Source organism: Winogradskya humida (assembly GCF_016862215.1).
Classification (GTDB): Bacteria; Actinomycetota; Actinomycetes; order Mycobacteriales; family Micromonosporaceae; genus Actinoplanes; species Actinoplanes humidus.
Genome location: NZ_BOMN01000065.1, coordinates 1 through 56,054, shown reverse-complemented (window position 1 = coordinate 56,054; position 56,054 = coordinate 1). Strand labels below are relative to the sequence as shown.

The following is a 56,054-nucleotide window of genomic DNA, read 5'->3' as shown; positions in this document are numbered from 1 at the left end:
AAGAGCCCGTCGATGCCGGGGTGCTCGGCGAGGAGCCGCCGCGCGCCCTCCTCGCCGCCGTGCCGGGTGAAGTCGCCCTCGACCGTCGGCACCCCGGCCAGGCCACGGTTGGCGAGGTAGGACCGGAACCCGTCGAGCCGGTCCTGGCCGGAGGGGATGTCGAGCGGGCCGCTGATCGTGGCGAGCCGCCGGCAACCTCGCGCGAGCAGGTGCTCGGCCGCGAGCCGGGCACCGAGGCGCTGGTCGACGTCGACGAAGCTGGCCGCGAGCGGTGACGCGGGACGGGCCGACACCACCGCGGGGATGCCCAGCTCGTGGACCTGGCGGGGGAGCGGGTCCTGCTCGTGGCTGCTGATCAGCAGCACCCCGTCGACATGGCCCTGACGCAGGTAACGCAGCACGTGGTGATGGTCGGCCGAGTCGGTCGGGATGATCACCAGGTGGATGTCGTGCGGGCGCAGCGCCCCGGTCGCCCCGGCGGTGATCCGGCCGAAGTACGGGTCGGTGAAGATCCGGTTCAGGAACGACGAGTCGTGCGGGCGGTCCGGCTCGGAGATCACCAGCGCCACGGAGTTCGACTTGCGGGTGACCAGCGAGCGGGCCGCGACGTTCGGCACGTACCCGGTCTCGGCGATGGCCCGCTCGACGATCTCGCGGATCTTCGCGTCGACGGTGGTCGCGCCGTTGATCACCCGGGACACGGTGGCCCGGGAAACTCCGGCCGCTTCCGCCACCTGGTCCATCGTCGGGTTCTTCATCGCGTTTGTTATAGCAGCGGGAGCTGTGCCCCGGCCTTCCGAGCGGGGGGTACCAGCGGGAGCTGTGCCCCAACGGCCCGGACGCTGCTTGCGGGCCGTTGGGGCAGCCATCTCAGGGCCGGCCGTTCGCGCCGCACTTGATGATGGGCCGGATGCAGTCGTTGACCCGGCGGGCCATCTCGTCGACCGGCCAGGCGTTGAAGAAGTCGCCGTGCATCGTGTAGCCGCGGCCCGACGCGAGCCGGAAGCCGGCGGTGTTGCCGCTGACCGGGTAACGCATGACCTGGCGCAGCTTCGGCACGACCACCGGGTGGCTGGCCGGGCAGGCGTTGTTCACCGGGTACGCCATGTGGCTCTTGTGATCGGCGGAGTCCAGGTTCACCCCGTCCCAGCAGTGCGGGAAGTCGAGGTAGGACTCCAGCATCGAGCCCGCCGGGCAGGTCACGAAGTCGTGCGACGACCCCGCGTCCCCGGCGCCCAGGCACGACCAGCGGGAGATCGTGTTGTCGTCCGGTCCGGTGGCCTTCGCGTTGCCGGCCACGATCCGCAACCCGAGCGGGAACGGCTGCGTGGTGGCGATCAGCGCGTCACTGACCCCCTCGCCGAGGTAGTAGAAGATGCCGGTGGTCGGCTCGACCGGGACATCGTTGTTGTAGAACGTCGGGATCCAGTACGCGGACTTGTCGATCGACGGGTTGCAGTTGCTGTTCGCGTTGATGAGATCCGTGACCGTGGTGCTCGCCTTGGTCGTCTCGCTGCCGAAGAAGCTGTGCATGTGCGAGGCACCGGGCATGTTCGGGAAGATGATCGGGTCGTCCGGCAGGCGGTGGCTGGCCGGGCAGTCGGCGAGGAATTCCGCCACGCGTACGGCGCCCGGCGGGACGGTCGGCGGGGTGGTGGGGCCGCCGCCGGTGCCGTACACCTCGAACTCCGCCAGCGAGACACCCCACTGGGTGGCGCGGGCGGTCGACTGCACCCGCACGTAACGCCCGGAGCCCGAGACCGCGACCGTCTGGCGGCCGGCGGCACCGGTCAGGCCGGACTTCAGGGTGGTCCAGGTGCTGGCGTTGGCGGAGATCTGGAGATTGAAGGTACGCGCGTACGCCGTCTCCCAGTCGAGCACGATCGACGACACGTTCGCCGTCCCACCGAGGTCGACCTGGAGCCACTGCGGGTCGCTGAACGCGCTGGACCAGCGGGTGCCGGCGTTGCCGTCGACGGCGTTCGAGGCGGGGAAGGCTGCTGACTCGGTGGAGGACGCGGTGGCCGTACGCCCCTGGGAGAGCAGGCCGTCGGCGGCGCTGGCACCGGTCTGGGCAATCGCTAGATATGCGGTCATTACGGCCGCGACTGAGGCGGCAAGGGTCACTTTCCGGCGCATGGAGAACCCTCTCGGGGAGTGCCGGGGCAGGGATGGGGGCCCTGCCCCGGCGGGGTGGATGCTGCCGTCAGGTCCTACTGGTAGACGCGGACGTAGTCGACGAGCATCCGGGCGGGGAACGGGGTAGAGGCGTCGATCGGGCCGGGGAAGTCGCCGCCGACCGCGAGGTTGAGGATGATGTAGAACGGGTGGTCGAAGATCCACGGGCCGCGGGTCGCCTCGACGGTGGCCTTGCTGGCGTAGAAGACCTGGTTGCCGTCCAGCAGGAACTTGATGCCCTTGCTGTCCCACTCGGCCGCCCACACGTGGAAGTCCTGCGAGAGGTCGACGGTGGCGTACTTCTGGCCGTAGCCTCCTGCGCCGTTGTACTGCGGGGCGTGCAGCGTGGAGTAGGCCTCGCTGGTGTTGCGGCCGAGGACCTCCATGATGTCGACCTCGCCGTTGTAGGGCCACGGCCGGCCGGTGAGGAAGTCGGCGCCCATCATCCAGAACGCGGGCCACAGGCCGTTGCCCTTCGGCACCTTGATCCGGGCCTCGACCCGGCCGTACTGCACCTGGAACTTGTTGCTGGTGTTCATCCGCGCCGAGGTGTACTCGCGGCCGTTCGAGGCTTCCTTGCGCGCCTCGATCACCAGGTTGCCCTGGCCGTCCGTCTTCGCGTTGTTGCTGTTCTCGGTGTAGTACTGGACCTCACCGTTCTGCGGGACGCCCGGGTCGTACGTCCACTTCGCGGTGCTCGGCTTCGTGCCCGACGCGTCGTTGAACTCGTCGTTGTAGACCAGCCGGGTCGCCGGGAACGTGGGGTCGGCGGGGCGGGCCGGCGGGGTGTTGGGGGCGCCGCCGGTGCCGTAGACGTTGAAGTCGTAGAGCGAGTAGCCGTACGTGCTGACCCGCGCGGTGCCGTACATCCGCACGTAGCGCCCGGTGCCGGTGACGTTCAGGACTTCCTTGAACCCGTGGCCGGTCGTGGTCGAGTAGATGTCGGTCCAGGTCGTGGCGTTCGGCGAGACCTGGATCTTGTACGCCGTCGCGTACGCCGGGTCCCACTGCAGCTCGACGCGGCTGATCTGGGCCGTGGCGCCGAGGTCGACGTAGATCCAGCCCGGGTCTACCCAGCCGTTCGTCGAGCTCGTCGCCCAGCGGGTGGCCGGGTCGAGGTCGAACGCCTTGTTCGCGGTGCACGGGTTGCAGTTGACGTCGTTCTGCTCGGTGGAGGCGAACGCGGGCTTGTTGTACGAGAGCAGCGTCCCGGTGCCCGGGTCCGGCGGCGGCGTGGTGGTGCCGTTCGCGTACACCTGGAATTCCCAGAGCGAGTAGCCGTACGCGGGGAGCGCCCGCTGGGTCAGGTTGAGCCGGACGTAGCGGGCGGTGCCGCTGACCGTGATGCTCTGCGCGCCGGCGTTGCCGCTGAGGGTGGCGGTGGCGTCGGTCCACGTCGAGTCGTTGGTGGAGAACTGGACGGTGAAGGCGCTGGCGTACGCACCCTCCCAGTTCAGGTTGACCCGGGTGACCGCGGTCGGGGCACCGAGGTCGACCTTGAGCCACTGGGGGGTGGCCAGGAACGCGCTCGACCAGCGGGTGCCGGTGTTGCCGTCGGTGGCGGCGGAGGCGGGCGTGCCCTCCCACTCCACGGACGAGGCGGTGGTGGGTTTGCCCTGCGAGACGATCGCTTCGGCGGCCGAGGCGCTGCCCGGTGTCGCTACGAAGTAGGCGCCGGCCAGGGCCAGGAGTGCGGCGCCGATGGTGGCCAGGCGTGTCCGCCTGCCACCGCCGCGGGACTTGGCAGAACTCATGCGGGGTCCTCCTTGCGGGGAATCAAGGATGTGTCGTGGGGATTACCGGGCGCTTTCCGGGTTGTTCCGGGGGAAAGAAAGCGCTCTATGTGACGACACTGTGAACCAGCGACTTCATGGGTGTCAATGCCTGTCAGAAGCTCGGGAAGCGCTTCCCCGAGAGTGTTCCCGGCGGGTTTCCGGGCGGATGCGCAGGTCGGCGCGCTGCGGCAGCCGGGCGCGCGGCATCCCGCCGGGTGCGGGAACCTCGAAGTTCCGGAACCTGGCGCCGGGAATGTCAGTAATGTGAGGAGTATCAGTAAAAGAAGGGTTTAACGGGCGTGCGAGTCCACGTCGAGCGCCGACGCCACGAAGCCGGTGACCAGCCGGGTCCAGAAGACCGGCCGGCGCAGCAGCGCATGCGTCTCCCCGGGTACGGGCACGAACGAGGCTCCCACCCGAGCGGCGTACGCGGCCGAAGCAGCCGGATCCGTCACCTGATCGCCGTCACCGTGCGCGATCACGATCGGCACCTGCGAACGCGGCTCCGGCTCCCCGGGCTCGATCCACGGCGCCAGCGCGCACACACCCGCGACCCCCGGCTCACCCGCCAGCCGCAACGCCGTCCGGCCGCCCATCGAATGCCCCACGAGCACGATCTGCGCCCCCGGATGCAACCGCCGGGCCTCGCCCAGCGCCCAGCGCGCGTCGGTCACCGGGTCCTCGGCCGCGCCGTTCCAGCCCCGCAGGCGGTAACGCAGCAGCCACACCGCCACCTCATCGGCGCGCGTCCGGGAACGCACCGCCCGGGCGAACGGCACCATCCGCAGGTACGCCAGCCCGCGCCGGGCCGGTTCAGCGCTGTTCGCGCGGCCGCCGTGCAGCAGCAGAACCACCGCGCGAGCACCCTCGCGGGGGCCGGACATGGACAGGTGCGGAGAGGTCACGTCCTTAGTTCGGCGCGCGACGTCATTCGGGTGGGTGCTCATCGGGTTCCAATCCGGGGCGGTTCCGGTGCCGAATCGCCTCAAGAACAACTTGTACCCGCGAAAGCTGGGGGAATTCCATGAGATCGGTCGCAGTGATTGGGGCTGGAGTGTCCGGGCTCACCGCGGCGTACCTGCTGCGCAACGCCCGTGACGTCACGCTCTACGAGGCGGACGCGCGGCTCGGGGGCCACGCGCACACCCATGACGTGCCCGACGCGGCCGGTCCGGTGGCCGTCGACTCCGGGTTCATCGTGCACAACCGGCGGACGTACCCGCTGCTGCTGAAACTCTTCGCGGAGCTGGGCGTGCCGACCCAGGAGACCGAGATGAGCATGTCGGTCACCTGCCGGGGCTGCGGCCTCGAATACGCCGGCGCGAAGGGCGCGAGCGGTCTGTTCGCCCGCCCGCCGGGGCTGCGCTACCTCGCCACGCTGGCCCAGGTGCCGCTCTTCCACCGCCGGGCCCGCGCGCTGCTCGCCACCGGCGAGGACATCACGCTCGGTGAGTTCCTGCGCCGGGGCCACTACAGCGCGCACTTCGTCCGGCACTTCGTCATCCCGCTCGTCTCGGCGGTCTGGTCCTGCGGCACCGAGGTGGTCGCCGACTACCCGGCCCGCTACCTGTTCACGTTCCTGGCCCATCACGGGATGCTCAGCGTCACCGGCTCGCCGACGTGGATGACCGTGACGGGCGGCTCGCGCACCTACGTCGACCTGCTCGCCAAGGAACTCACCGCGGTCAGGGCGGCAACCCCGGTCCGATCCCTTACGCGTACGCCCGAAGGTGTCGAGCTCCGCGACGATGCGGCCGGGGTGTACCGCTACGACGAGGTCGTGATCGCCACCCACGCCGACCAGGCCCTCGCGCTGCTCGCCGACCCGACCGACGCCGAGCGCCGCACGCTCGGGGCGTTCCGCTACTCGACCAACGAGACGCTCCTGCACACCGACACCGGGGTGCTGCCCCGCGCGCACAACGCCCGCGCGAGCTGGAACTACCTGCTCCCCGGCTGCGGACCGGACAGCGGGCCGCCCCGGGTCACGTACGACATGAACCGGCTCCAGCGCCTCGACGCCCGTGACCACTACCTGGTGACGCTGAACGCCGGGCCGCGGGTGCGCGACGGTTCGGTCCTGGCCCGGATGACGTACGCGCACCCGATCTACACGCCCGCCTCGGTCGCCGCGCAACGAGACCTTCCGGGGCTGAACGATGGGCGGACCGCGTACGCCGGCGCGTACCACGGCTGGGGCTTCCATGAGGACGGCTGCCGCTCCGGGGTCACCGCCGCCGCGTCGCTGGGGGTGGCCTGGTGAAGCCGGTCATCTACGACAGCACGGTCCGGCACATCCGCACCGCGCCGATCCGGCACGCGTTCAGCTACCACACGTACGAGTGGCTGGTCGACCTCGACGAGATGCCCCGCAACCGGGTCCTCGCCTCCTTCGAGGCCCGCGACCACTTCGGCGACCCGGCCTCGACGCTGCGCAGCAACACCGACGACTTCCTCGCCGAGCACGGCATCGACCTCGACGGCGGGCGCATCCTGCTGCTCACCAACGCGCGGGTCTTCGGGTACGTGTTCAACCCGCTCAGCGTCTACTGGTGTCACCACAGCGACGGCCGGCTCGCCGCTGTGATCGCCGAGGTGCACAACACGTACGGCGGCCGGCACTGCTACCTGCTCGACCCGGACCAGGCGAACGTGGACAAGGAGTTCTACGTGTCGCCGTTCTTCCCGGTCGACGGCGCGTACCGGATGCACCTGCCCGTCCCGCACGAGAAGCTCGCGCTGACCATCGCGCTGGACCGCGACGGCGGCCGCCCGTTCGTGGCGAGCCTGCGCGGCCGGCGCCGGGCCGCGACCACCGCCGCGCTGCTGCGCCACCCCTTCGTGACCGTTGCGGTCTCCGCCCGTATCCGGCTGCAGGGCATCCGCCTCTGGGCCCGCGGCCTGCCGGTACATCCCCGGCCCGCCTCTCGCATGGAGAAGATCTCGTGACCACAGTCCTCGAACCCGTCGAAGTAGCCGCGCAGAGATGGCCCGATGTCGCGGTCACGCCACGGGCACCGCTGCGCGCCCGGATCGCCGCCCGGATGTTCCGGCGCATCAGCGGACGGCTCGCGCTGCGGGTCGCGTACCCGGATGGGCGGGTGACCGGGGCGACCGGCCCGACCCTGCGTCTCGTGCGGCCGCAGGCGTTCTACGCACGCCTGGGCACCAACGGCCTGATCGGCTTTGGCGAGGCCTACCAGGCCGGCGACTGGGAAGCCGACGACCCGGTGGCGGTCCTGACCGTCTTCGCCGAGCGGATGGGCACGCTCATCCCGCCGCGGTTGCAATGGCTGCGGCACCTGCACGGCACCCGCGCACCCCGCGCCGAACGCAACACGCGGGAAGGCGCGCGCAGCAACATCCACCGGCACTACGACCTGTCGAACGCGCTCTTCGCGCTCTTCCTCGACCCGTCGATGAGCTACTCCAGCGCCCTGTTCGACACCTCCGCCGACCTCACCACCGCCCAGCACCGCAAGATCGACCGGCTGCTCGATGCCACCGGCGTCGGTCCCGGCTCCAAGGTCCTGGAGATAGGTACGGGCTGGGGTGAGCTCGCCATCCGCGCAGCTCAGCGCGGCGCTTCGGTGCTCAGCGTGACGCTCTCCGCCGAGCAGCGGACCCTCGCCCTGCGCCGGGCCGCCGACGCGGGCGTACTGGACCGGGTCGACGTGCGGCTCTGCGACTACCGCGAGATCGAACCGGCGGCGGGCGGCTACGACGCGATCCTCAGCGTGGAGATGATCGAGGCGGTCGGGGAGGCGTACTGGCAGACGTACGCATCCGCGCTCGCCCGTCACCTCGCACCCGGCGGCACCGTCGGGCTGCAGATGATCACCATGTCGCACGAGCGGCTGCTGGAGACGCGGAGCACGTACACCTGGATCCACAAATACGTCTTCCCGGGCGGCCTGGTCCCGTCCGTCCCGGCGATCGAAGCCGTCCTCGCCGGCGCCGGGCTGCAGGTGCGCGACCGGCTCGATTTCGGCGCCGACTACGCCACCACGCTGCGGCACTGGCGCTCCGCTTTCCTCGACCGCCGCGGTGAGGTCGCCGCGCTCGGCTTCGACGACACCTTCGTGCGGACCTGGAACTTCTACCTCGCGTACTGCGAAGCCGGCTTCGCCGCCGGCTACATCGACGTGGCCCAACTCGTGATCGGACACCCCTCATGACCGCTGTGCTCTCCCTCGAGCGCGGAGTCGCGCCGAAGCTCGCCTCTCTCATTGCCGGGGTGGCCGGCGGATCCCTGCCGGTGCGCTTACGCGCCTGGGACGGCTCCGAGGCCGGGCCCGCGACCGGACCGACGCTGGTGATCAGGGACCGGCAGGCGTTGCGGCGGTTGCTGTGGAGCCCGAACGAGCTGGGGATCGCGCAGGCGTACATCGCCGGCGAGATCGATGTCGAGGGCGACCTGCGCGACGGTCTGCGTCAGGTGTGGCAGCACGCGCGCAGCAACTCGCTCGCGGGGTTTTCGCTGACGTGGGCGGACCGGCTGCGCGCGCTGCGGACCGTACTGTCGCTGGGAGTTCTGGGATCTCGTCCCGCCGCGCCCGAGATCGAGGCGCGGATCGACGGCTCGCTGCACAGCCGGGAACGGGACCGGGCGGCGATCGCGTACCACTACGACCTGTCGAACCGGTTCTATCAGCTGATCCTCGACGCGCGGATGGCGTACTCGTGTGCGTATTGGACCTCTGATGAGCCCGGCTACGGCCTGGCAGAAGCCCAGACGGACAAGCTCGACCTGATCTGCCAGAAACTCGGGCTCGAACCGGGCATGCGGCTGCTCGACATCGGCTGCGGGTGGGGTGCGCTCGCGCTGCACGCGGCCCGCAATTATGGCGTACGCGTGACAGGTGTGACCCTCTCCGCCCAGCAGCGCGAGTTCGTCTTGGAGCGCGTCGGCGACCTGCCCGTGGAGATCAGGCTGCAGGACTACCGCGACGTCACCGACGGACCCTACGACGCCATCTCCACCATCGAGATGGGCGAACATGTAGGAGAGGATCAGTATCCGGTCTTCGCCGCCCAGCTGCACAACCTCGTCCGCCCCGGCGGCAAGGTGCTCGTGCAGCAGATGTCCCGCGGCGCGAACGCCCCCGGCGGCGGTGCTTTCATCGAGTCCTACGTCGCCCCCGACATGCACATGCGCCCCCTCGGCCGCACGATAGACCTGCTCGCCGGCTCCGGCCTGGAGGTGCGCGGCGTTCAGGCACTTCGAGAGCACTATGTGCGTACGGTCGACGCGTGGCACGCCACCCTCGAGAGCCGCTGGTCCGAGGCGGTCGCCCTGGTCGGCGAGCCGATGGCCCGGGTGTGGCGGCTCTACCTGGTCGGCGGCGCGCTGGCCTTCGAGGAGGGACGGATGGGCGTGGACCAGATCCTGCTCCAGCGCAACTCATGATCTTCCTGGCCTCGGCTCTCGCGGCGCTGCTGGTGATGCTGGCGGCATTCGCGGTGAGCCTGCGCACCGGAGTGCACGCGGGCGTCGACATCGCCTGGGGCCTCGGCTTCACGGCGGTCGCGGCGGCCTGTGTCGCGGTGACCGGGCACGGCTGGCTGATCGCGGGGCTGACGGCGATCTGGGGCGTACGCCTGGCGATCCACATCGGCCGTCGCTACACCGGCGAGGAGGACCCCCGCTACGCGCAGATGCTCGACGGTCGCAGCACCTGGCACGCACTGCGCACGGTCTACCTCACCCAGGCGGTGGCGCTGTGGTTCGTGTCCTTGCCGGTCCAGGTCGCGGCGCTGCACGGCAAAGTCACGTGGTGGTCTTCCTTCGGCTTGGGGTTGTGGGCGGTCGGACTCGTCTTCGAAGCGGTCGGCGACGCGCAACTGGCCCGCTTCCGCAACGACCCGGCTTCCCGCGGCAAGGTGCTGGACACGGGCCTGTGGCGCTACACCCGCCACCCCAACTACTTCGGCGACGCGTGCGTCTGGTGGGGGCTGTTCGCCCTGGCCTGCGTGCACTGGACCGGCTGGCTGACGATCCTGTCCCCGCTGGTGATGACGTACTTCCTGGCCGGCAAGACCGGTAAGCCGCTGATGGAGAAGCATCTCTCCAGCACGCGTCCCGGCTACGCCGACTACGTGGCCCGCACGAGCGCCTTCATCCCCCGCCCACCGCGGCCTCAGGGTTTGCCGCGGTCTTAGGGTTTGCGGGCGACCGCACCCCAGATGGCGACGTCCTTCGGGTCGGGGAGCGGCTCGCCAGCAGGCGGACGCCACTCGCTGACCGCGACGATGCCGGGCTCGACCACCTCCAGCCCGTCGAGAAGGGTCGCGAACTCGTCCCGGCTGCGCATCCACACGTCGGAACGGCCCGTGACACGCATCCGCTCGTGGGCGACCCGATGCTCGGCCGGCGAGAAGTCCATGGTCGCGTGGGTGACCAGCAGGTAGCTCCCCCTCGGTACGGCGTCGACGAGCTCCTGCACCAGGGGCCGCGCCGCACCCTCGCCCGGGATGAAATGCAGCACCGCGACGACGACCAGCGCGATCGGCCGCGAGAAGTCGAGCAGCTCCGCCGCCTGCGAAAGAATCTTCCCCGGGTCCCGCAGATCGGCCTCGAGATAGGCCGTCGCACCCTCGGGCGTGCTGGTCAGCAACGCCCGCGCATGCGTCATGACCAGCGGATCGTTGTCGACATAGACCACCCGGGCCTCGGGATGTATGCGCTGGGCGACCTCATGCGTGTTGTCCGCGGTCGGCAACCCGGTGCCCACATCCAGAAACTGCTTCACCCCGCACTCGGCGGCCAGAAACCCGACCGCCCGCTGCAGCATCGCCCGATTGGCCCGAGCCCCGATCCGCACCCCCGGAAACTTCCGGGCAAACTCCTCCCCGGACTCCCGGTCAGCCGGAAAATGATCCTTCCCGCCCAGCCAATAGTTGTACCGCCGCGCCGGATGTGGCACCGACGTGTCGACCCCCGCATCGCCACCGTCCATGTCGGACACCATATAGAGACCCGTTCCCCCAGGCATACTGGCTACGTGACTACGCGTAGCCCCCGCCTGGAGATCGAATACTGCACCCAGTGCCGCTGGCTCCTCCGCGCCGGCTGGACCGCCCAGGAACTCCTCACCACCTTCCAGAAGGAACTAGGCGAGGTCGCCCTCATCCCCGGCACCGGCGGCATCTTCGACATCCGCCTCGACGGCGAAACAATCTGGTCCCGCAAAGAAAGCGGCCACCCCGAACTCCCCGAGCTGAAACGCCTCATCCGAGACCGCATCGCCCCCGACCGCCACCTCGGCCACTCCGACAAACAAGCCGGGTCCAGCACCTGATTGTCGTATTGTAGATACTTTGTTGATAACTGCGAGGGGGCTCGCGATGATTGCTGTGCCCGCGCTCGCACGCCACGGCTGAGCAGGGTTTATGTCGGTCCAGTCCGGTATCCTTCACGCACGCCCGACAGCACAGGAGCTCTGCATTGACCATCAACGCGAATGACGTAGCCGCCGCGGTGCTGGGCCATGTCGGCCCCGTGGAGGCCATGCGCCTGCAGAAGTTGGTCTATTACAGCCAGTGCTGGCACCTGGCTCTCGTTGACGAGCCGCTCTTCCGCGACACCATCCAGGCCTGGCGCGACGGGCCGGTCACCCCGACCTTGTGGGAGCAGCACCGCGGAGGTCTGACGGTGAGTCGCTGGTCGTCCGGTGACGCTGCCCGGCTCAGCAACACCAGCGCCAAGATCGTTGAGCTTGTGTGCCAGGTCTATGGCGGCTTGTCGGGCGATGATCTCTCAGAGCTGACGCACAGCGAGAAGCCGTGGCGAGCTGCGAGGGAAGGCCTCGCCGATGATCAGCCCAGTAAGTCAGCCATCTCGCTCGAAGCGATGAAGGACTTCTACCGGAGGCGTTCACTCGCCGGGCTGCGCGCGGACGATCTGGTTTCCGGTGGGTTGCACGGCCTCACGCAGGGCGGTATGGAGCCGACCGAGCGTAGGCGAATTCTGGCCGCGATCCGCGATGAGTTCCGATCGGCCGATCCCGGTGACCCGGGCTTGCCGGAGCCCGCGGAGTCGGCATTCGACGCCCGCCGTGCGCATGTGGCCCAGTCGGAAATCGAAGTACGCCTGAACAGGGAGCGCCCGCAACGTGGCACCGCGTCCCAGCAGCATTGAGCCCGACCTGCACACCGCTGTATTCGACGTCAACGTTCTGCTCGACATCGCGGACCTCTTGGGCCCGCCGTTCACCTGGGACAACTTCCGGGCAGCCGCAACGCGAAACGGCCTGGCACCGGTCCCGAACAAACCCGACCGCCGGGTGGACAGCCTGCGTGCGGTGGCGGTGACGACGACGGGCCGATTTGCCGGCCCCGACTTGCTTCAGGTGTGGAGCTCGGATCACATCGACCGGCTCCTGGTGAACAAAGCCCAGCAACCTCGCACCGGTGCGACCGCGGAGAGCCGAGGTCTTGGATGGTCGCCGGCGGACGCGAACGCTCTACTTACTGACTTCCTCGATGAGCTGGTCTATGACATGACCGGCGGCGGACGTGTGGAGATCGTCGGTGTCTCGGGGAATCCCCCGCTGGACCACGAGGATGCTCGGGTCTACACCACCGCGATGCGGGCGGCGGCCGATGCGGCGCCGCCTTCGATCAAGTACTGCGTCACCCGCGATCGCGAGTTCCGGTGTGCCGAGGACCTGGACGGCCACGTCGAGATCTTGTATCCGGACGAATCTCTGACCCTGGTCCGTCGATCGCGAGCTGCCCTGGCGGTAGGCGGGATGCGGCCTCGTTCCCACTGAGCAGATAGATCAACAAGGCTGTTAGCGTGCCCCCGTGCGCCGATCGATTCTGCTGGTTGTTCTGGTCCTTGTTGCTGGTCTGGCCGGTTGCGGGGTGCTTGACCGCAATGATGAGGATGACAAGCTTGCCCGTCTTCTGGACGAGGGGGCGACCGTCAGCGTTTTTCTCCGCGAGGATGTGACCGATGCGGAGCGGGTAGGCGTCGAGACCCGGTTGAAGGCTGTGCCTGATAACACCGGGGTGACATATGAGAGCAAGGAACAGGCGTACGCGAAGTTCAAGGAGCTGTGGGAGAAGTCGAACCCGGAGTTCCTCGAGAAGGTGGAGCCGGGCTCGCTGCCCGAGTCGTTCCGGGTGCAGATGACGAACATGGCTGCGCTGCGGAAGGTGAAGGAGTCGCCGCTCGAGGCGGAGGTGAAGGCGCTGCCCGGCGTGCAGGATGTCATTTTCCCGGGGTGTACCACGGTCGACGAGTGCAAGAAGAAGCTGGCGCCGAGCGCTACACCTTGAGTTACGCCTCGGGACGGGTGTCGTGGGCAGGCGCGGGTTCATGTGAGATGACCTGGCTGCGGGGGCCGGTGCTGCGGCCGGGGCGTGGGTGGGCGTCGGGCTGGGGGAAGACGAAGCGTTTGAAGGCCCAGAGGCGGAAGGCCATGGCCAGCAGGGTGCCGGCGATGTTGCCGCTGACGAAGTCGGCGATCTCCTGGACCGCGCGGGTGACCTCGGGGACTTCCAGCATCAGTACGTAGCGGGAGATGCCGAGCGGGATCGCGTTGATAGCTACGCCGATCGCGCTGACGCCGAAGAACAGCGCCGCCTCGTGGTGGCGTTCGCGGCCGCCGCGGCTACGGAAGGACCATTCGCGGTTGAGGACGTACGACAGGATCGTGCTCACGATGGTCGCGAACACCAGTGCCGTGACCGGCTTCTCGTGCAGCACGGTGAGCTTCAGTGCGTAGTTGACGGCGGTCGTCACCAGGAAGCACACGCCCCCGACGACCAGGAACTTCACCGCCTCATGGTGCCTGTGCAACAGCCGGGTGAGCCACATCCGCAGGATCGTAACCGCACCGGCCAAATCGGTTGCCCGACCGGTGTGGTGGGGCGATTGTCGGGGGTATGGGACAGGACGAGATCTGGGATGCCGGTGCTGCTCGGCGGTATGACACGCCGGGGAGCGGGATGTTCGCGCCGGAGACGTTGGGGCCGGCGGTGGATCGGCTTGCTGAGCTTGCGGGGGATGGGCGGGCGCTGGAGTTTGCCATCGGGACCGGGCGGGTGGCGATTCCGCTGGCGGAGCGGGGTGTGCCGGTGACGGGGATCGAGTGGTCGCGGCACATGGTCGCTCGGTTGCGGGAGAAGGTGGATGCGGCGGCCGTTCCCGTGGTGGAGGGGGACATGGCGGCGGTGGTCGTGCCGGGGCGATTCTCGCTTGTCTATCTCGTTTACAACACGATCTCCAACATTTTGACGCAGGCCGGGCAGGTGGAGTGTTTCCGGAACGCGGCGCGGCATCTGGGGCCGGGTGGGCGGTTCGTCATCGAGCTGTGGGTGCCGGAGCTGCGCAAGCTCACGCCCGGGCAGGAGGCCGTTGTCTTCAGCTCCGAGCCTGGCTACATCGGCTTGGACACGGTCGATCCGTTGCGCCAGCGGGTTGTCTCGCACCACTTCCGGTTCGAGGACGCCAGCGAGGAAGCGAAGGTTTTCCGGACCGAGCACCGGTACGTCTGGCCGGCCGAGCTGGATCTGATGGCGCAGCTCGCCGGGTTCGAGCTGGAGAGCCGGCACGCCGACTGGTCGGGTGCCGACTTCACCGCGGAGTCCTCCAGCCACGTCTCGGTCTACCGGATCGAGGGGGCGGGCTGAGAGATGGTCGAGGGTGGGGGAGGTCAGTGGCGGAAGCCCTTGACGAGGTCCTGCAGTTCGGCGGACAGCCGGGTCACGGCGGCGATGTCGTCCTGGGAGTCGGTGACCTCGGCCTCCGTCTCGCGGGCGGCGGCTGCCACCGTCGTGATCGTGGCGGCGATCCGCGTGCTGGCCTGGGCGGCTTCCGCCACGCTGCGGCCCATCTCGCCGGTGGTGGCGGTCTGCTGCTCCACCGCGGCGGCGATCGCGCTCTGGTGGTCGTTGATCTCGGTGATCACTTCTCCGATGCGGCTGATCGCCGCGGTGGCCTCGGCGCTGGTCGTCTGGATGTCGCTGACGCGCCGCGCGATGTCCTCGGTGGCGTTGGCGGTCTGCTGGGCGAGGTCCTTGACCTCGCCGGCGACCACCGCGAACCCCTTGCCGGCCTCACCCGCGCGGGCTGCCTCGATGGTGGCGTTGAGCGCGAGCAGGTTGGTCTGCGCGGCGATGGAAGTGATCGCGCTGAGGACCTGCTCGATGTCGGCGGAGCTGCGGCCGAGTTGTGCCACGGTGGCGGACGTGCCGGTGACGACCTGAACCGCGTCGCCGGCGACCAGCGCGGCCTGTTCCGAGCGCCGGGCGATCTCACCGATGGCGGCTTTCATCTCGTCGGCTGCGGCGGTGACCGTCATGATGCTCTGCGATGCCGTTTCCGCGTCACCTGCGACGGCCGCGGTCTGGGCCGCTGATCCGCGGACGCGTTCGGACGTTCCCGCGCTGCCGGCCGACAGCCGGGCACCTGCCGTTCCAAGTGCACCGGCCGACCCGGCGATGGTCGCGATGGTGCGGCGCAGGGCCGTGTTGGCGGTCAGCAGAGCGGCCGCCATGGTGCCGACCTCGTCGCGGCTGGTCACCTGCGGGTCGCCGGTGAGGTCACCGTCAGCCATGGCGGTCAGCACCGCGCGTACTCGCAGCAGCGGCCGGACCACGGCGCGGGCGACGAACAGCCCGATGAGCACGGCGGCGGCGATGACGGCCACCGAGATGATCAGCATCATGGTGCGCTGTCGCGACTGGGCGGCACTGACGGCGTCATTGGTGCGCTCCGCGTCCGCCGTCTCGGCGCCGGCGAGGGTGTCGAGGGCTTCGCCGAACGTACCGTTCGCCTTGTCAAGGGCACCGCCGGAGGCCAGTAGTGCCGCTCCGCCGGTTGCGTTGCCGGCGCGTACCAGCGGCACGAGCTGATTGTCCCGGGCCTGCCGCCACGCGGCCAGGCCCGTGCGTGCCTGCGCGATCAGCGTGCTGCGCTGGGCGTCGAGGCCGCCGTGGTCAGCCACGTACGCGTCGATCGCCGCGTCGGCGCTGGCGTCGGTCTCCTTCATGCCGGCGATCACGTCCTCCTGCGCGGAACCCGGCTTCAGGATGATGACGTCGCGTACCTCGACCCTCGAGTCGCCCTGCATGTCGCGCAGGTTGACGAGATCGGCCAGCGGGCGGGCGGTGTGCGAGTACAGGTCGCGGGTGCGTTGCCCTTCCGCGCTCAGCCCGGACAGGCCCGTCCAGGCCACCGCGCCGATGCCCACCGCCGCCAGCAGGACAGGGGCGAGCACTTTGGCCCGTACGGAACGGTCCGCGACCCAGGACGCCAACTTGACCACGAGATCCCCTCGAATACACCACTGCACGGCTGTTCTCATCCTTCCCATCGGCGTGCCGGTGGCATTGATGAAGGTTTCTGTGTGCTCAACGGGTGAGCGCGGCGGCCCGGGTGAACGAGGACTGCACCAGGCTGCTGACCCACGGCATGCTGGTCAGCGCCCACAGAACCAGGGAGGAGACGCCGAGGATCAGGGCCGCCGCGCTGACCGCCTTGTCGATGCCCTGGCTGAGGATCAGGATCGGCAGGAGTCGTACGGCGATCGAGCCGCCGAGGGCGCGGGTGGACGCGCTGTAGGCGAGGGCTGTGGTGACGCTGCCCGGTGGGGCTTTCTTGGCGACCAGGGCGTCCATGTCGCCCTCGAAGGCGGTCTGGCTCAGGCCCGCGAAGAACTGGGCGATGATGACGCTGATCGCGTGGTAGGGCGCGGTGATCCAGCCGACCAGCATGCCGACGCCCCACAGCGACCAGCGCAGGATCGCCGGGAGCTGCATCCGGCCGATCACCTCCACCGCGACGGTGGCGAGCAGACAGCCGAGGCTGAACGCGACGGCAGCGCCCGCGACCCAGTGCCGCCCGTGAAGTTCGGTGGTCAGGGGGACCGCGAGCAGGGTCGGCCCGGACGCCATCAGCATGATGGCCCCGCCCGCAAGAAGCAGACGAGGCGAGGCGGCCACGCGCGGAGAGGTGACCAGACGAGGCGAGGCGGCCACGCGCCGAGGTGGCGCGGCAGTGGCGGTGACACGGGGAGTGGGCAGCAGGCGGGCACGGCGGGCGCTGAGGATGGTGGGCAGCAGCGATCCCGCGTACAAAATGTAGATCGCGATGAGGACACCGCCGGTGGGATAGCCTCCCGGGCCGACCGGCAGCAGTGCGCCCAGGCCCGTGCCCGCCGCCTCGACCGCGGCGATGGCCAGGGCGTAGCGGGTCATCGACCGGGGGCGGGCGTCGACCGCCGCGACCTCCGCGCGCATCGCGGCGAAACCCACCCAGGCCGCGACGTGCATGACCACGACGGTGGTCGCGATCAGCCAGGACGGTACGCCCGCGATGAGCCCGGCCAGCGCCCCGACCCGCAGCACCATCTCGATCCCGGCCGCACCGCGCAGCAGGCGGCGGCCCGAGAAACGCCGGGAGAGATACCCGGTGACCGGCGCGGACAGCACCACGCCGAGCAGCATCGCGGCGTTGTAGAGGGCGGCCTCGGCCAGCCCGCCGCGGGAGACGGCGAGCAGGACCAGGACCGTCCAGCCGAGCGCCATGCCGAACGAGTCGGTGACGCCGGCGCCGAGCAGCTCGCGCAGCCGGCCGGTGCGGCGCAGGCCGACCCCGCCGGTCCGGCGGTGCCGGGCGGAATCAGCCACCGATGAACAGGGGTGTGGGCGGGGGAAAGCCGTTGAAGTCCGAGGCGTAGCTCAGGGTGTACGCCCCCGCGGACCCGATGTAGAGCACGTCGCCGACGTCGATGGTCGCGGGCAGGGACAGTCCGTAGAACATCGTGTCGGAGCTGTCGCAGCTCGGCCCGGTGACGGTGAACGGGAGCTCGGCGGGCGCGATGAAGGACGCCGTGACGGATGTGCGGACCGGGAACGCCCAGCCTTCCGGGAGCTGGATCGTCTCCATCATGCCGTGGTACGCGCCCACATCGACGAACAGCCAGTTCTCCCCGCCGCGCACCTCGCGGCCGATGACGGAGGCGGCCATCACGCCGGCCTCGGCGACCAGGTGCCGGCCGGGTTCGGCGGCGAGCATCCCGGGCTGGTACGGCAGCACGTCCGCGATCGCGGCAGTGACAACAGCGCCGATCTCCTCGATGGACGGCACGTCCTCGGCGTACCGGGCCGGGAACCCGCCGCCGATGTCGAGCATCTCGAGACGGATGCCCTCGTCCAGCAGGCTCGCCATGATCTTCCCGGCGACGTCGATGGCCTGACGCCAGGCATCGGTGCTGCCGCACTGCGAACCCACGTGGAAGGTGATCCCGTACGGCCGCAGCCCGAGCCGCCGCGCCAGCACGAGCAGGTCCCGGCCCTCGTGCGGCTCGGCACCGAACTTGCGCGAGAGCGGGAAGGCGCTGTCCGCGTCGTCCACGTGCAGCCGCAGATAGACCGCGCTGCCGGGGGCGTGTTCGGCGAGTTTGCGCAGCTCGTTGGGGGAGTCGAAGCTGAACCGCCAGAGTCCGGCGGCGTACGCGGCGGCGATGTGCGACGGCGGTTTCACGGGGTTGCTGTAGAGCACTCCGGCCGGGTCGACGCCGAGCCGCTCCAGCATCCGCAGCTCACCGAGGGAGGCGATCTCGAAGCTCGCGCCGTTCGCGCGTACGGTCGAAAGGATCTCGGGTGAGGGGTTGCACTTCATCGCGTAGAAAGGCTGTATGCCCGGTAGAGCCGACCGGAATGCGGCCAGGCGGCGCGCGACCGCGTCGAGATCGGTGATCAGGAACGGCGTCGGGATGTCGACGATGGCGAGCTGCTCAGGGGTGAGCGCGGCCGGCCAGTTCTCTGCGAGGGCCGTTGTCATCGCTTCTCCAGGACGCTGGGGGACGAGTCGAGCAGCAGGCGGCCGGCGTCGGCGGCGGGCACCGGGCGGGAGAAGTAGAAGCCCTGCGCGAAGGTGCAGCCCATCGCCCGCAGTGCGGCGAGCTGGCCGTATTCCTCGATGCCCTCGGCGACCGTCGACATGCCGAGGCTCTGGCCGAGCTGGACGATCGTGCTGGCCAGCGCGGTGTCGTCGGTCTGCTCGCCGAGCCGCTCCACGAACGAGCGGTCGATCTTGAGGGTGTCGACCGGGAAACGCCGCAGGTACGCGAGCGACGAGTAGCCCGTACCGAAATCGTCGATGGCCAGCGTGATGCCGAGCGCCTTGAGCTTGACCAGCTGCGCGAGGTTCTCCTCGGTGTCGGTCATCAGCACGCTCTCGGTCATCTCCAGGCAGAGCCGGTCGGCGGGCATGCCCGTCTCGGTGAGCACTTCGAGGACCTCGGCGACCAGATCGGTGCGGTCGAACTGGCGCACCGACACGTTGACGGCCATCTTCACCGGCGGCTGACCGGTCTGCTCGGACCACTCCATGGCCTGGCGGCAGGCCTCGCCGAGCACCCAGCGGCCCAGCGGGACGATCAGCCCGGTGGCCTCGGCGAGCGGGATGAAGCTCATCGGGGAGATCAGCCCGCGGGTCGGGTGCTGCCAGCGAACGAGCGCCTCGAAGCCGATGACCCGGCTGTCGAGCATGTCGATGGTGGGCTGGTAGTGCAGGCGCAGCTCGCCGCGTTCCAGGGCGAGACGCAGGTCGGCCTCCAGCTCGAGCCGCTCGACGAGGCCGGACAGCATCTCCGGGTCGTACGTGGCGAAGCTGCTGCCACCGGTCGCCTTCGCCTTGTACATGGCGAGGTCGGCGTTGCGCATGAGCTGCTCGGCGTCCTCGCCCGAACCGGTCGCCGTGCCCAGTGCCGCGTAGGAGGCGAGGCCGACGCTTCCGCGTACATGCAGATCCCGCTCTTCGATCCTGAAGGGCTCCTGCAGCTCGTCGACGATGCGCTGCGCGACGCCCTCGGCGTCCTGGGAATCGAAGTCGGAGCGGATGAGTACGGCGAACTCGTCACCGCCGAAGCGGGCCACCACATCGCCCTCGCGCACCGACTGGGTGAGCCGGTCCGCGACCTGGACCAGCAGCATGTCGCCGGCGAGGTGCCCGAGGCTGTCGTTGACCTCCTTGAACCCGTCCAGGTCCAGGAAAAGCACGGTGACGTCGCCGTCGGCGGCCCTGCTGTCGAGCGCCTCGGCGACCCGCTCGCGGAACAGCGCGCGGTTGGCGAGCTGGGTCAGCGCGTCGTGGTACGCCTCGTGGACCAGCTGCTCCTGCAGTTCCATGCGCTCGCTGATGTCGCGGGTGTTGAGCACCAGGCCACCCACGTTCGGGTCGCCGAGCAGGTTCGTGATGGTGATCTCGGCCTGGCGCAGCCGGCGGTCGCGGTGCCGCACGGTCAGCTCCAGCACCGTGGTCGCGTAGGGCCGCCCGCTCACCGAGAGCAGCGCGTCGGCGAGCCGGGTGGCCGCCTCGGGCGTGATGACGGAGGTGAGCCGCCGGCCGGTGAGGACCTGCGCCGGGTAGCCGAAGACGCGCTGCACGGACTCGCTCTGGTAGAGCACCTCGCTGTCGACGCCGACCACGGTCACCACGTCGGAGCTGTGCTGCACGAGCGCGTGGAATCGCTGCTCGCTGGCGTACAGCTCGGCGGTCCGGTCGGCCACCCGGGTCTCCAGGTTGCGGGTCAGACCGCGGTTCTCCAGCAGGGTGAGCAGCTGCCGGCCGACGATCAGAAGAATCAGTGCCGATCGGGTGTACGCGATGACGGCGCTGCTCTGCCCGGTCCGCGCGTACCACACCACGCTCGTGACCAGCGCGGCTAGCACGGCGACGTACGGCAGCAGCACCCCGAACGGCTGTGCGCCCAGGTTCGTGGTGCTCTCCGCGTTCTCGCCGACCGGGCGCAGCGGCCGGGCGGCGGCGAGCAGGATCAGCGCGAAGCCCGCGAACCAGCCGATGTCGGTGACGCCGCCGGAGCGGTAGGCGCCGGTGAGGTTCAGGTAGGCGTACCCGATGTCGGAGATCGCGAAGGCCACGATGCCCGACCCGACCAGGGCCAGCGGTGCGAAGTTGCGCCCGCCGCGGCGCTGCAACGCCAGCATGTAGATCACGATCGTGACGATGACGACGTCGCCGAGCGGGTAGGCGAGGCTCACGTAGAGCGCGAGTGTGCTGTCGCCGCCGGCCTCGATCAGCCCGCGGACGACGAAGATCCAGGCCATCAGCATCAGCGACGCGGCGACCATCAGCCCGTCGAGCACGCTGCGTGCCCGGTTGGCGAGGCTCTGCGAGGGGACGGGGAGCATCAGCAGCCCGGCCGGGGCGAGCACCACCATGCCGAGGTAGCCGATGTCGGCCTGCGACGGCAGCGGCACGGACCCGGTGAACGTCTCGAGCCAGACCGCGGTGACCTGCCCGACGCCCCACGAGAGAACGCCGAAGCCGATCAGGGCCCAGCCGAGCCGCAGCCGGCCCCGGAGAGTCGTCGCTCGCAGCAGACAGGCGACGGCAGCGGTGATCGCGGCGGCGCACAGCCCGAGGTTGGAGATGGTCTTCGCGGCACCGAGGCCGGTGCTCAGGACCAGACCGAAACCCGCGGCGATCACGGCGACGGCGACGCACAGCCGCGCCCAGCGGCGCAGGCCGGGCGGCATGCGCCGATCGGCCGGGACCGGCGGTTGCGTGGTGGCTGCCATAACGCTCATCTCAAGTCGGGGGCGGCTTGCATCTGGCGCAATCGGGTCGGCAGCACCCCGACTTGAGAGGTTCTTTACTGCGAACAGCCACCGGGCCGGTAGCAATCCGGGAGCACATTGACATCTGTCACTGGCATGTGACAACGTTGTCACGGGACGATGACGTCGTTGACCGGAGGTTTCTCCATGCTCCGACAGCTGCTTGCTGCCGTTCTGCTACTGGGTTCCGTTGCGGCGGCGCCGCCCGCTGCCTCGGCCGCTGCCGCCGATGATCCGGTGGACCTGGTCCATCCGTTCGTCGGGACGCAGAACTTCGGCAACACGTTCCCGGGCGCGAGCAGCCCGTTCGGCATGGTGCAGGTCAGCCCCGACACGGGCGGCCAGGGCGGCTACGACTACCAGCAGAACAGCATCTACGGGTTCAGCCAGACCCACCTCTCGGGTGTGGGCTGCGGCGTCGCCGGCGAGCTGCCGATGCTGCCCACCACCGGCGCGGTCACGAGCGCCGACCCGAACGCGTACCGGTCGGCGTATTCGCACGACGACGAGGAAGCGTCACCCGGCTACTACCGCGTCGGGCTGTCGAAATACGCGACCCAGGCCGAGCTGACCGCGACCCCGCGCACCGGCTGGCAGCGTTACACGTTCCCCGAGACCGGCGCGGCGAACGTCCTGTTCAACACCGGCAAGGCCAACCAGTCCGTCTTCGACTCGGAGATCCACGTCGTCGGCGACCGCACGGTCGAGGGCCGGGTGCACGCCGGCAACTTCTGCGCCGGCAAGGACGACCACACCGTCTACTTCACCGCCAGCTTCGACCGGCCGTTCGCGTCCTACGGCAGCTGGCGCGGCTCGGCGCTCTCGCCCGGGACGCGCGACGCCGCGGGCACGGGTGGCAACGGCGCCTGGGTCACGTTCGACGCGAGCGCGGACCGGGACGTCGTCGTCAAGGTCGCCCTGTCGTACACCGGCTCCGAGGGCGCCCGCAAGAACCTGACTGCGGAGACCGGCGACTCGTACGACTTCGACGCCACCCGCACGGCCCTGCGCGCCACCTGGGCCGACGAGCTCGACCGCATCGAGATCGGCGGCGGCACGGACGAACGGCGCGGCGCGTTCTACACCGCGCTCTACCACTCGCTGCTGCACCCGAACCTCGCCGGCGACGTTGACGGCACGTACGTCGGCTTCGACCGCAAGACGCACACGGCCACGGGCTACACGCCGTACCAGAACTTCTCGCTGTGGGACACCTACCGCCCGCAGAACCAGCTGCTCGAACTGCTCGCCCCCGACGTGGCCCGTGACGTCGCGCTGTCGGTGGTCGCGATCGGCCGTGACGGTGGCTGGCTGCCGCGCTGGGCGCTGGCCAACAGCGAAACCAACATCATGACCGGTGACCCCGTCACCCCGTTCCTGGTCGAGGCCTGGTCGAAGGGCCTGCTCGCCGGGCACGAACAGGAGGCGTACGCCCTCCTGAAAGCGAACGCCACCACCCAGCCGCCGGCGGAGTCCCCCTACAACGGCCGGACCGGGCAGGCCTACTACGCCGACCGCGGTTACATCCCGTCGGGGCTGAAACTGGGCACGGACTGCGTTGCCAAGGGCGGCGACAACGACTGCAACCACCCTGCCTCGGCAACCCTGGAGTACGCGGCGGCGGACGCATCCCTGGCACTGATGGCAGCCGGCCTCGGCAAGAAGGCCGACGCGAAACTCTTCGCCGGCCGCGGCCAGTGGTACCGCAACCTCTGGGACTCCTCCATCAAGCAGTTCCGCCCCCGCACCGTCGAGGGAACCTGGCTCACGCCGTACGACCCGGTCCACGCCGACGAGCAGTTCCACGAGGGCGGCGCCTACCAGTACCAGTGGCTCGTCCCGCAGGACCCGGCCGGCCTGGTGCAGCTCATGGGCGGACGGGCAGCGGCCACGAAACGCCTCGATGACTTCTTCGTCTACAACAAGCTGCTCACCGACCCCGCCGGCACCGCGCGCACCGACTGGATCGCCGCCCCCTACGACTACTACCTGAAGAGCACGTACAACCCGAACAACGAACCCGACCTGCTCGCGCCGTACATGTACCACTGGGCCGGCAACCCGGCGAAGACCGCGACGGTTGTCCGCGCCGCGGAGACCCTCTTCACCACCGGCCCGGACGGCATGACCGGCAACGACGACCTCGGCACCATGAGCGCCTGGTACGTGTTCTCCTCGCTCGGCCTCTACCCGACGATGAGCGGCGCCAACTTCCTGGCCGTCTCCAGCCCCCAGTTCCCGACGGCCAGGGTCCGCACCGGCTCCGGCGGCGTCCTGCAGATCAACGCCCCGGGCGCCTCGGACACCAACCGCTACATCCAGCGGGTCTCCCTCAACGGCCGCAACGTCGCCAAGAACTGGGTCGACTGGTCGCAGATCGCTCGCGGTGGCACGCTGACCCACACCCTGGGCACGACGCCTTCGACGTGGGGGACGTCGGTCGCCGCGCAGCCGCCGTCGGTCAACAGTGCGGCTGCTGACGGGCGTACCCATATCGATGCGACCTTGCGCCCCGCCTCGGCTGCCATTCCCGCGGGTTCTTCGTCTTCATCGAAAGCGACATTTTCGCTGGACGTGCTGGCCCAGGCGCCGCTCGCCGTCGCACCCCGGGTCACTGCCGTCGTTCCGGCCGGTTTCAAGGCGACGGTCACACCCAAGCTGCCCCAGATCCTGGTCAGCCGCCATCTCCCGGTGGGCCGGGTCTACACCGTGACGGTTTCGGCGCCGGCGGGGACGGCCGTGGGGGCGTACCCCATATCGGTTTCGGTGAGCGCTTCCGGCACACCCACGGTGACCCGAACGGCCACGATCTCAGCCGTCACCCCCACCACCTGCGTGGGTGACACCCACTGCCAGGTCGCCCTCACCCCGGACCTCGACGGTACGGCCACAGTGGCCGAACCTGCGCAGGGCAACTTCGACGGGGGAGGCTGGTCCTACGACGCCGACCTCCTGCCCGCCGCCGGCCCGGTGACCTGGAACAACGTCACCTACCAGGCGCCCGACCCCACGGGCACGTCGGCGAACTTCGTCTCGGCCAAGGGCCAATCCCTGCTGCTCCCCTCGGGCACGTATTCCACAGCGAGCGTGGTGGCCACGGCCTACAACGGCCCGGTGACCGCAGCCCTGACCATCGGCTACACGGACGGCACCACCTCGGCCGCAACGGTCACCATCGCCGACTGGTGCGGCACCGCAGCCGCGGGAACCACCCAGGTGCTGTCGCTGCCCCACCGCATCAAGGCCGGCGCAGGCATCGACGCACCCCCGATCAGCCTCTTCGCCGCCGCCCTACCCCTCACGGCCGGCAAACAGATCCGCTCCATCACCCTGCCGAACGACCCCCGCCTCAACCTCTACGCCCTCACCCTCGGCCTCGGCTGAGGTCGCCGACCGCGTCCGCATAGAACGTGTCCTCGAGGTGGAAGGCGACCTGCCTGAGCGTCCAGGCGTCGCCCTCCACCCGGTCGAGACGCTCATCGTCGAGAGCCCGCAACCGCACTGACCAGATCTGCGCGAGGCGGGTCAGGCGGCTGCGGGCCTCGTCGAGATCTTCGCTGGTGAAAGGCGCGAGGTCAGCCGGGGTGGTGATGGCGGACGCGTGCCAATGGTCGGCCAGTGGGGTCTGCCCGGCCACGCGCGCCTCCAACTCCGCCAGGTGATCCACGAGATGATCAGCGATGCGTCGAATCGCCTTGTGCGGCGTATAGATCCGGTCCTCAACAGCAATCGGCTCCCTATCCCACGCCGTCCACGTCTCCGCCAGCCGCAGCGCGTGGGCCACGGCATCCTCTATGACCTGCGCGGGGTCACTCATCAGCACATACCTCTCCCCATCCCGACCGGAAACCCAGCGTAGGTCCGACACACTTCGGCCCCTGCCGAACACTCACTGGTCTCTATCGCGGTAGTCGATATACCGAGGAAGGTATTTGCTCGGTCAGGTGATGGGCCGTCGTTACGTGATCGAGCTTGAGCCTGAGGTGCGGGAGTGGCTCGAGACGCTTCCGCTCAAGGACTATGTCAAGGTCGAGGCGATGGCAGACATACTCGCCGAGCGAGCTGAAACTCTGGGTGAGCGTTAACTGTGTTCCGTAAGACTCGGCAGGTTGAACGAACCGAAGTCGCGCGTGCGGTCGCGGCGCAGCGAGCATGCGAGGCTGGCCACAGCGTCCATGCTCCCGCAACTGATGTGTATGAACGGAAATGGCATTGAGGCACGACGGGGGACTCGACGATGACGACACGTCATGTTCGCTGGGAGCGGACCGGTGCTGATGAGCATGCCGTGGCTTACGAGGAGGCCCGTGCGGCACTGTTGCTCGGGCAGATGGTGTTTGATCGGCGTTCAGAGCTTGGACTGACCCAGGCCGAGCTTGCTGCCCGAGCTGGTATGACGCAGCCGCAGCTTTCGAGGCTCGAGGCCGGAGGTGCCACGCTGACTGTGCCGCTGCTGGCACGGTTGGCGGCTGCGTTGGAGGCTGAGCTCGATATCGCGTTCCGACCGCACGACCCTGTTGTTGCGCCTGCCTGAGGATCGGCGTCCAGTCGCACCAGGAGTCGCTGACGGGCGGGGACGTCGGGTGGATTGATCCGGCGAACGACGAGTTCGTAGCCGCCGGAATGCTTGAGGGCGTTGGCATGGCTCAGCAGTGCGTGGGGAACTCGGCCGAGCAGGTGGTTGCGGTCCCAGGCCATAGTGACCAGGATTCTGGAACTGCCGGGCCGGTACGAAGAAGCTACAGCTGCTGCCGTCTTCCCCCGTAGTCGGCTCGGGGAGGTTCGCCAGGAGGCCGACCGGATGCGCCAGCCGGCTGGCGGGATGTTGCCATACGACCGTGAGGTGCTCATAGCAGACGTCCATTATGGATGCGACCTCCCCACACGTTGCCGATCTGCTGGCCCGGTGAGAGCTTACATGTGACAACGCGTCATGCGTCAATCATGGGATGTCGGTAAACAGAAATCCGGGCGCAGCCATGTCACACATCGGCCAGATCACGGACATCAGGCGGCGCGGTTGAGGACTTCCTTCAGGGGCGTCGGAGGGTGGCCGGTGAGGGTGGCGATGTCGGTGGTGGGGCCGGCGAGGGAGCCGTCCGCGATCGCCGTGTACGTGGAGACCCAGGCGTCGAGTTGCCAGGATGGCGCGTTGTAGATCGCGCGGGACCGGTAGGCCTCCTCGACCGTCTCGGGGTGGTAGGTGAAGCCTGGGCCGAGCAGGGCTGCCACGTCGGCGAGGCTGACGTCGTCCGGGCCGGTGAGGTTGTAGGTGCGGCCGGCGTGGGCGGCCGGGCTGGTGAGGACCGCTGCGGCGGCATCGGCGATGTCGTCCTGGGCGACCATTGCTGCGCGCCCCGTGCCCGCCGGGCCGCGGATCACGCCGTCCAGGCCTGCCAGGGCGGGCATGAAGTCGGCATAGAGGTTGTCGCGCAGGAACGTGAACCTCATACCGCTGGCTCGGATGTGTTGCTCGGTTGCCCAGTGGTCGCGGGCCAGGGTGAAGGTGGCGTCGGGGGCGGCGCCGAAGAACGAGATGTAGACCAGGTGCTGGACGCCGGCCGCCGCGGCGGCGTCGATGAAGGCTTGGTGCTGGGCGACGCGGTCCGGGGTTTCGGAGGCCGAGACCATCAGGGCCGTGGGTACGCCGGTGAGGGCGGCGATCACCGCGTCGTGGTCGGTGAAGGCGGCGGGGAGGACCGTGCAGCCGGGCAGTTGCGGCGCGCGGGACGGGTCTCGGACGAGCAGGGTCTGGGGGATGTTGGCGGCGGCGAGGCGGCGGGCTACTCGGCCGCCGAGTTGGCCGGTCGCGCCGGTGATGGCTACGGGCTGGGGCATGGCAGGAGGACCTCGTTGGCGTCGGCGGCGATGCTCAGGGAGCGGCCGGTCAGGGTGGGTGGGACGGTGGGGGTGTTGAAGCCGGTGCCGATGTCCAGGACTAGGAGCCGGCCGTCCGAGGCGAGCCAGTCCTGCAGCGCGTACATGGCGGGTTGGTGACCGTACCCGTCGATGGGTTGCAGGCCGCGCGGGCCGTACGCGGAGCCGCTGGTAGATCGGGTGCGGGCCCGGATGTCGTCCGGCAGGCGTGCTACCCGCGGGGGAAGGGGACCTGGCGGTCGTACGGTCAGCACTGCTCTTAGAAGCTCGCGTGGGTTGCCGGAGGGGGTGTCGCAGCCCAGCAGGCGCAGGATCTCGTTGATGCTCACATTACGTCCACGCTACGGCGGCAAACCGGGCTGGAACAGGTACGGTGGTGACTCGTGATGGTCAAGAAGCGACAAGACGCCATCCCGGAGATCGGGTTCGCGCCACCCGCGGGCAGCCCGGCCGGGGTCGAGGTGATGACCCTCGGCGAGCTTCACGCGCGCGGTCACGCCACGCTGGGGGAGGCTCACCGGCCCGCGTTCCATCACCTGCTCACCCCGAGCCGCGGCACGCTCTGGCACACCGTCGACTTCACCGGGTACGCCGTCACCCCCGGCACCTGGCTTTGGGTCCGCCCCGGTCAGGTGCAGCAGTGGGGCGACCTGCGCGGCGCCGACGGCACGCTGATCCTTTTCGAGGCCGACTTCCTGGATTCCGCCACCGCCGCGCAGGCCCGGCTCAACGATCCGCACGCCCCGGTGCTGTACGACGCCGGGGACGACGGAGGGCTGGCCGGCACGTTCGCGCAGTCGTGGCCGGTGGGTGTGCGTGAGGCGATCCTGCGGCACCTGCTCTGCGCGCTCGTGCTGCGGCTCTCGCACGGCACGGCCCACCCGGAGCGGACGGATGTGTTCACGCGGTTCCAGCAGGCCGTCGAGCGGGACTTCGCCAGGACGCGGCGGTTGGAGGACTATGCGCGGAGGCTCGGCTACTCCACTCGCACGGTCTCGCGGGCCACGCAGGCAGCAGCCGGCCTCAACGCCAAGGACTTCATCGACCGGCGGGTCGTGCTGGAAGCCAGGCGGCTGCTCGCCCACAGCGACCACACCGCGGCCCAGGTGGCCGCACGGCTCGGCTTCACCAGCGCCACCAACTTCAGCAAATACTTCCACCAGCGTACGGGCGCCACGCCGCTCGGATTCCGCGCCATAATGAGGCCCACCCTCCACAAGGGAGCCGCATGGAATCCACCACCGTCGCCATCATCGGCGCGGGACCGGCCGGCCTGACCCTCGCGAACCTGCTGCGCCGCAACGGCGTCGACTGTGTGGTGCTCGAGGTGCGCTCCCGGGCGTACGTGGAGAATCGGCAGCGGGCCGGCATCCTGGACAACCACGCGGCCCGGATCTTCACCGAGTTCGGCCTCGCCGACCAGGTCCTCGCGGGCGCCCCGGTCGAGACGAAACTCGAGATCCGCTACGACGGCGAGCCCAGGTTTCTCGACGTCCCCGCGCTCGCCGGCGACCGCCCGAGCCACCTCGTCCCGCAGCAACTCCTGGTCCGCCGGCTCATCGCAGCGCTGCCCGAGGGGGTTCTGCGTTTCGAGTCCCTCGACATCGCGTTGCACGACCTCGACACCCCTGTGATCACCTACCGCGACACCGACGGCGTCTCGCACGAGCTGCGTTGTGCCTACGTGGCGGGCTGCGACGGTTTCCACGGCATCAGCCGCACGAGCATCCCCGAGGGCGTCCTCACCGAATACACGTTCGACCACGGCATCGGCTGGTACACGATGCTGGCCGACGCCCCCGCCCCGCGCTACCCCCTCATGGGCATCAGCCCGCACGGCTTCGCGGCCCAGTTCGCGCGAGGCCCGCAGTCCAGCCGCTTCTACCTGCAATACCGCCCCGGCGAAGAAGACCCCCGATCATGGCCCGACGAGTACGCCTGGCAGCAACTCCGCCTCCGCCTCGGCGACAACTCCCTGCCCACCGCCACCTTCACGGCCCGCGAAATCGTCGAAATGCGCAGCTACGTAGCCGAGCCCATGACCTACGCCAAGCTCCATCTGGTCGGCGACGCCGCCCACATCATCACCCCCATGGGCGCCAAAGGCATGAACCTCGCCCTCTCCGACGCCGCCACCCTCGCCCGAGCCATCACCACCGCCGTGCAGAACAAGGACGACAGCGGCCTGCGCGCCTACTCCGACGTCTGCCTGCAGCGCACCTGGAACTACCAGGAATTCTCCCGCTGGTACACCGAAATGGTCCACGACATCACCGCCGACCCCTTCCGCCGAAAACTGGCCAAGGCCCGCCTCGACCGCCTCTTCACCTCACCCCCGGCCGCCGAAGCCTTCGCCGACCTCATGGCCGGCACCCTCACCTGAGATCTGTTGGCCCAGCCGGTGGGGGTATCAATGGTCAGGCCCACCAACTGGACGGGATCCACCATTCCTGGCCGTCGTCGAGCTCGATCATCTCGGGCTTGTCGCGGGCGTTCACGGACTCGAGGAGGTCGGCGATCTCGGTCCACATCGCTGTGATGCTCGGCCAGCGTGGCCCGATCTGGCCGCCGTCCCGGAAGGCCGTCATGACGCAGCCGTGGTGAGCACCGGATCGGCAATCGACGAACAGGGAGTCGCTGTCGAGGCCGATGGTGATCCACTCGTTCAGCCACACCCATTCGTCGTTCGCCCAGCCTGCTGAATCGCTTCGGTAGGTTTCCAGCCCGCTGCGATAGTCGGCGTCGTCACGTGCCTGCTGCTTCGTGAGGTCCATGCCGAACACATCGCGCGCGATGCTGTCGTGGGTCGAGGCCGGGGTGTGCGTTCCGAGAATGATCGTCGCGATGGTGACCGGGTCGCCGATTATGCCGTTCGACCGCTGCCACCAGGCGGCGAGGTCGCCGGGGAGGCGCACGCCGTGAACCTGTTCCACCTCGGCCAGTTCGGCGTCGGTCGCGGGCGGGCCCAACCGGCGCCACACCGCCGGGGCGTTCAACCGGAGCCATGATTCGACGCGGTTCCAGGCATCGTCAACGTTGTCGGCCACGCTTTCACAGTAGGGAGGGTGGCATCCGGATGGGGGCGGTTCGGCGCCTATGAGCTCAGGTGGCGCAGGACGGCGAGGACGCGGCGGTTGTCGGCTTCGGTTTGGGGGAGGCCTAGTTTGTCGAAGATGCTGGCGACGTGTTTTTCGACCGTGCCGCCGGTGACCACGAGGGCTTCGGCGATGCCGTTGTTGGAGCGGCCCTCTGCCATCAGGGAGAGCACGTGGCGTTCGCGGGCGGTGAGGGCGGCGATGCCGGCGGCGTGGCGGCTGACGCGGAGGAGTTGGGCGATGACTTCGGGGTCGAGGGCTGTGCCGCCGGCGGCGACGCGGGTCAGGGCGTCGGTGAAGTCGGCTACGTCGGCCACCCGTTCCTTCAGGAGGTAGCCGGCGCCGGCCGCGTTACCCTCCAGCAGGCGGGCTGTGTACTTGGTTTCGATGTACTGCGAGAGCACCAGCACGCCGGTGCGGGGGTGGCGACGGCGGATTTCGAGTGCGGCGCGCAGGCCCTCGTCGGTGTGTGTCGGCGGCATGCGGATGTCGGCCACCACGACGTCGGGCTGGTGCTCGGCCACCGCGGTCAGCAATGCATCGCCGTCACCCACGGCGGCGCACACCTCGTGGCCGTGGTCCTCGATCAGCCTGGTGAGTCCGGCCCGGAACAGGGCCGCGTCCTCCGCGATCACCACCCGCGCCTTCATGCGCGCAGCGGGAGTGCGACGGTGATGGTCGTCGGGCCGCCGGGTGGGCTCGCGATCGTGAGCTCGCCGTCCACCACGGCGACCCGCTGCGTGAGCCCGGACAGTCCGCTGCCTCCGGCGGGGTCGGCGCCGCCGGTGCCGTCGTCGCCGACGCTGAGTCGCAGCACGTCCCGCTGGACGGCCGCCCGGAGGGTGATCGTGGTGGCGTAGCTGTGTTTCGCCGCGTTGGCGAGCAGCTCGGCGGCGCAGAAGTAGGCGATGGTCTCGATCGCCGGGGTGGGCCGGACCGGGATGCCGACCGCCAGCTCGACGGGGATCGCACTGTCGGCGACCAGCGAGGTGAGGGCGTCCGCCAGCCCGTTGTCGAGCACCGGCGGGTGGATCCCGCGGACCAGGCCGCGCAGCTCGCCGAGCGCGTCCTTGGCTCCCCGCAGCGCCGCGTCGACCAGCTCACGGGCGGCCTCGGCATCCGGGACCTCGCCGTGGTGGCCGAGCTTCTCCCGGGCCATGCCGAGGTTCATGGCGAGCGTAGCCAGCCGCATCTGCGCGCCGTCGTGCAGGTCCCGCTCGACCCGGCGCAACAGGGCGGCCGAGTCGTCGACGGCGAGGGCCCGGCTCTGCTCCAGGTCGTAAACTCGCTGCGCCAGCTGCCCGGGCCCGAGCAGGCCGCGGATCAGCCAGGCATCGACGGACGTGACGGCCCGGGTGGCCCACGGGGCTGCCAGCAGCATCGCCGCACCCGCCGAAGCCGCGGCGAACGTGCCGGGCAGGGTCGCGACGTGGAACGTACCCTCGCCGAACCAGCCGAGCGGCGTGAACACCGGCAATGGGCTCAGCTGGGCTCCCGGCTCGTGGTTGCGGAACGCTCCCCACAGCAGCGGGTAGCTCAGGTTGATCAGTCCGTAGACCCAGAGGGACGCGGCGTAGAGCTCCAGCAGCCCGGCCGGCAGCTTGGCCAGCTGGTAGGCCATGACCCGCCAGCCTGCCTTGTCGCGAGGGCCCGGATCGAACAGTGGTGCCCCGACCCGCGTCCCGAGCAGCCGGGTCGCGAGCCTCCGCTGCAGCGAACCGAGCCGCCGGGCGGCCGGCGTGGACACCAGCAGCACCAGCAGCAGTCCCAGGCAGACAACACCGATGGCCACGTCGACCGGGGACGGGTTGCCTCGCGCGCCGCTGGTCACCAGCCAGCTCAGGTCCACCGCGAGAACGAGCAGCACCAGCGGATTGAGCACGATGAACGGCAACCCGGCCAGGCAGAACACCAGCTCTGCGCCCGCCCGCCGGGTGAACGTGTTCCCCCCGATGCCCATGGCAACCATCCTCCGCCTACGCGTCCCGCCGGGCCAGCAACCATCCGCCGGCGACCAGCGCGATCACGGCGTACAGCGAGAGCATGCCGAGCCCGGCCCACGCGGAGAGAAAGTCCGGGCATGATGCCCCGCAGGTCACCGGCCTGGTCGTGCTGAGGGAATTCTCCAGGATCAGGATCGGCATGTACGCCGCGGCGCTGTGCGCGAAGAACCCGATGACCTGAACCACCACATACACCCCGGCGACCAGCACCCCGACCGCGGCCGCGCTGTGCCGGATGATCGCGCCCAGGCCCAGCCCGAGCAGCCCGATCAGGCAGAACGCGGCCCCGGAGAGCATGACCGCCCGCAGCACCCCGGGATCGCTAAGTGCGGGCGCCGTGATGCCGTGACGCACCGTGGTCGCTGCGGCGAGGAACGCGGTGAACGCCGCGACCTCCCCGACGATCAGGGTCACGACCCCGAACACCGCCGCCTTCGCCGCCAGGACCACGCCCCGACGCGGGACGACTGCCAGCGTGGCCCGGATCGTGCCCGAGCTGTATTCGCTCGTCATGGTCAGGACGCCGAGCACACCCGTCAGCAGCAGACCGGGGACCACTCCGGCCAGCGCGTTGTTGGTCAGGTCAGCGGCGGCGTCCTTGCTGTTCAGGCCCACGGCGAGACCGATGCCGACGGTTCCGGCGACCGTGACGGCGAGGGTCCACCAGGTCGAGCGCAGGCTGCGTAGCTTGATCCATTCCATCCGGGCGGCCGCGATGGTGGTCATGACGTTGTCTCCTTCGCTGCATACTCGACCGAGTCGCCGGTCAGCCGGAAGAAGGCTGCCTCCAGCGATGCCGCCCCCGCCGACAACTCGGCGACGGTGGTGTTCGCGAGCAACCGGCCCCGGCCGATCACCACGAGCCGCTCGGCGGTCAGGGCCATCTCGCTGATCAGGTGGCTGGACACGAACACCGTGCGGCCCTGCGCGGCCAGCGACGTGAGCAGGTTGCGGATCCACCGGACCCCCTCGGGATCGAGCCCGTTGACCGGCTCGTCCAGCAGCAGCACCGCCGGATCACCCAGCAACGCCGCGGCGACACCCAGGCGCTGCCCCATCCCGAGGGAGAACTTCCCGGCCCGCCGACCGGCCGCGCTGGTCAGGCCGACCAGGTCGAGCACCTCGTCGACCCTGGTGCGTGGAATCGCGTTGCCGGCGGCCAGCGCGGCCAGATGACTGCGGGCGCTGCGACCCGGGTGGAACGCCTTCGCCTCGAGCATGGCGCCGACCTCGCGCAGCGGCCAGCGCAGCTCGCGGTAACGGCGCCCGCCGACCCGCACCTGACCGGCGTCGGGCCGGTCCAGCCCGAGGATCAGCCGCATCGTGGTGGACTTGCCCGACCCGTTGGGACCGAGGAAACCGGTGACGCTGCCCGGCCGGACGTCGAAGCTGAGCGAGTCGACCGCAACCGTCCGGCCGTATCGTCTAGTGAGGTTCTGGGCCTCGATCATCCGGACTCCTTCCGTCGGTGGTGCTTACGGAAGATGACGCTATTCAAACGGCCGTCCGGGCGGGATCCGGCTGACGCCAGTCTTCTACTGGGGGTTTTCCCCCAGGAGTCCGACAACCAGCCGGCGCAGCGTCTCTCCGAACGAGACGGGCCGCTCACGCCAGGGGTGGTGGCCGGCGCCCTGGATCACGATCAATTGCCCACGGGGTACGGCCGCAGCAAGCCGTTCAACCGAACTGAGCGGCCGCGGGTCCCGATCGCCGTGCACGAACCAGGCGGGCATCGTCAGCTCGCCCGCCCAGCCCAGCACCTGCGCGTCGGACCAGGCTGACGTCTCGGCGTTGAGCTGCGCGTTTGCCTCGAAGTTGATGGCCGCGTCGTGCTGGGCGTCTTGAGCAGCCCATTTCCAGCCTTGCACGGGGTCGGCGTGGTCGGTGAACCAGGAGAGTGTCCGGAACTCGACTTCTTCGTCGCGGGTACGGGTCATCTCCTCCAGCAGTGCGAGCCGTTCGGCCTGCCCAGCGGAGATCCGCGTGCGCCACGAACGCTGATATCCGGTACGCCAGTCGCCGACACCCACCCCGCTGAGGTACCCCAGCGCGGCGGTGCGTTCGGGATGCTGGTGGGCGTACGCGAAAGCCAGGGTTGCTCCGAATGAATGTCCCGCGACGACCCAGCGTTCGTGTCCCCAGTGGCGGCGCAGCTCTTCGAGGTCCGCGACGTATCGCGCGATGGTGTGCGGCCCGTCCCACGGCTGGTCGTAGCGGTGCACGACGGTCACCGGATCGAGCAGCGAAGCGACCGGCTGCAGGTAGTCCCACAGGCCGGGGCCGCCGTGCACCAGAACGACCGGCGGGTGCGGGCCGGCTGTTCCGGTTGTCCAGGTTCGCATCCGGTCAGGCCGGAACCAGCCGGAGTTTCAGGGTGTGCGATACGTCGTCGGTGAGGTTGCCTTCAAAACCGAGGGTGATGCTTCCCTCCTGCGTGATGCCGAAGGTGATGTCGATGGTGCTTTCGCCGAGCTCGAACGGGTCGTCACCCTGGGCGGCGGTCGCCACTGCCGTGCGGACCCGTTCGATCGCTTCGACCAGGATCTCGTCGAGGGCGGGGCCGCGCAGCTCGACCGTCCGGGCGGGGGCCGGCGGCCTGAGGGTGATCGTCAGCGTGTGCAGGTCCGTCCGGGAGATTGTGCGCCCGAGCTTCACCTGGAGACCCAGCACCGGGATGCGGAAATCAGCCACGCCACCGGCCGTCCTCGTCGCCAGGGTGTGCAGCGTGATCTCGATGCTCGCCACGCGGAGGTCCCGGCCGGGCTGGGTGGCCGAGAGGTTGGCCGCGACGATCACCTCTTTCACCGTCGCGATCAGCTCCGCGACGGTCACGCGATCGTCAATGACATCCATGTGCTCTCCTCGGTTCGGGTCACGCGGCGCGACTGCTCGCGTCGCCGTACGTGGTGTAGGCGAGCCATGTCGGGTCGCTCTCGTCCTCGATCGCCAGCCTGGCGAGGAGCGATGCCTGGCCCAGCGCGGTACCGCGGGTCAGCTCCGCATAGAAGACCTCCGCATAGGCGGCCGCCCGCGCGCTGCTGACCGGCCACAACGTCCCGACGAAGGCCCCCGCGCCGGCGCGCATGAACTGATCGGCCCAGCCCATCATCCGGGTGTACTCGGGAGCCGCTCCGGCGCTGCGGCAGGCGTTGACGAAGACCAGGGGGCGACGGCTGTCCAGGCTGCGTTGCGCCACAGCACTGTTGAGCATCAGCGGCACGAAGGCGCCGCCGTCCAGGGTGATCGATGAGCCGCCCTGGGTGGCGGAGAACGCGTTGTGACAGGCGAAATGCAGCAGGCCGGCGTCTTCGCGGTCCAGCAGGTCCAGCAGCTCGTCCAGCCTGGACAGCAAGGGCCCCGGCAAGATCCGGGAGAGGGTGTCTGCCTCCGCGTGGGCGTCGGCGGGAGATCCGGGCGGCACGACGAAGTGCGGGTCGGCCAGGCTGATCCGGGCAGCCGAATGCTGGCCGAGCACCCTTCTCAGCACCGGGAACTGCTCGGCCAGGAACCCGTGATCCCGGCCCCGGCCCAGCGGATGCAGCAGCTCCCACGGCACGGCGTCGTCGGCGCAGGCGATCGTGAACGAGCCGATGTCGTCGCGCAACTCCCAGAAGGCGTCCTTGATCGGCTCGGGGACCAGGTCCTGCCAGAGCCCGACACCCGTCTCGCGGACCCATCGGCGGGCCGCACCCGGTCCATACGCGGTGCGCCCGGCCGCCAGCCTACGGAGCATTTCGACCGTACGCTCGACCGCGGCACCCGGCGCATCCGTCAGTGACCGTGCCACCGCGGGATCCGACCAGTACCCGGTGGACACGAGCTGGAACGAATACCGGCTGCCGTCGAAGTGCACCTGCATGGTCACGTCACCGGGATCGGATCGCAGCTCCCCGACCGGCGCCCGCTGAGTCTGGACGCTGTTGTCGCCGGGCCGCTCCTCCGCGGAAACCTCCATCGGCAGCTCGGCGAGCATCGTGCCGCCCAGCCAGGCCGAGATCCGCAGATGCCGCAGCCCACCCCGAGTGGCCCGCAAGCCGAACCGTACGGGCTGGGACCCGCCGCGGAACGGCACCCGCACGGTGGCCTGGAGATCTTCGCCGGTCAGCCCGAAATCCGGCTGCACCAGCAGCACCACCTCCTGCCCGGCGGGTCCGACGAGCAGGTTCTCGACCAGGGCCGACCGCGCCCCGGGCCACGGCTGCTCGGCCGAGATCCGCACGACCAGGCTGAACTCCGCCCCCACCCGTACACCGGCCGGTGCTTCCCCGACCAGTGAACGCACGGTCCCGTCCGCCTCCGCGATCGCTCCCGGATTACTACCGCCCCCTGTTCCTGACCATGTCGAGTAGGCGTCGCCCGGGAAATTCCCCTGCTGCGTCGGGTATTCGTGAAATACCGGGGGCGGCGGCTGGTCGAGGTCCGTGCTCGGATCGCCCCAGTTCCGGGGTCGGGGTCCCCACGGTGGCGGCTCGGGCTCACCTAGGAGATCGCCGTCGTCCAGCTCCGGGGTGAGCGTCACCACGTCGAGGATCGTGATCCCCTCGGTGAACTGCCGCCCGATCAGGCTCTGCGCGGCCGAGGCGCTGCTCGAGCTCGCAAGGTGTTCGCCGAGGAAGACAACCAGATCGCCTGGCAGGGTGCGGACCAGCGCCACCGGGTCGTGCACGAAGAACGTGACGCGCAGTGGTGCGAAAGGCAGGAGCTCGCGTTCGGCCGTACCTGTGTAGACGTCGTGCCTGGCGAGACACCGTTTTGTGAGCAGGGTCAGGCAGGACGGCCGGCGGCCGAGGTCGAGAACCTCGCCGTCGCGGGTGACGAAGACCGGGTGGACGTCCGTGTCCGGGTCCGGGTCGCGCATCCGGCCGAGACGGACGGGCGTCACTCGCAGGATCAGTGACGGGCTCGGCACGCCATTGAGTATGGACCAGTGTCGCTGGAAGGTGGGGGCGGTTCGGTGGGCCGTCCCCACCTTCCGGCGGTCAGGGTGTTACGGGGTCCAGCGGATGTTCGGGTTCACGTGGCCGGTCCAGTCGAACGTGGCCATGTTGTCCCAGCCGTCACCCGTACCGTTGATGTTGGCGGGGTCCCAGCCGTTGCCCTTGATGGCGTACCAGGTGGGTTCCCAGTAGAAGACGCCGATGGCCCCCGCGTTGCGGGCCGTGTTCTGGACGTAGGTGAACTGCTGGGCCTGGCCGGCGAAGGTGGCCGGGATGTTGTCGCAGAGGACGGTGCCGGGGATGGAGTTCTTCTCGCTGTCCGCGTCGGCGGTGGTGAACTGGTACGCCGTTTCGGCGATCACCACGGGCTTGCCGTAGCGGGACTTGACGTCGGCGATGACGTTGTAGAGGTTGGCGAGCGTGCCGTGCCACATGCAGTAGTACGAGAGCGCGCTGATGTCCCAGCTGACGCCCTGCGCCTTGATGCCGTCGAAGAACCAGCGGGCGTTGGCCATGCTGTCGGCGTCCGCGACGTGGATCATGACCTGGGTGGCGCTGTTGCAGGCCTTCGTCGCGTTGTAGCCCTGCTTGAGCAGGCTCGCGAGCGGCGCGAAGTTGTTGTTGCTGACCTGTCCCTCGGGCCAGAGCATGCCGACGTTGATCTCGTTGCCGATCTGCACGGAGTCCGGGGTGGTGCCCTGGGCCTTGAGGCTGGTGCAGATGTCGTACGTGTAGTTGTAGACGTCGGTCTGCAGCTGGGCGAGGGTGTGGGAGTTCCACGCCGCCGGCTTGTACTGCTTGCCCGGGTCGGCCCACGTGTCGGAGTAGTGGAAGTCGATGAGCAGCTTCAGGCCCTTCGCCTTCAGCGTCTTGGCCTGCTGGAGCACCTTGGCCTTGTTGTTGTAACCGCTGGCGGGGTTGTTCCAGATCCGCAGGCGGCCGTAGTTCGCGCCGGCCGACTTGAGGATGTCGAGCGGGTCCGCCGCGGTGCCGGCGGCGTTGTAGTACTTGGCCCCGAGGTCGAGGCTGCGCTGCAGTGACGACACGTCGGCGCCGAGCATGGTGAGGGTCGTGGCCGCGGAGGCCGGGGGTGTGGGAGCGGTGAGGACGAGGGCCATGGCGCCGACGGCGGCGACCAATGCCCGGATGCGACGGTGCATCTTGGGACCTTTCCGGCAGGGGAATATACGACGGCACCGGTGGCGATGCCGGGTGTAGCCGAAACGGGAGAGAAAGATCAGGAGGGTGAGGACTCGCGGAGCATGAGCGAGGTGGGGACCGTGATCGACAGCGGCGTACGCCCGGCGATGAGGTCGGTGAGGAGCCGGACCATTTCCTCGCTGATCCGGTCCAGCGGGTTGCGGACCGTGCTCAGCGGGGGGTGCAGCGTGGCGGCGAGCCCGGAGTCGTCGAACCCGACGATGCGTACGTCACCGGGGATGTCGCGGCCGGCCTCGCGCAGCACGGGCAGCGTCCCGGCGGCCATGGCGTCGGATCCGGCGAAGATGCCGTCCAGGTCGGGCACCCGGTCGAGCAGTTCCCGCATGGCGGCGGCGCCGCTCTCGTGGCTCCAGTCACCGTGCGCGATGTACGCCTCGTCGACCGCGATCCCGTGCGAGGTCAGCGCGTCGGCGTAGCCACGGAGCCGGTCGACGCCGCCGGAGGTGTCCTCCGGCCCGGCGATGTGGGCGATGCGCCGGCAGCCCGCGGCGAGCAGGTGCTCCACCGCGGACCGGGCACCGGCCCATTCGTCGGCGGCGACCGAGCTGATCGTCGTCTCGTGCCCGAGCACCTTGCCGCACGCGACGATCGGCACGTTGGCCTGCACGAGCTGCCCGAGCAGCGGGTCACCGGAGTGCGGCGAGACCAGCAGGACCCCGTCGACGTGGCCGCCGTTGAGGTACGTCACCGCGCGGGTGCGTTCCTCCGGGGTCGCCGCGATCATCAGGATCAGGGTCAGCTCGTGCGCGGACATCGCCTGGGCCACCCCGCGCAGCAGGACCGCGAAGTTCGGGTCCCGGAAGAGCAGGTGCTGCGGCTCGGTCAGCAGGAACGCGATCGAGCCGGAGCGGCCCGTGGCCAGCGAGCGGGCATGCTGGTTGGCGGTGTAGCCGGTGCGGGCGATGGCGTCGGTGACCGCCTTGACGGCTTCGGGACTGACCCACTCCCGGCCGTTGAGGACCCGGGAGACGGTGGCATAGGAGACCCCGGCCTCGCGAGCGACGTCGCGAATAGTGGGTCGCTTGCGCACGCCAGGAATCATAGAGGTCACCTCTCGCCTCTCAGCCCTTGACCGCGCCGGACGCCAGGTCTACCTGCCAGTAACGCTGCAGGGCCAGGAAGAGCGCGATGAGCGGCACGATCGACAGCAGTGCCCCGGTCACCACCGACGTGTACATCGACGGTTGCTGCGCGCCCTGGTTGAGCAGGCCGCTGAGCCCGACCGTGATCGGGAACAACTTGTCGTTGCCGAGCATGATGTACGGCAGCATGAAGTTGTTCCACACGGCGACGAACTGGAACAGGAACACCGTCACCAGCCCGGAGCGCATCATGGGCAGCACCACCGTGACGAACGTGCGCCAGTCGCCGGCGCCGTCCACGCGGGAGGCCTCGAGGACCTCGTTGGGGATGGCCGCGGCGGCGAAGATGCGGGCGAGATAGATGCCGTACGGGCTGATGATGCTCGGCAGCAGCACCGACCAGTAGGAATTCGTCATCCCGACCTTGGCCAGCAGCAGGTACTGCGGGATCGCCAGGATGACACCCGGCACGAGCACACCGGCGAGGACCATGTTGAACACGACGCTCTTGCCGGGGAACTGGAACTTCGCCAGCGCGAAGCCCGCCATCGCCGACACGAACGTGGACGCGAGCGCGCCGACGCCGGCGTAGAGCGCGGTGTTCGCCATCCAGCGCCAGTAGAGGCCGTCGCGGTAGTTCGACAGGTCCGCGATGTTGTCGAACAGGTGCGTACTCGGCGCGAACGTGAACGTCGAGAACAGCTCGGTGGAGCTCTTGCTCGCGGCGACCAGCACCCAGAGCACGGGCGCGAGGCAGTACAGCGCGCCGAGAAGCAGCAGGATGGTGGCGGTGGAGCTGCGCTTTTTTACCAAAACCGCCATCAGTCCTCCTGCCGGAAGGCGCGCGACCCGACGAGCTTGAGGAAGCCGAAGGAGAGCGCGAACGTCGCGAGGGCGATGATGACCGAGGTCGCCGCCGCCGAGTAGATGTCGTCCCGCGTGAAGGCGTCCCGGTAGACCTTCATCAGCGGGGTCCACGTGGACGAGATGGTGTTGCTGAGCGGGCGCAGCGTCATCGGCTCGGCGAAGACCTGCAGCGTCGCGATCAGCGAGAAGACGAACGTCATCACCATCGAGGGCGCGATGATCGGGATCTTGATGCGCCAGGCGATCTGGATCTCCGTGGCGCCGTCGAGCCGGGCCGCCTCGTACATGTCCTGGGGGATCGCCTTGAGTGCGGTGTAGAGCACGATCATGTTGAAGCCGGTGCCACCCCAGACCGCGATGTTGGCGACCGCGTAGAGGATCCACGACGAGCCGAGCAGGTTCGGGGAGCCGACGCCGATGCCCTCGAGGACGTCGTTGATCGGGCTGACCCGGGGCAGGTAGAGAAAACCCCAGAGCAGGGACGCCACGACGGCGGGCACGGCATAGGGCAGGAAGATGGCCGTACGCGTGAAGCCGCCGACCTTCGTCCGGCCCGCATCGAGCAGCAGGGCGAAGAGCAGCGCGAGCCCGAGCATGACGGGGACGACGATCAGCCCGTACGCGCCGATCCGGCCGACGCTGGGCAGGAACTCCGGGTCGGTCAGCGAGCGGGCGTAGTTGCTCAGGCCGGCCCAGATCTCGGTGCGCGAGCCGGAGCCGAGGCCCAGCCCGGAGACCTTCACCTTGCGCAGGCTCAGGTACGCGGCGTAGACGATGGGTGCGCCCAGGAACGCCACGAACAGCACGATGGCGGGGGCGAGGAACGCGTACGGGGTGCCCGCGCGCCGACTGTGGCTGCGGCGCCGGGGGCGGCCCGCCGCCGTGGGAACGGCGGCGGACCTCTCCGTGGCGGGCTGCTCGATCGCAGGCACCGTGGTCATCCGGCGACCTTGAAGCCGGAGTTCTTCATGTCGTCGACGGTCTGCGACTGCATCGTGGCCAGGGCCGCGGTGAACTGCGCGCTCTGCTTGGACTCGGCGGCCTTGCCGAACGCGTCGTTGAAGGCGCTGTACGCGACGTTGACGTTGGGCCCGTACGTGAACGGGTTACCGATCTTCGCGGCGTCGGAGGCGAGCGTGTAGAAGTCCGCCTGGTCCGCGAAGAACGCCGGCGGGCTGGTCAGCGCCGCGGACGAGTCGATCGCGGCGGGGTAGACGTTCGCCTGGCTCGCCAGCAGCTTGATCGCGGCCGGATCGGTGTTCAGCCACTGGATGAACTGGGCGGCCTGCTTCGGGTGCTTGCTCTGGGTCGTCACCGCGGTCGCGGAGCCACCCCAGTTGCCGGTCTTGGGAGCGGCGGTGTCCCACTGCGGCATCGGGGCGGCGGCCCACTTGCCCTTGGTGCTGGCGGCGTTGCCCTCGAGCACGCCGGGCGCCCAGACCGCGCTGACCCAGCCGACCTGCGTTCCGTCGTTGAGTGCCGCGTTCCACTCCGGGGTGTACATCGGGGTGTTGAGGACCGAGCCCTCCTGCACGAGGCCACCCCAGTAGCCGGCGACCTTCTGCGTCGCGGCGTCGTTGATGTTGACCGACCAGGTGTCGCCGTTGATGCCCCACCAGGAGGCGCCGGCCTGCTGGGCGAGACCGGTGAACAGCCCGGCGTCGGTCGCGGAGAACGTGCCGAGGTACTGCTTCGCGTTCGCGGCGTGGATCTTCTTGGCTGCCGCCGCGTAGTCGTCCCAGGTCTTCGGCGCGGCGATCTTCAGCTTGTCGAAGACGTCCTTGCGGTAGAAGAACATCAGCGGGGCGTTGTCCTGCGGCACCGCGTAGACGGAGTCGCCGCCGAGAGTGACCGAATTCCAGTTGGACTCGGGGAACTTGTCCTTGAGCGAGCCGGCCTCGTCCTTGATGTCGGCGAGCGCGTCCGCCGAGACCAGGGTCGGAACCTTCTGGTACTCGGCCTGCATGACGTCCGGCGCACCGCTGCCGGCCTTGATCGCCGTGAGCAGCTTGGTGACGGCCGGGTCGCCGCCGTCCTGCTTGTTCACGGTCACGTGGATGTTCGGGTTGGCGGCGTTCCAGGTCTCGACGACCTTGTCCATGTTCGGGGTCCAGGTCCAGTACGTCAGGTCGACCTTGCCACCGGCATCGGAGCCGGTGTCGGAGTCGTCGCTGCCGCTGCAGCCGGACGCCAGGAGCAGAAGGGATGCGGCGAATACGCCGACGAGTGCCTTTTTCATCGATCCTCCTCGATCGGAAGGCAACCCCCACCGGAGAAGGACGTCCGGTGGAGTGCCTGTGACCGGTTACAGTGATGCTCGTTTACGGCCATGTCAAGACCTTGCGTCAACCCGGTTAACGGGGTGTATCTTCCGACCACACGCCTGTGACCGGTTACAGGCCTCAAGCGGAGGGACCCTTCGTTGGCGACCGATCACCCATCGCGGCCCCAGCTTTTGTCCGTCCGGCACTCTCCGTGGGTAGAACCGCTTACCCGTCCGGCGATGAGCAACGAGCAGGACGTACGCCCCGGTGTCGAACTGACCAACCGCTACCTCATCCGTGACGGTGTGCCGGTCGTGCCGATCTCCGGCGAGCTGCACTACAGCCGGGTTCCGCGCGAGCGCTGGGCCGAGCGGCTGCGGCAGATGCGCGCCGGCGGCGTGACCGTTGTGGCCAGCTACGTGTTCTGGCTGCACCACGTCGAGCACCGCGGCGAGCCCCGCTTCGACGGCAATCTCGACGTGGCGGCGTTTGTCGACGCCTGCGTCGAGGCCGGCCTGGACGTCATCATGCGGATCGGCCCGTGGGTCCACGCGGAGAGCCGCAACGGCGGGTTCCCCGACTGGGTCCAGGAGGCGCCGGTACGCCACCGGACCGACGACCCCGCGTACCTGGACATGGTCCGTGAATGGTTCGGTCAGCTCGCCGGCAACCTCGACGGCCGCTGCTCACCCGACGGCCCGGTGCTCGGCATCCAGCTCGAGAACGAGCTCTACGACCAGCCCGGACACCTCGTCACGCTCAAGCGGCTGGCCCGCGAGGCCGGGATGAGCGCGCCGCTCTGGACCGCCACGGCATGGGGCGGCGCCGACCTGCCCGCCGAGGAGGTCCTGCCGCTGTACGGCGGGTACGGCGACGGCTTCTGGGTCGACTCGGACGCCCCCTGGGACCCGACGTTCCGCGATCACTACTTCTTCTCGCACGTCTGGGACGACCCGGGCATCGGTGCCGACGTGCGCCGCGCGCAGAACATCGACGCCGCGGCGGGCGGCCCGCGCACCCCGTCGGCCCTCTTCCCACCCGCGACCTGCGAGCTTGCCGGCGGCATGGGCACGGCCTACCACCGCCGCCCCCGCCCGTCCGGTCTCGACGTCGCGACCGTCGCCCACTGCAAGATCGGCAACGGCTCGGCCTGGCAGGGCTACTACATGTACGCGGGCGGCACGAACCCGCCGAGCGACAAGGGTGTGCAGGAGTCCCACGCGACGGGATACCCGAACGACATGCAGCGGCTCGGCTACGACTTCCACGCCCCGCTCGGCGAGTCCGGTGTCGCATCGGACAGCTACGCCGAACTGCGCCGCCAGCACGCGTTCCTCGCCGCGTTCGGCTCCTCGCTGGCCGAGATGCCGTCGAGCCTGCCCGAGGTGCGCCCGAACGGCGTCGAGGACACCGGGACCCTGCGCTGGGCGCTGCGTTCCGACGGCGACAGCGGCTTCCTGTTCGTCTCCTGGCACCAGCCGCACGTGCCCCTGCCGACCTACAGGAACGCTCAGTTCGAGGTCACCCTCGGCGACGAGACCACCCTGCTACTGCCGTCCCGGCCTGCGGACATTCCTTTCGGTACGCTCGCCAGGTGGCCGTTGCGCCAATACGGCCTCGACTACGCGACCGCCTCCGCGCTCACCGTGCTCCCGGGTGACGTCCCGACCCTGGTGCTGACCGCGGCCGAGGGCATCGAGGTGGAGATCTCGATCGGCGGCGAGATCCGCACCCTGACCCCCGGCCTCAGCCCGGTCGGCGTCACCCCGTCGCTGGACGTGCTCGTCCTCGACGCGTCGACCGCGCAGATCGCGTGGGTCTGCGAGGACGGCGGCCGCCGGTTGCTGCTCAGCGCCGACGAGCTGACCTGGGGCCCGGACGGCGTGGTGAGCGCCCGCTCGGCGGCGACCCCGACCGTGCACGTCTACGACCCGGCCGCCCGTACGTTCACCGATCTGCCCCTGGCACCCCCGGCCGGCCCGTTCATCACCGGGATCGGGGACGCGGGGATCACGGAGCTCCGTCCCGCGGGTAATGCCGTGCCGGTCGCGTACGGAAAGCACGACGGCCGTCAGTCGGCACCCACGCCGGACGTCTTCGCCGAGCTCGCCGCCGTCCACCGCGTCGACCTGCCCGACTGGGCCGCCGACGCCGGCCTCGACGCCCTGATCGAGATCACCTGGGCCGGTGACATCGCCGAACTGCGCGTCGACGGCCGCACGGCCACCGACCGCTTCTGGGACGGCGCCCGCTGGCTCGTCAACCTGCGCGACGCGGGCTACCACCCGGGCGCGGAGCTGACGATCCACATCCTGCCGCTGGCCACCGGCTCGACCGTCCACCTTCCGGAGGACGCACACGTTCGCCTCCTCGGCGCCGACGGCCAGCTGCACGCCCTGGACTCCGTCCGGGTCATCGGCCGGCACTCGTGGACGCAGGCTCAAGGACTGTCTGACGACTGAGGCCGGGCTGCGGCGGGCCCGGTCGTCACACGGGCGTTGGCCGGTTCGATTCACCGGGTTTGCGGCGATAAGGTCTTGGCCATGCAGACCCTGCCGGTGGAGACCCTCGCCGCGATCGGCCGCATGACGGTGGCCGCGACCGAGCTCGAGCATCTGCTCGCCTGGATCGGCGCGGACCGCGCCGGCGGCGACGCGGCGGCGGTCTTCGCCACCCCCGGTGAGCCCCTGCGGGCGGCGCGCGGAGCGGTCGTCTTCGCGCCGCCCGCCTACCGCGAAGACCTCATCGGCATCGTGGAGGGCGCGGCGACCCAGCTCGCCATCAGCCAGTCGGTGCTGCGTGGACTGTGGCAGGAGAACGGCCGCCGCAACCCCGAGATGTTCGACGAGGTCGCCCACATGCTGCTCCGCTGCACCGACAGCCTGCACGAGCTCCTGCGCGCCGCGCTGCCGCCGCGCTGATCCGGCACGAACCTGGGATCAAGCGGAATATCGGCTCGTTTACCGTTTTCCAGGAAATCATGGTCCTGGAAAGGGTTCACATATGCGAAGCGTCAGGTTGCCCGCCCTCGTCACCTCCGGCGCGCTGGGGCTCGCGGCACTCACCGGATGCGCCGCTCACACCAGCACGTCATCCGCCCCCGCCTCGGCCCCGCCCGCGCCACCGGCCAGTGCCTCGGCTGCTTCTTCGATCGGCCCGGCCCCCACGAAGGACACGGACGACGGGGACTCGGGTAAGGGGGATCCCACCGCCGGGCAGGGGTGCGCCGTCAACAAGGTTGCGGTGCCGGCCGGGGCGAAGCGGACCTCGACCGCGGACCTGGACGGCGACGGCAAGGGCGACGTGTTCTTCCTGGCGGACGACGACGCGACGATGGGTGTACGCACCTCCAGCGGCCGGACGATCAGCACCAAGTTCAGCGTCTCGGAGGGCGGCCAGCTCGGCGCCCGTTCGTTCGTGGACAGCTCCGGCAACGCGGTGATCCTGCTCGACGGCCCGCGCACCTCGTACCTGTTCGCGCTGGTCGACTGCGCGATCGTCGTCACGAAGAACGTCCAGGGCTCGCAGTACACGTTCGACAACGGTTTCCGGAAGCCGGGCACGGGTGTCGGGTGCGGCCGGGGTGCGCGGGGTTTCGTGCTGGAAGGGCTGCGCGCGGCGCCCCAGGGCGATGGCTACGGGGTGCAGACCACGGTGATCGAGCTGCATGACGGCGGGCGGTCCGCCACGAACGGCAAGGTGACCACCGGCGATTCGATCATGCCCAAGGACCAGGCGTACTCCCTGGTGAAGGACGGTTTCTCCTGCGACGAGGCGCAGCGCTAACCGGCTGCCTCCCCCACGGTCGCATTGCGGCGAGCGTCGTCGATGGTGGCCATGTTGGCTTCGGCCCAGGCTCGGACGGCGGCCAGCGGGGCGTCCAGGGAGAGGCCCAGCGGGGTGAGGGAGTAGTAGGTGCGCGGCGGGATCGAGGGTTCCACGCGCCGGAGGACCAGGCCGTCGAGGGCCAGGTTGCGCAGGGTCTGGGACAGCATCTTGTTCGAGATCCCCGGCATGGCCCGGCGTAGCTCCGCGAATCCGCGCTCGGTCGGATGTGCCTCCGTCAGCACTTTGACCAGCATTGACGTCCATTTGTCGCCGATGCGGTCGAGGAGTTGACGGGTGGCGCAGGCGGGGTCGAAGAGGTCGCCGGTTACCCCGCGCTCACCTCGTACCCGTGGAGTGCGTTCTTGATCTGTCATGGCTTGATCTCCAAGGTTGACCAGGTAACCGATGGTAACCGGGAGAGGTTTTTCTATGCGCATCGCGACGAACGGGACCGAACTGGAGACGACCGTACGGGGTTCGGGGCCGCCCATCGTTGCGCTGCACGGGTGGCCGCACACCCGGCGGGTCTGGGAGACGCTGGACCTGCCGGGTCGCACGGTTATCGCACCGGACCTGCGCGGGCTCGGGGAGAGCGCACCGGCCGTCGACGGTTTCGACGCCGCGACCCTGGCAGACGATGTGCTCGGCCTGCTGGACGCGCTGGGGGTGGAACGCGCGGAGATCGTAGCGATCGACGCGTCGGTGCCGACCGCGTTCCTGCTGGCCGCGCGGCATCCCGAGCGGGTGACGCGGCTGGTGCTGATGGAGGGGACGCTTCCCGGGCTGCCGGGCGGGTTCGAGACGCCGCCGTGGTGGTTCGGCTTTCACGCGGTGCCCTCGCTGCCCGCAACCGTGCTGGCCGGCCGCGAGGCGGAATATCTGGGCTGGTTCCTGCGCAGCGTAACCGACACTTCACTGCGGGAGGCGTTCGTGCGTGCCTACAGCGGGAAGGAGCGGCTGGAGGCAGGGTTCGGCTTCTACCGGGAGATGACGGGGAACGCTGAGCTGATCCGGGCGGCCGGGCGGCTCCGGGTGCCGACGCTCGCGATCGGCGGGAACGTCGTGGGGGAACGGCTGCACCGCCAGCTCGGACCCGTCACCGACGACCTGCGCGGCGAACTGCTCGACAACTGCGGGCACATCGTCCCGCTGGACCGCCCGGACGCCCTGTCAGCCCTGCTCAGCGATGGGTGAGGCGCTCATCCCGGTCCCCCAGTGGTTCGCGTCGGTCACCCGGTAGTCGCCGTCCCGGACCTGGAAGAACGCCGCGGGTGCCATGCATTTCGGCAGCTCCGCCGTGCCCTGGACGCCGGTGAAGCCGACCGTGTCGTGCCGGCCGGTGTCGGCGACGCTGAAGCCGAGCCGGGTGCCGATCAGGGACTGGCCGTCCGGCGAGGCGGTGGTGACCACGCCGGTGACCGTCGCGGTGTCCGGGCCGGTCATGAGGCAGTCGACGGCGAGGGCGTACCAGATCTCGCCGGGGTGTTCTCCCGTGAAGACGTGCGAGACCCGGGCCGTTCCCCAAGACTCGGAGGGGAACGGCCCGGAGCCCGCGTAGCGGGAGTGGGCGTCGACGGTGAAGTTGACCTCGTCGTCCGGCGTCGGCGGGAAGATCAAGTGCGCGGATCCGCGTAGCGATGCGGTGCCGGCGGGTGGCTTCGCGCTTGCGGCGGTCGGTGCGATGACGGCGGCGGCGGCGAGGGTGACGAGGACTGTGGTGGTGGTTCGCGTCAGCTTGGACATGCATCGATGATTGAAGATGTCGCCTGAGGCCGGGCTGTGTTGCGCACAGCGTCCTCTCAGTCCATGACCCAGCCGCTCTCAGTCCATGACCCAGCCGTAGAGCTTCTCGATCCTGAGGCTGAGGACCAGGCGGCCGTCCTCGACCATGGCGCGGCGGTAGTCGGCCCAGTCGGGGTGGTCCTTCTCGGCGATCAGGCGGTAGATGTCGATCAGTTCCTCGACCGTCGCGTCGTTCTCGTCGGCGGCGGGGGCGGAGAACGACGCCGTGACATCGGCTGCCACGTAGCCGCCGGCGGCCGGGCCCACGCGGATCGAGCCGCGGGGGTCGCGGCGCAGGTTGTGGACCTTGGCCAGGGTGCCGCGGGTGGAGATGCGCAGGATCCTGGTCGCCGGGCCGGCCGTGTAGTTGACGTCGGAGAGTTGCGGGCGTCCGTCCTTCTTGATCGTCGCCAGCGTGCAGAGGTCGGCCGCCACGACGGCATTCCACAGATTCTCATCGGACATGTCCGAACAGTAGAACGCCGCGGCCCCATCGTGCGGGACCGCGGCGTTCCGTTCAGAAGTTGACTACAGCTTGGCGCACCGGCTGCTTACAGCTTGGCGCACTGGCCCAGGCGCGGGCCGCTCACCGTGTTGGGCAGGCCGTTGTTGATCGGTGCCGGCTGGTTGGCCGAGCAGGTCAGGATGCCGTTGATGGTGTCAGCGGCGACAACGGTCTGGCTCTTGTTGCCCAGCAGGGTGACCGGGCCCTTGAAGCTTGAGGCCTCGATTTGGACCGGGCCGGACGCGGTCGCGGTGACCGGGCCGGTGACCGTCGAGTGCAGGATCGAGACCGTGCCCGCGCCGGTCGCCGTGATCGCCGCGCGCAGCGTCGAGCCGGTGACGTAGAGCGAGGCACCGTTGGTCACCGAGATCGCCCCGGTGACCGTCGCGCCGGCGGTGACGCAGGTGACGCCGGACTTGACCGAGATCGCGCCGACCGTCTTGTCGGCGATCGTGGTGGTGCAGGCCGGAGCCGGCTTGCCGAGCAGTTCGACCTCGGCGAGCGTGGTGGCTGCCTCACCGGTGTTCGCGGTGACCTCGAGCTTGTACTGCGCGTACCGGCCGGGCTTGGCGATCTTGAACGGCTTGGTCTGCAGCCGCCAGTCGAACGTCTGGTCCGTACGCTGGTCGATCGTCGTCCAGGTCGTGCCGTCGTACGTGCCGGACAGCTTCCACGACTTCGGATCGCCGGCCACCGCACCCGAGGTGAGGGTGTAGTAGTCGGCCTGCTCGGCGCCGCTGGCGAACTGGTAGGTGAACGTCGGCGTCGCGCTCGGGAACACCACCCGGGTGGTGGAGGTGTCGTCCACCAGGGTCGGCTCCGAGGCGGTGCCCTTGCCCGGGCCGGTCAGGTCGCGCAGCGGGTTCGGCACGGCGTCACCGGTCGTGATCGACGGCGGTGCCGCGTCCTTACCGGTGCCCCACGTCGACGGCGAGGCGCCCATCTTGAAGTCCAGCGTCGCGCCGTTCGCCAGCAGGCTGTGCGGCAGGGACGTCGAGTTGTACGACTTCCCGTTGACCTTCAGCGACTGCACGTACACGTTCTTGCTGCTGTTCTGCGGTGCGTTGATCACGATCTTCTTGCCGTTCGGCAGGTTGACCGTGGCCTTCTTGAACAGCGGCGACCCGATCGCGTACGCCGGGCTGCCCATCTGCAGCGGGTAGAAGCCGAGCGAGCTGAAGATGCCCCACGCGCTCATCTCGCCGTTGTCCTCGTCGCCCGGGTAACCCTGGCCGATCTCGCTGCCGAGGTAGAGCCGGGACAACGCCTCACGCACGATCTTCTGCGCCTTCGACGGCTGGCCCGCGTAGTCGTACATGTAGGGGATGTGGTGTGAAGGCTGGTTGCTGAAGCCCCACTGACCCAGCCGCACGTCACGCGCCTCGAGCATCTCGTGGATCGTGCCGCCGTAGGAGCCGACGAACTTCGCCGTCTCCGGTGTCGAGAAGAACGTGTCCAGCTTCTTGGCCAGCTCGTTCTTGCCGCCGTACAGGTTCGCGAGGCCCTGGCCGTCCTGCGGCGCGTGGAACGCCATGTTCCAGCCGTTGGTCTCGGTGTAGTCGTAACCCCAGACCCGCGGGTCGTACGTCGCCGGCGGGTTGCGCCACGTGCCGGCCGTGGTCTTGCCCTGGAAGAAGTCGACCGACGGGTCGAACATGTTCACGTAGTTCAGGGCGCGGTTGCGGAAGTACTCCGCCTGCTCCTTGTACTCCGCCGCCTTCGGGCCGCCCTTCTTGGCCAGCGAGTCGGCCATGTTGGCGATGCCGTAGTCGTTGATGTAGCCGTCCATCGCCCACGACAGGGCCTCGCCGGTCGCGTCGCTCGGCGTGTATCCCTTGAAGATCGACGAGTCCAGGGCCTTACGGCCGACATTCTGGTTCGGCGGGGCCACGGTCGCGTTCTTGATGGCGGCCTGGTAGGCCGATTCAACATCGATGCCGGGTACGCCCTTCAGGTACGCATCCGCAAAAGCGACGTCGGAACTCGTACCCACCATGAGGTTCGCGTAGCCCGGCGACGACCACCGCGAGATCCAGCCGCCGTCCTTGTACTGCTGGACGAACCCGTTCACCAGATCGGTGGCCTCGTCCGGCGTGAACAGCGAGTACGCCGGCCAGGTCGTGCGGTACGTGTCCCAGAACCCGTTGTTGACGTAGACCTTGCCGTCCTTGATCGCCGCACCGGTCTCGGTCGGGGTGCTCGCCGGGGCCGTCACCGCGGACTGCACGGCGTGCTTGATCACCGGGGCCGCCGCGGTGCCGGTGTTCTCGTACGCCGAGTTCGGGTAGAGGAACAGCCGGTACAGGTTCGAGTAGAGCGTGGTCAGCTGGTCCTCGCTGGCACCCTCGACCTCGATCGTGTGCATCTTCGCGTCCCAGGCGGCCTGCGCCTGATCCCGGACCGAGGCGAGCGTGGTGCCCGCGCCGACCTCGAGCTCCAGGTTGTGCTTGGCCTGCGCGACGCTGAGCAGCGACGTCGCGATCCGCATCGTCACGGTCTTGGACTGCGCGGTGTCGACCTTCACGTAGCCGGTGCTCGGACGGTTGCCCGTGGGCAGCATGCCGCTCGCGGTGATCGGGGAGTCGATCGTCGCGTACATGAACATCCGGGTCGCGCCGTTGGAGAGCCCGCTGGCGACGTCCGAGTAACCGCTGACCGCGTTGTTCGCCGCGTCGATCGTCAGCCCGGTCTTCTCGTTCACGTTGTCGAAGATCAGGTTCCCGCTGTCGCCGGTAAACGTGAACTGGAACAACGCCGCATGGTCGGCCGGCGCGATCTCCGTCTTGATGCCGTTGTCGAACGTCACGCCGTAGTAGTACGGCTTGGCGATCTCGTTCTCGTGGCCGTACGCCAGCGCTCGGTTGGTCCGGTTCGCGTCGGGCGTACCCGTAGCCGCCGAAGGCATGACCTGGAACGTCTGGCGGTCACCCATCCACGGGCTGGGCTCGTGGCTGGCGGCGAACGCCTGCAGGGTCGGGCGGTTCGCGGCGTTGTTCTGCCGGTGGTACTCGTACAGCCAGCTGGTGGATCCGGCGTTGGTCACCGGGGTCCAGAAGTTGAAGCCGTGCGGCACCGCCGTCGCCGGGAAGTTGTTGCCCCGCGAGTAGTCACCCGACGACTGCGTGCCCCGGCGCGTCTCGACGTACTCGGAGAGGTGGCTCTTGGGCTTGGCGACCGGCACGTCCCGCAGCGCGATGTCGTCGAACCACGCCTTGAAGGTGGTCGGCCCGCTGGGCTTGTCATAACCGACCAGGATCCGGTCGATCGTCTTGCCCTTCGCGACCGAGCCGATCCGGCTGGCCCGCTTGTTCCACTGCTGCGTGTAGAGCGACTTCGACGCACCCTGCCCCGACGGGCTCAGCTCGAAGCCGTTCTGGTCGAGCGCACCCAGCTGCGACAGATAGGTGCCGTCGGTGAACGCCAGATCGACCGCGGTGTACGTGGCCGGGTTGCTCGCGTCCTGCCGGTTGAACTCGGGCAGCACGAGGTACGAAAGCTCGGTGTCGGCGGTGACCGGCACGTCCACGTCGAAGACCTTGTTGTAGGAGTAGCCGCGTCCCTCCGCGGTCTGCCGCCCGGCGATCTGCAGCGCCTTGAGCCCGGTGTAGCCCGCGTTCGCCTTCGCGGTCGGGGAGCTGGACGGCCCGCCACCGATCCGGCTCTGCATCGGCCCGGCCGGGGGAGCGCTGGTGTTGTTGTCGGCGAGCTCGAGATCCGCGAGCTGGGTCAGGTTGCCCGACGGGTGCCCGGTGATGCTGAGCCGGTAGATCGCGAACGAGCCCGGCGTCGCCACCGTGTAGGTCTTCGTCTGGAAACGGTCGTCGAACGACTCGCCGCTGCGGGTGTCGACGGTCGTCCAGGTGCTGCCGTCCGCCGAACCCTCCAGGGTCCAGTCGCGCGGGTCGCGCTCGGGGGCGTCGTTGGCGGAGGTGAGGGCGTACTTCGTCACCGTCGCCGGGGCATCGAGCACGTACTGTGCCCAGCTGGCCGGCGTGTCCACCAGCCATTTCGACTCGGCGTTGCCGTCGTTGAGGTTGCCGACGCCCTCGTTGCTGTTCGGCTGGGCATTCGCGGTGATAGCGGTGACGTGGTCGCGCAGGCTGCCCGGCATCCCGGCGTCGACGGTGCCGTCGACGCCGCTGCTGCGCTCGCCGTCCACCGTGTCGGTCCAGGTGGGCTGGGGGTCCGCGGTCTCGAACGAGGACGCGAACGCCGTAGCCGCCGCGGCCTGGGCAGCGGCGCCGGGTGTTGCGGCGGCCGCTGCCGCCACGAGACTCACCGATAACATTGCGACACTCCATCGTGGCCGATGCATGCCGTCTCCTTGTCGCAGAACGAGAACTGCCGAAACATCCGCGACACATCGTCATCCGTAAGTACATCTATCCGCAAGACTTCTATGACATCGATGTCAGACCAACCCTTCCTCGTACGCCAGGATCACCAACTGCACCCGGTCCCGTACACCCACCTTGGCGATCGCCCGCGTGATGTGCGTCTTGGCCGTCAACGGACTGATCACCAGCTCCCGGGCCACCCCGTCGTTCGACAGCCCCGACGCGACCAGCCGCACCACCTCCAGCTCCCGCGCGGTCAGGCTGTTCAATCTCGCCGGCTGACCCTGCGAGCCGGGCTGGCCTTGCAGGGTGCCGGGCTGGCCTTGCAGGGTGCCGGGCTGGCCCTGCGGGGTGCCCGGCTGGTTCTTCTGCAGGCCGGCTGGGCGGTGGGCGAACCGGGCCACTACCCGGCGGGTCACGCTGGGGGAGAGCAGGGCTTCCCCGGCCGCCACCACCCGCACCGCATGTCGCAGCCCCTCCGGGTCGACCTCCTTGGTCAGGAAACCGCTGGCCCCCGCGGCCAGCGCGGCAAACACGTACTCGTCGGTCTCGAAGGTCGTGAGGATGACCACCCGGGTCTGGACAAGTCCCGGGTCGGCCACGATGCGCCGGGTGGCCTCGATGCCGTCCAGCCCCGGCATCCGGATATCCATCAGCACGACGTCAGGCCTCAGCTCCCGGGCCGTACGCACCGCCTCGTCCCCGCTGGCGGCCTCGCCGACGACCGTGATCTCCTTGTCCCGCTTGAGCAGGCTGCGGAAACCGGCCCGCACCAGATGCTGGTCGTCGGCGAGGAGCACGCTGATCGTCATCAGACGGTGACCGGGATCGACGCGCGCACCCGGAAGCCACCGTCCGGCCCATCACCCGCAACAAGGGTGCCGCCGAGCGCGGCCACCCGCTCCCGCATCCCCATGATCCCGTGCCCCTCACTCTCGGTCAGGCCTCCACCGCCGTCATCCACGATCTCCACAGTGACCGACTCCGGCGCGTAGTGCAGGGTCACGGTGGCCTCTCTCGCGCCCGCATGCCGCACGGTGTTGGTCAGCGACTCCTGCACAACGCGGTGCACCGCGGTCGCCACCGGGGCAGGCACATCGGCGCGCTCACCGACCTCCACCAGCCGCACCCGAACCCCCGCCGCACTGACCTGCCCGGTCAACCCCTCCAGACTCTCCAGCCCGTACGCCGGCTCGCTGCGCCCCGGATCTCTTCGCAGCACGTCCACCAGCGCTTTCAGGTCGGTCATCGCGCGCCCCCGCACATCCTGAGCCAGCCGGACGGCGTCCCGAGCCTCCTCCGGCTCATCGTCGAAGGCGTCCAGCGCCACATTCAGATGCACCCCGACCACAGCCAGCGTGTGCGACACAACGTCATGCAGATCCCGGGCAACATCAACCCGCTCCTCAGCCCGCCGCCGCCGTGCGTCAAGCTCCTGCTCCGTCAACGACTGCCGCAACCGCGCCGCCACCTCCTCCTGCCACCGCCGGGTGCTCAGATACGCGTGGGTCACCGCCAACGCCGCCGCCAGCCATAACGCCTCCGCGCCAACCCGCCCCACAGCGAACTCGAACGTGTTCATCTGCACGAAGTAGTCCCACACAAACCCCCACCAGAGCGCCAGCGCCCCGACAGCGATCGCCCACCGCTGCCGCCCATGCACCATGACCCCGACAAACGCCGCAGTCGCCGGCCACACCCACCCGGCCCCCACCAGATCCGCAGCCCGGAAAGCCAGCACCGCCCAGACCGACACGAGCAGAGCGCTCACCGGCCACCGCCGAACCGCCAGCACCACCCCCGCAAGGAAAACGGCCAGCGCCCCCGTAATCGCCGAATCCACATTCCCTCCGGTCAGCGCAAGCCCCGCCGGCACCCCCACCAACGTCACCCCGGCCGCCACCCACACCTGTCCCCGCTCCCGCATCCCCCTGCTCCCTTCCTGGTCCTTTCTCATCTCTCGACAATGGCCGTGAAGAGCGGCCGGCACATCCACCAGCAGTTGTCACTCGCCCCGACTCCCCAGGAGTACGCCCTACTCCAAAAGGTGCAGCCGTCCTAAGGTGAGCGGGTGACCGACGTGGAAACCCCCGCCGCGCTGCTCGCCTCCTACGCCCGCTTCACCATCGAACCGGGCCTGACCGAAACCGAACTCGCCGCCGTGGAGAAGGAATTCGCCTTCTCCTTCGCCGACGACCACCGGGCCTTCCTGACCGCAGGCCTCCCCACCGGCCGAGGCTGGCCCGACTGGCGCCACGGCGACCGGACCCAACTCCGCGACCGCCTGGCCGCCCCCGTCGAAGGAGTCCTCTTCGACGTAGCCTCCAACGGCTTCTGGTACGAAGGCTGGGGCCCCCAACCGGTCAACGCCGTCCCCGTAGCCAAAAGCTTCCTGGTAACCGCCCCGCGCCTGATCCCGCTCTACTCCCACCGCTACCTCCCCGCGGGCCGGGGAACCGCCGGCCACCCGGTCCTGTCCGTGATGCAGACAGACGTCATCGTCTACGGAGCCGACCTGAAGGCCTACCTCCGCCGGGAATTCGAAGGCCTGCGGGAACAACAGACCGGAGGCCGCCCCACGGTCGCCTTCTGGAAGGATTTGGTCTAACCTCCGCCCCGCCCTCGTGGGCCTCAACGCCGGCCACCGGCCGCGCCCTCGTGGGCCTCAACGCCGGCCACCGGCCGCGCCCTCGTGGGCCTCAACG

General features: G+C 69.3%; 52 protein-coding genes (1 of these 52 running past the window's edge). 20 read left to right on the top strand and 32 right to left on the bottom strand.

All coding sequences use genetic code 11. The annotated features are described in order from the left end of the window. From Ahu01nite_RS25645 to Ahu01nite_RS25625, 4 genes are all read right to left on the bottom strand, one after another. Positions 1-758 carry the 5' portion of a LacI family DNA-binding transcriptional regulator gene (locus Ahu01nite_RS25645; protein ID WP_239159127.1) on the bottom strand. It extends 265 nt beyond the left edge of the window, so the window shows 758 of its 1,023 coding nt (coding positions 1-758); the start codon lies at positions 756-758; its stop codon lies beyond the left edge, outside the window. Positions 759-870: 112 nt separating this feature from the next. Beyond that, a complete protein-coding gene (locus tag Ahu01nite_RS50575) occupies positions 871-2,097 on the bottom strand; it encodes a DUF1996 domain-containing protein (protein WP_239159126.1) in 1,227 nt (408 codons plus the stop codon). Between the two features lie 116 nt (positions 2,098-2,213). Continuing rightward, positions 2,214-3,932, bottom strand: coding sequence for a discoidin domain-containing protein (locus tag Ahu01nite_RS25630; protein WP_203839180.1), 1,719 nt, complete (start codon positions 3,930-3,932; stop codon positions 2,214-2,216). Between the two features lie 311 nt (positions 3,933-4,243). After that, a complete protein-coding gene (locus Ahu01nite_RS25625; RefSeq protein WP_203839179.1) occupies positions 4,244-4,858 on the bottom strand; it encodes an alpha/beta hydrolase in 615 nt (204 codons plus the stop codon). Between the two features lie 119 nt (positions 4,859-4,977). Between Ahu01nite_RS25625 and Ahu01nite_RS25620 the strand changes: the two genes are divergently transcribed. The 5 genes from Ahu01nite_RS25620 to Ahu01nite_RS25600 are packed head-to-tail and all read left to right on the top strand — an operon-like array spanning position 4,978 to position 10,115. After that, entirely contained in the window at positions 4,978-6,216 is a 1,239-nt protein-coding gene (locus Ahu01nite_RS25620) for an NAD(P)/FAD-dependent oxidoreductase (RefSeq protein ID WP_203839178.1), read from the top strand. Further along, positions 6,213-6,902 carry a DUF1365 domain-containing protein gene (locus tag Ahu01nite_RS25615; protein ID WP_203839177.1) on the top strand — a complete coding sequence of 230 codons (690 nt, stop codon included), beginning with the start codon at positions 6,213-6,215 and terminating at the stop codon, positions 6,900-6,902. The genes Ahu01nite_RS25620 and Ahu01nite_RS25615 overlap by 4 nt, the downstream gene beginning before the upstream one ends. Continuing rightward, positions 6,899-8,131: an SAM-dependent methyltransferase gene (locus Ahu01nite_RS25610; RefSeq protein WP_239159124.1), complete on the top strand. Its 1,233-nt coding sequence runs from the start codon at positions 6,899-6,901 to the stop codon at positions 8,129-8,131. Before Ahu01nite_RS25615 ends, Ahu01nite_RS25610 begins: the two co-directional genes overlap by 4 nt. Next, positions 8,128-9,363 carry a class I SAM-dependent methyltransferase gene (locus Ahu01nite_RS25605; protein ID WP_203839176.1) on the top strand — a complete coding sequence of 412 codons (1,236 nt, stop codon included), beginning with the start codon at positions 8,128-8,130 and terminating at the stop codon, positions 9,361-9,363. The genes Ahu01nite_RS25610 and Ahu01nite_RS25605 overlap by 4 nt, the downstream gene beginning before the upstream one ends. Beyond that, positions 9,360-10,115, top strand: coding sequence for a DUF1295 domain-containing protein (locus Ahu01nite_RS25600; protein WP_203839175.1), 756 nt, complete (start codon positions 9,360-9,362; stop codon positions 10,113-10,115). Before Ahu01nite_RS25605 ends, Ahu01nite_RS25600 begins: the two co-directional genes overlap by 4 nt. On the opposite strand, the gene Ahu01nite_RS25595 is transcribed toward Ahu01nite_RS25600, so the two are convergent. Beyond that, positions 10,112-10,912, bottom strand: a complete 801-nt coding sequence (locus tag Ahu01nite_RS25595; protein WP_203839174.1) for an SAM-dependent methyltransferase — start codon at positions 10,910-10,912, stop codon at positions 10,112-10,114. The genes Ahu01nite_RS25600 and Ahu01nite_RS25595 overlap by 4 nt on opposite strands. Before the next feature lie 45 nt (positions 10,913-10,957). On the opposite strand from Ahu01nite_RS25595, the gene Ahu01nite_RS25590 reads away from it, so the two are divergent. The 4 genes from Ahu01nite_RS25590 to Ahu01nite_RS25575 all read left to right on the top strand — a co-directional run bounded on the left by Ahu01nite_RS25590 (position 10,958) and on the right by Ahu01nite_RS25575 (position 13,238). After that, on the top strand, positions 10,958-11,254 hold the full coding sequence (locus Ahu01nite_RS25590; protein ID WP_203839173.1) for an Rdx family protein: 297 nt from the start codon (positions 10,958-10,960) through the stop codon (positions 11,252-11,254). Positions 11,255-11,400: 146 nt separating this feature from the next. After that, on the top strand, positions 11,401-12,093 hold the full coding sequence (locus tag Ahu01nite_RS25585; protein WP_203839172.1) for a Panacea domain-containing protein: 693 nt from the start codon (positions 11,401-11,403) through the stop codon (positions 12,091-12,093). Next, positions 12,068-12,727: a hypothetical protein gene (locus tag Ahu01nite_RS25580; RefSeq protein WP_203839171.1), complete on the top strand. Its 660-nt coding sequence runs from the start codon at positions 12,068-12,070 to the stop codon at positions 12,725-12,727. Before Ahu01nite_RS25585 ends, Ahu01nite_RS25580 begins: the two co-directional genes overlap by 26 nt. A gap of 34 nt (positions 12,728-12,761) precedes the next feature. Then, positions 12,762-13,238 carry a cell division protein FtsX gene (locus tag Ahu01nite_RS25575; protein ID WP_203839170.1) on the top strand — a complete coding sequence of 159 codons (477 nt, stop codon included), beginning with the start codon at positions 12,762-12,764 and terminating at the stop codon, positions 13,236-13,238. A 1-nt stretch (position 13,239) separates the two neighbouring features. Here Ahu01nite_RS25575 and Ahu01nite_RS25570 read toward each other — a convergent pair whose 3' ends face one another. After that, positions 13,240-13,779, bottom strand: coding sequence for a GtrA family protein (locus tag Ahu01nite_RS25570; RefSeq protein ID WP_203839169.1), 540 nt, complete (start codon positions 13,777-13,779; stop codon positions 13,240-13,242). A 68-nt stretch (positions 13,780-13,847) separates the two neighbouring features. Between Ahu01nite_RS25570 and Ahu01nite_RS25565 the strand changes: the two genes are divergently transcribed. Continuing rightward, positions 13,848-14,594: a class I SAM-dependent methyltransferase gene (locus Ahu01nite_RS25565; RefSeq protein ID WP_203839168.1), complete on the top strand. Its 747-nt coding sequence runs from the start codon at positions 13,848-13,850 to the stop codon at positions 14,592-14,594. Between the two features lie 23 nt (positions 14,595-14,617). Here Ahu01nite_RS25565 and Ahu01nite_RS25560 read toward each other — a convergent pair whose 3' ends face one another. The 4 genes from Ahu01nite_RS25560 to Ahu01nite_RS25545 form a co-directional block, all read right to left on the bottom strand. After that, complete coding sequence (locus tag Ahu01nite_RS25560; protein ID WP_203839167.1) at positions 14,618-16,231, bottom strand: methyl-accepting chemotaxis protein; 1,614 nt, start codon at positions 16,229-16,231, stop codon at positions 14,618-14,620. 85 nt (positions 16,232-16,316) lie between these two features. Further along, positions 16,317-17,594, bottom strand: a complete 1,278-nt coding sequence (locus Ahu01nite_RS25555; protein ID WP_203839166.1) for an MFS transporter — start codon at positions 17,592-17,594, stop codon at positions 16,317-16,319. Continuing rightward, the gene (locus tag Ahu01nite_RS25550) at positions 17,587-18,750 is read right to left on the bottom strand and encodes a type III PLP-dependent enzyme (protein ID WP_203839165.1); all 1,164 of its coding nucleotides are present in this window, start codon (positions 18,748-18,750) and stop codon (positions 17,587-17,589) included. The genes Ahu01nite_RS25555 and Ahu01nite_RS25550 overlap by 8 nt, the downstream gene beginning before the upstream one ends. Beyond that, a complete protein-coding gene (locus tag Ahu01nite_RS25545) occupies positions 18,747-21,512 on the bottom strand; it encodes a putative bifunctional diguanylate cyclase/phosphodiesterase (protein ID WP_203839164.1) in 2,766 nt (921 codons plus the stop codon). Before Ahu01nite_RS25545 ends, Ahu01nite_RS25550 begins: the two co-directional genes overlap by 4 nt. A 186-nt stretch (positions 21,513-21,698) precedes the next feature. Here Ahu01nite_RS25545 and Ahu01nite_RS25540 point away from each other — a divergent pair, with 186 nt between their 5' ends. After that, positions 21,699-24,935 (top strand): GH92 family glycosyl hydrolase, encoded by a 3,237-nt coding sequence (locus Ahu01nite_RS25540; protein ID WP_203839163.1) that lies wholly within the window; start codon positions 21,699-21,701, stop codon positions 24,933-24,935. On the opposite strand, the gene Ahu01nite_RS25535 is transcribed toward Ahu01nite_RS25540, so the two are convergent. Then, positions 24,916-25,368, bottom strand: coding sequence for a DinB family protein (locus Ahu01nite_RS25535; RefSeq protein ID WP_203839162.1), 453 nt, complete (start codon positions 25,366-25,368; stop codon positions 24,916-24,918). The genes Ahu01nite_RS25540 and Ahu01nite_RS25535 overlap by 20 nt on opposite strands. 115 nt (positions 25,369-25,483) lie before the next feature. Here Ahu01nite_RS25535 and Ahu01nite_RS25530 point away from each other — a divergent pair, with 115 nt between their 5' ends. Together Ahu01nite_RS25530 and Ahu01nite_RS25525 are read left to right on the top strand one after the other, a co-directional pair. Next, positions 25,484-25,636 carry a hypothetical protein gene (locus Ahu01nite_RS25530; RefSeq protein ID WP_203839161.1) on the top strand — a complete coding sequence of 51 codons (153 nt, stop codon included), beginning with the start codon at positions 25,484-25,486 and terminating at the stop codon, positions 25,634-25,636. 152 nt (positions 25,637-25,788) lie between these two features. Continuing rightward, positions 25,789-26,085 (top strand): helix-turn-helix domain-containing protein, encoded by a 297-nt coding sequence (locus tag Ahu01nite_RS25525; RefSeq protein ID WP_203839160.1) that lies wholly within the window; start codon positions 25,789-25,791, stop codon positions 26,083-26,085. 473 nt (positions 26,086-26,558) lie between these two features. Here the strand turns inward: Ahu01nite_RS25525 and Ahu01nite_RS25520 are convergent, their stop codons facing one another. After that, positions 26,559-27,389 (bottom strand): SDR family oxidoreductase, encoded by an 831-nt coding sequence (locus Ahu01nite_RS25520; protein WP_203839159.1) that lies wholly within the window; start codon positions 27,387-27,389, stop codon positions 26,559-26,561. Beyond that, positions 27,374-27,757 carry a hypothetical protein gene (locus Ahu01nite_RS25515; RefSeq protein WP_203839158.1) on the bottom strand — a complete coding sequence of 128 codons (384 nt, stop codon included), beginning with the start codon at positions 27,755-27,757 and terminating at the stop codon, positions 27,374-27,376. Before Ahu01nite_RS25515 ends, Ahu01nite_RS25520 begins: the two co-directional genes overlap by 16 nt. Positions 27,758-27,814: 57 nt before the next feature. On the opposite strand from Ahu01nite_RS25515, the gene Ahu01nite_RS25510 reads away from it, so the two are divergent. After that, positions 27,815-28,705 (top strand): helix-turn-helix domain-containing protein, encoded by an 891-nt coding sequence (locus Ahu01nite_RS25510; protein WP_203839198.1) that lies wholly within the window; start codon positions 27,815-27,817, stop codon positions 28,703-28,705. Then, positions 28,657-29,811 carry a 4-hydroxybenzoate 3-monooxygenase gene (locus Ahu01nite_RS25505; protein ID WP_203839157.1) on the top strand — a complete coding sequence of 385 codons (1,155 nt, stop codon included), beginning with the start codon at positions 28,657-28,659 and terminating at the stop codon, positions 29,809-29,811. Before Ahu01nite_RS25510 ends, Ahu01nite_RS25505 begins: the two co-directional genes overlap by 49 nt. 34 nt (positions 29,812-29,845) lie before the next feature. On the opposite strand, the gene Ahu01nite_RS25500 is transcribed toward Ahu01nite_RS25505, so the two are convergent. The 13 genes from Ahu01nite_RS25500 to Ahu01nite_RS25440 form a co-directional block, all read right to left on the bottom strand. Next, complete coding sequence (locus tag Ahu01nite_RS25500; RefSeq protein ID WP_203839156.1) at positions 29,846-30,475, bottom strand: SMI1/KNR4 family protein; 630 nt, start codon at positions 30,473-30,475, stop codon at positions 29,846-29,848. A 47-nt stretch (positions 30,476-30,522) separates the two neighbouring features. Beyond that, positions 30,523-31,173, bottom strand: a complete 651-nt coding sequence (locus Ahu01nite_RS25495; protein WP_203839155.1) for a response regulator transcription factor — start codon at positions 31,171-31,173, stop codon at positions 30,523-30,525. Continuing rightward, positions 31,170-32,483 carry a sensor histidine kinase gene (locus Ahu01nite_RS25490; RefSeq protein ID WP_203839154.1) on the bottom strand — a complete coding sequence of 438 codons (1,314 nt, stop codon included), beginning with the start codon at positions 32,481-32,483 and terminating at the stop codon, positions 31,170-31,172. Before Ahu01nite_RS25490 ends, Ahu01nite_RS25495 begins: the two co-directional genes overlap by 4 nt. 16 nt (positions 32,484-32,499) lie before the next feature. Further along, positions 32,500-33,252: an ABC transporter permease subunit gene (locus tag Ahu01nite_RS25485; protein WP_203839153.1), complete on the bottom strand. Its 753-nt coding sequence runs from the start codon at positions 33,250-33,252 to the stop codon at positions 32,500-32,502. Next, positions 33,249-33,977 (bottom strand): ABC transporter ATP-binding protein, encoded by a 729-nt coding sequence (locus Ahu01nite_RS25480; protein WP_203839152.1) that lies wholly within the window; start codon positions 33,975-33,977, stop codon positions 33,249-33,251. Before Ahu01nite_RS25480 ends, Ahu01nite_RS25485 begins: the two co-directional genes overlap by 4 nt. A gap of 84 nt (positions 33,978-34,061) precedes the next feature. Further along, a complete protein-coding gene (locus Ahu01nite_RS25475) occupies positions 34,062-34,868 on the bottom strand; it encodes an alpha/beta fold hydrolase (RefSeq protein ID WP_203839151.1) in 807 nt (268 codons plus the stop codon). A gap of 4 nt (positions 34,869-34,872) precedes the next feature. Beyond that, positions 34,873-35,379 carry a trypco2 family protein gene (locus Ahu01nite_RS25470; protein WP_203839150.1) on the bottom strand — a complete coding sequence of 169 codons (507 nt, stop codon included), beginning with the start codon at positions 35,377-35,379 and terminating at the stop codon, positions 34,873-34,875. A 19-nt stretch (positions 35,380-35,398) separates the two neighbouring features. Further along, a complete protein-coding gene (locus tag Ahu01nite_RS25465) occupies positions 35,399-37,435 on the bottom strand; it encodes a CHAT domain-containing protein (protein ID WP_203839149.1) in 2,037 nt (678 codons plus the stop codon). Between the two features lie 78 nt (positions 37,436-37,513). Continuing rightward, entirely contained in the window at positions 37,514-38,623 is a 1,110-nt protein-coding gene (locus Ahu01nite_RS25460) for a glycoside hydrolase family 53 protein (RefSeq protein WP_203839148.1), read from the bottom strand. A gap of 77 nt (positions 38,624-38,700) precedes the next feature. Continuing rightward, on the bottom strand, positions 38,701-39,714 hold the full coding sequence (locus tag Ahu01nite_RS25455; protein WP_239159123.1) for a LacI family DNA-binding transcriptional regulator: 1,014 nt from the start codon (positions 39,712-39,714) through the stop codon (positions 38,701-38,703). 31 nt (positions 39,715-39,745) lie between these two features. Beyond that, the gene (locus Ahu01nite_RS25450; protein ID WP_203839146.1) at positions 39,746-40,588 is read right to left on the bottom strand and encodes a carbohydrate ABC transporter permease; all 843 of its coding nucleotides are present in this window, start codon (positions 40,586-40,588) and stop codon (positions 39,746-39,748) included. Continuing rightward, a complete protein-coding gene (locus Ahu01nite_RS25445; protein WP_203839145.1) occupies positions 40,588-41,574 on the bottom strand; it encodes a carbohydrate ABC transporter permease in 987 nt (328 codons plus the stop codon). The genes Ahu01nite_RS25450 and Ahu01nite_RS25445 overlap by 1 nt, the downstream gene beginning before the upstream one ends. Then, the gene (locus Ahu01nite_RS25440) at positions 41,571-42,872 is read right to left on the bottom strand and encodes an ABC transporter substrate-binding protein (RefSeq protein ID WP_203839144.1); all 1,302 of its coding nucleotides are present in this window, start codon (positions 42,870-42,872) and stop codon (positions 41,571-41,573) included. Before Ahu01nite_RS25440 ends, Ahu01nite_RS25445 begins: the two co-directional genes overlap by 4 nt. Before the next feature lie 264 nt (positions 42,873-43,136). Between Ahu01nite_RS25440 and Ahu01nite_RS25435 the strand changes: the two genes are divergently transcribed. From Ahu01nite_RS25435 to Ahu01nite_RS25425, 3 genes are all read left to right on the top strand, one after another. Further along, positions 43,137-45,359 carry a beta-galactosidase gene (locus tag Ahu01nite_RS25435; protein ID WP_203839143.1) on the top strand — a complete coding sequence of 741 codons (2,223 nt, stop codon included), beginning with the start codon at positions 43,137-43,139 and terminating at the stop codon, positions 45,357-45,359. 81 nt (positions 45,360-45,440) lie between these two features. Continuing rightward, the gene (locus Ahu01nite_RS25430; protein ID WP_203839142.1) at positions 45,441-45,818 is read left to right on the top strand and encodes a hypothetical protein; all 378 of its coding nucleotides are present in this window, start codon (positions 45,441-45,443) and stop codon (positions 45,816-45,818) included. Between the two features lie 82 nt (positions 45,819-45,900). Continuing rightward, on the top strand, positions 45,901-46,683 hold the full coding sequence (locus Ahu01nite_RS25425) for a hypothetical protein (RefSeq protein WP_203839141.1): 783 nt from the start codon (positions 45,901-45,903) through the stop codon (positions 46,681-46,683). Here Ahu01nite_RS25425 and Ahu01nite_RS25420 read toward each other — a convergent pair. Then, the gene (locus tag Ahu01nite_RS25420) at positions 46,680-47,099 is read right to left on the bottom strand and encodes a winged helix-turn-helix transcriptional regulator (protein WP_203839140.1); all 420 of its coding nucleotides are present in this window, start codon (positions 47,097-47,099) and stop codon (positions 46,680-46,682) included. The two genes, Ahu01nite_RS25425 and Ahu01nite_RS25420, sit on opposite strands and share 4 nt — an antisense overlap. A 55-nt stretch (positions 47,100-47,154) precedes the next feature. On the opposite strand from Ahu01nite_RS25420, the gene Ahu01nite_RS25415 reads away from it, so the two are divergent. Then, positions 47,155-47,919 carry an alpha/beta fold hydrolase gene (locus tag Ahu01nite_RS25415; RefSeq protein WP_239159122.1) on the top strand — a complete coding sequence of 255 codons (765 nt, stop codon included), beginning with the start codon at positions 47,155-47,157 and terminating at the stop codon, positions 47,917-47,919. Here Ahu01nite_RS25415 and Ahu01nite_RS25410 read toward each other — a convergent pair. The 5 genes from Ahu01nite_RS25410 to Ahu01nite_RS25390 all read right to left on the bottom strand — a co-directional run bounded on the left by Ahu01nite_RS25410 (position 47,896) and on the right by Ahu01nite_RS25390 (position 55,306). Next, positions 47,896-48,468 (bottom strand): hypothetical protein, encoded by a 573-nt coding sequence (locus Ahu01nite_RS25410; protein WP_203839138.1) that lies wholly within the window; start codon positions 48,466-48,468, stop codon positions 47,896-47,898. The two genes, Ahu01nite_RS25415 and Ahu01nite_RS25410, sit on opposite strands and share 24 nt — an antisense overlap. Before the next feature lie 78 nt (positions 48,469-48,546). Next, positions 48,547-48,972 carry a TIGR03618 family F420-dependent PPOX class oxidoreductase gene (locus Ahu01nite_RS25405; RefSeq protein ID WP_203839137.1) on the bottom strand — a complete coding sequence of 142 codons (426 nt, stop codon included), beginning with the start codon at positions 48,970-48,972 and terminating at the stop codon, positions 48,547-48,549. A gap of 86 nt (positions 48,973-49,058) precedes the next feature. After that, on the bottom strand, positions 49,059-53,300 hold the full coding sequence (locus Ahu01nite_RS25400) for a GH92 family glycosyl hydrolase (RefSeq protein ID WP_203839136.1): 4,242 nt from the start codon (positions 53,298-53,300) through the stop codon (positions 49,059-49,061). A 123-nt stretch (positions 53,301-53,423) separates the two neighbouring features. Next, positions 53,424-54,161, bottom strand: a complete 738-nt coding sequence (locus Ahu01nite_RS25395; protein WP_203839135.1) for a response regulator transcription factor — start codon at positions 54,159-54,161, stop codon at positions 53,424-53,426. Next, a complete protein-coding gene (locus Ahu01nite_RS25390; protein WP_275411779.1) occupies positions 54,161-55,306 on the bottom strand; it encodes a sensor histidine kinase in 1,146 nt (381 codons plus the stop codon). The genes Ahu01nite_RS25395 and Ahu01nite_RS25390 overlap by 1 nt, the downstream gene beginning before the upstream one ends. A 114-nt stretch (positions 55,307-55,420) precedes the next feature. On the opposite strand from Ahu01nite_RS25390, the gene Ahu01nite_RS25385 reads away from it, so the two are divergent. Next, on the top strand, positions 55,421-55,957 hold the full coding sequence (locus tag Ahu01nite_RS25385) for a hypothetical protein (protein WP_239159120.1): 537 nt from the start codon (positions 55,421-55,423) through the stop codon (positions 55,955-55,957). Positions 55,958-56,054: the final 97 nt, after the last annotated feature.

What these genes read in the sequence shown, in the direction of transcription:
- Ahu01nite_RS25450 (WP_203839146.1), bottom strand. Translation starts at nt 40,588, where the DNA reads ATGGCGGTTTTGGTAAAAAAGCGCAGCTCCACCGCCACCATCCTGCTG.
- Ahu01nite_RS25495 (WP_203839155.1), bottom strand. Translation starts at nt 31,173, where the DNA reads ATGAAGGCGCGGGTGGTGATCGCGGAGGACGCGGCCCTGTTCCGGGCC.
- Ahu01nite_RS25440 (WP_203839144.1), bottom strand. Translation starts at nt 42,872, where the DNA reads ATGAAAAAGGCACTCGTCGGCGTATTCGCCGCATCCCTTCTGCTCCTG.
- Ahu01nite_RS25490 (WP_203839154.1), bottom strand. Translation starts at nt 32,483, where the DNA reads ATGGGCATCGGGGGGAACACGTTCACCCGGCGGGCGGGCGCAGAGCTG.
- Ahu01nite_RS25540 (WP_203839163.1), top strand. Translation starts at nt 21,699, where the DNA reads ATGCTCCGACAGCTGCTTGCTGCCGTTCTGCTACTGGGTTCCGTTGCG.
- Ahu01nite_RS50575 (WP_239159126.1), bottom strand. Translation starts at nt 2,097, where the DNA reads ATGACCGCATATCTAGCGATTGCCCAGACCGGTGCCAGCGCCGCCGAC.
- Ahu01nite_RS25425 (WP_203839141.1), top strand. Translation starts at nt 45,901, where the DNA reads ATGCGAAGCGTCAGGTTGCCCGCCCTCGTCACCTCCGGCGCGCTGGGG.
- Ahu01nite_RS25480 (WP_203839152.1), bottom strand. Translation starts at nt 33,977, where the DNA reads ATGATCGAGGCCCAGAACCTCACTAGACGATACGGCCGGACGGTTGCG.
- Ahu01nite_RS25460 (WP_203839148.1), bottom strand. Translation starts at nt 38,623, where the DNA reads ATGCACCGTCGCATCCGGGCATTGGTCGCCGCCGTCGGCGCCATGGCC.
- Ahu01nite_RS25510 (WP_203839198.1), top strand. Translation starts at nt 27,815, where the DNA reads ATGGTCAAGAAGCGACAAGACGCCATCCCGGAGATCGGGTTCGCGCCA.
- Ahu01nite_RS25605 (WP_203839176.1), top strand. Translation starts at nt 8,128, where the DNA reads ATGACCGCTGTGCTCTCCCTCGAGCGCGGAGTCGCGCCGAAGCTCGCC.
- Ahu01nite_RS25595 (WP_203839174.1), bottom strand. Translation starts at nt 10,912, where the DNA reads ATGGACGGTGGCGATGCGGGGGTCGACACGTCGGTGCCACATCCGGCG.
- Ahu01nite_RS25505 (WP_203839157.1), top strand. Translation starts at nt 28,657, where the DNA reads ATGGAATCCACCACCGTCGCCATCATCGGCGCGGGACCGGCCGGCCTG.
- Ahu01nite_RS25525 (WP_203839160.1), top strand. Translation starts at nt 25,789, where the DNA reads ATGACGACACGTCATGTTCGCTGGGAGCGGACCGGTGCTGATGAGCAT.
- Ahu01nite_RS25405 (WP_203839137.1), bottom strand. Translation starts at nt 48,972, where the DNA reads ATGTCCGATGAGAATCTGTGGAATGCCGTCGTGGCGGCCGACCTCTGC.
- Ahu01nite_RS25600 (WP_203839175.1), top strand. Translation starts at nt 9,360, where the DNA reads ATGATCTTCCTGGCCTCGGCTCTCGCGGCGCTGCTGGTGATGCTGGCG.
- Ahu01nite_RS25620 (WP_203839178.1), top strand. Translation starts at nt 4,978, where the DNA reads ATGAGATCGGTCGCAGTGATTGGGGCTGGAGTGTCCGGGCTCACCGCG.
- Ahu01nite_RS25470 (WP_203839150.1), bottom strand. Translation starts at nt 35,379, where the DNA reads ATGGATGTCATTGACGATCGCGTGACCGTCGCGGAGCTGATCGCGACG.
- Ahu01nite_RS25435 (WP_203839143.1), top strand. Translation starts at nt 43,137, where the DNA reads ATGAGCAACGAGCAGGACGTACGCCCCGGTGTCGAACTGACCAACCGC.
- Ahu01nite_RS25565 (WP_203839168.1), top strand. Translation starts at nt 13,848, where the DNA reads ATGGGACAGGACGAGATCTGGGATGCCGGTGCTGCTCGGCGGTATGAC.
- Ahu01nite_RS25415 (WP_239159122.1), top strand. Translation starts at nt 47,155, where the DNA reads ATGCGCATCGCGACGAACGGGACCGAACTGGAGACGACCGTACGGGGT.
- Ahu01nite_RS25545 (WP_203839164.1), bottom strand. Translation starts at nt 21,512, where the DNA reads ATGGCAGCCACCACGCAACCGCCGGTCCCGGCCGATCGGCGCATGCCG.
- Ahu01nite_RS25630 (WP_203839180.1), bottom strand. Translation starts at nt 3,932, where the DNA reads ATGAGTTCTGCCAAGTCCCGCGGCGGTGGCAGGCGGACACGCCTGGCC.
- Ahu01nite_RS25570 (WP_203839169.1), bottom strand. Translation starts at nt 13,779, where the DNA reads ATGTGGCTCACCCGGCTGTTGCACAGGCACCATGAGGCGGTGAAGTTC.
- Ahu01nite_RS25550 (WP_203839165.1), bottom strand. Translation starts at nt 18,750, where the DNA reads ATGACAACGGCCCTCGCAGAGAACTGGCCGGCCGCGCTCACCCCTGAG.
- Ahu01nite_RS25475 (WP_203839151.1), bottom strand. Translation starts at nt 34,868, where the DNA reads ATGCGAACCTGGACAACCGGAACAGCCGGCCCGCACCCGCCGGTCGTT.
- Ahu01nite_RS25390 (WP_275411779.1), bottom strand. Translation starts at nt 55,306, where the DNA reads ATGAGAAAGGACCAGGAAGGGAGCAGGGGGATGCGGGAGCGGGGACAG.
- Ahu01nite_RS25430 (WP_203839142.1), top strand. Translation starts at nt 45,441, where the DNA reads ATGCAGACCCTGCCGGTGGAGACCCTCGCCGCGATCGGCCGCATGACG.
- Ahu01nite_RS25400 (WP_203839136.1), bottom strand. Translation starts at nt 53,300, where the DNA reads ATGTTATCGGTGAGTCTCGTGGCGGCAGCGGCCGCCGCAACACCCGGC.
- Ahu01nite_RS25420 (WP_203839140.1), bottom strand. Translation starts at nt 47,099, where the DNA reads ATGACAGATCAAGAACGCACTCCACGGGTACGAGGTGAGCGCGGGGTA.
- Ahu01nite_RS25520 (WP_203839159.1), bottom strand. Translation starts at nt 27,389, where the DNA reads ATGCCCCAGCCCGTAGCCATCACCGGCGCGACCGGCCAACTCGGCGGC.
- Ahu01nite_RS25410 (WP_203839138.1), bottom strand. Translation starts at nt 48,468, where the DNA reads ATGTCCAAGCTGACGCGAACCACCACCACAGTCCTCGTCACCCTCGCC.
- Ahu01nite_RS25485 (WP_203839153.1), bottom strand. Translation starts at nt 33,252, where the DNA reads ATGACCACCATCGCGGCCGCCCGGATGGAATGGATCAAGCTACGCAGC.
- Ahu01nite_RS25535 (WP_203839162.1), bottom strand. Translation starts at nt 25,368, where the DNA reads ATGAGTGACCCCGCGCAGGTCATAGAGGATGCCGTGGCCCACGCGCTG.
- Ahu01nite_RS25395 (WP_203839135.1), bottom strand. Translation starts at nt 54,161, where the DNA reads ATGACGATCAGCGTGCTCCTCGCCGACGACCAGCATCTGGTGCGGGCC.
- Ahu01nite_RS25445 (WP_203839145.1), bottom strand. Translation starts at nt 41,574, where the DNA reads ATGACCACGGTGCCTGCGATCGAGCAGCCCGCCACGGAGAGGTCCGCC.